Source organism: Brevundimonas sp. 357 (genome assembly GCF_003938605.1).
GTDB lineage: Bacteria > Pseudomonadota > Alphaproteobacteria > Caulobacterales > Caulobacteraceae > Brevundimonas.
Genome location: NZ_RHWX01000006.1, coordinates 111,128 through 165,164 on the forward strand (window position 1 = coordinate 111,128; position 54,037 = coordinate 165,164).

59 protein-coding genes (2 of these 59 cut by a window edge) are annotated in these 54,037 nt (G+C 68.4%); 41 read left to right on the forward strand and 18 right to left on the reverse strand.

Translation table 11 applies throughout. The features are described 5' to 3' along the window. From ftsH to EGK63_RS07155, 4 genes are all read left to right on the forward strand, one after another. Positions 1-1,226: the 3' portion of an ATP-dependent zinc metalloprotease FtsH gene (ftsH, locus tag EGK63_RS07140; RefSeq protein ID WP_125900585.1), read on the forward strand. 751 nt of this gene lie to the left of the window's left edge; the window shows 1,226 of its 1,977 coding nt (coding positions 752-1,977); its start codon lies off the left edge, out of view; it ends in the stop codon at positions 1,224-1,226. A gap of 147 nt (positions 1,227-1,373) precedes the next feature. Next, the gene (locus tag EGK63_RS07145; RefSeq protein WP_125900586.1) at positions 1,374-2,588 is read left to right on the forward strand and encodes an acyltransferase family protein; all 1,215 of its coding nucleotides are present in this window, start codon (positions 1,374-1,376) and stop codon (positions 2,586-2,588) included. A 64-nt stretch (positions 2,589-2,652) separates the two neighbouring features. Further along, positions 2,653-3,291 carry a hypothetical protein gene (locus EGK63_RS07150; RefSeq protein WP_125900587.1) on the forward strand — a complete coding sequence of 213 codons (639 nt, stop codon included), beginning with the start codon at positions 2,653-2,655 and terminating at the stop codon, positions 3,289-3,291. Positions 3,292-3,295: 4 nt separating this feature from the next. Then, a complete protein-coding gene (locus EGK63_RS07155) occupies positions 3,296-3,601 on the forward strand; it encodes a transcriptional regulator (RefSeq protein ID WP_125900588.1) in 306 nt (101 codons plus the stop codon). A gap of 27 nt (positions 3,602-3,628) precedes the next feature. Here EGK63_RS07155 and rnk read toward each other — a convergent pair whose 3' ends face one another. Then, positions 3,629-4,048, reverse strand: a complete 420-nt coding sequence (gene rnk, locus EGK63_RS07160) for a nucleoside diphosphate kinase regulator (protein ID WP_125900589.1) — start codon at positions 4,046-4,048, stop codon at positions 3,629-3,631. 464 nt (positions 4,049-4,512) lie between these two features. On the opposite strand from rnk, the gene folP reads away from it, so the two are divergent. Then, a complete protein-coding gene (gene folP / locus EGK63_RS07165; RefSeq protein WP_125900590.1) occupies positions 4,513-5,349 on the forward strand; it encodes a dihydropteroate synthase in 837 nt (278 codons plus the stop codon). Here folP and EGK63_RS07170 read toward each other — a convergent pair. After that, positions 5,335-6,072, reverse strand: coding sequence for a hypothetical protein (locus EGK63_RS07170; protein ID WP_125900591.1), 738 nt, complete (start codon positions 6,070-6,072; stop codon positions 5,335-5,337). The genes folP and EGK63_RS07170 overlap by 15 nt on opposite strands. Positions 6,073-6,161: 89 nt before the next feature. Further along, on the reverse strand, positions 6,162-6,608 hold the full coding sequence (locus EGK63_RS07175; RefSeq protein WP_125900592.1) for an SRPBCC domain-containing protein: 447 nt from the start codon (positions 6,606-6,608) through the stop codon (positions 6,162-6,164). A 261-nt stretch (positions 6,609-6,869) separates the two neighbouring features. Here EGK63_RS07175 and EGK63_RS07180 point away from each other — a divergent pair, with 261 nt between their 5' ends. From EGK63_RS07180 to EGK63_RS07190, 3 genes are read left to right on the forward strand one after another with little or no spacing between them, the layout of a single operon-like run. Continuing rightward, positions 6,870-7,211 (forward strand): multidrug efflux SMR transporter, encoded by a 342-nt coding sequence (locus EGK63_RS07180; RefSeq protein WP_125900593.1) that lies wholly within the window; start codon positions 6,870-6,872, stop codon positions 7,209-7,211. Next, a complete protein-coding gene (gene thiD, locus EGK63_RS07185; RefSeq protein WP_125900594.1) occupies positions 7,211-8,032 on the forward strand; it encodes a bifunctional hydroxymethylpyrimidine kinase/phosphomethylpyrimidine kinase in 822 nt (273 codons plus the stop codon). The genes EGK63_RS07180 and thiD overlap by 1 nt, the downstream gene beginning before the upstream one ends. A 24-nt stretch (positions 8,033-8,056) precedes the next feature. Then, the gene (locus tag EGK63_RS07190) at positions 8,057-8,629 is read left to right on the forward strand and encodes a nucleotidyltransferase family protein (protein WP_125900595.1); all 573 of its coding nucleotides are present in this window, start codon (positions 8,057-8,059) and stop codon (positions 8,627-8,629) included. A gap of 81 nt (positions 8,630-8,710) precedes the next feature. On the opposite strand, the gene EGK63_RS07195 is transcribed toward EGK63_RS07190, so the two are convergent. Continuing rightward, a complete protein-coding gene (locus EGK63_RS07195) occupies positions 8,711-9,085 on the reverse strand; it encodes a hypothetical protein (protein ID WP_125900596.1) in 375 nt (124 codons plus the stop codon). Between the two features lie 267 nt (positions 9,086-9,352). Here EGK63_RS07195 and EGK63_RS07200 point away from each other — a divergent pair, with 267 nt between their 5' ends. The 3 genes from EGK63_RS07200 to EGK63_RS07210 are packed head-to-tail and all read left to right on the forward strand — an operon-like array spanning position 9,353 to position 11,864. Beyond that, complete coding sequence (locus EGK63_RS07200; RefSeq protein WP_125900597.1) at positions 9,353-9,703, forward strand: hypothetical protein; 351 nt, start codon at positions 9,353-9,355, stop codon at positions 9,701-9,703. After that, positions 9,704-10,384, forward strand: coding sequence for a response regulator transcription factor (locus tag EGK63_RS07205; RefSeq protein WP_125900598.1), 681 nt, complete (start codon positions 9,704-9,706; stop codon positions 10,382-10,384). Between the two features lie 10 nt (positions 10,385-10,394). Beyond that, a complete protein-coding gene (locus EGK63_RS07210) occupies positions 10,395-11,864 on the forward strand; it encodes a sensor histidine kinase (protein ID WP_243637609.1) in 1,470 nt (489 codons plus the stop codon). 26 nt (positions 11,865-11,890) lie between these two features. Here the strand turns inward: EGK63_RS07210 and EGK63_RS07215 are convergent, their stop codons facing one another. Continuing rightward, positions 11,891-12,139, reverse strand: coding sequence for a hypothetical protein (locus EGK63_RS07215; RefSeq protein WP_125900599.1), 249 nt, complete (start codon positions 12,137-12,139; stop codon positions 11,891-11,893). Positions 12,140-12,335: 196 nt separating this feature from the next. Here EGK63_RS07215 and EGK63_RS07220 point away from each other — a divergent pair, with 196 nt between their 5' ends. Further along, positions 12,336-12,926, forward strand: coding sequence for a hypothetical protein (locus EGK63_RS07220; protein ID WP_125900600.1), 591 nt, complete (start codon positions 12,336-12,338; stop codon positions 12,924-12,926). A 55-nt stretch (positions 12,927-12,981) separates the two neighbouring features. Here the strand turns inward: EGK63_RS07220 and EGK63_RS07225 are convergent, their stop codons facing one another. Next, positions 12,982-13,587: an HAD-IA family hydrolase gene (locus EGK63_RS07225; protein ID WP_125900601.1), complete on the reverse strand. Its 606-nt coding sequence runs from the start codon at positions 13,585-13,587 to the stop codon at positions 12,982-12,984. 225 nt (positions 13,588-13,812) lie between these two features. Between EGK63_RS07225 and EGK63_RS07230 the strand changes: the two genes are divergently transcribed. The 14 genes from EGK63_RS07230 (at position 13,813) to EGK63_RS07295 (ending at position 28,736) form a co-directional block, all read left to right on the forward strand. Further along, positions 13,813-15,159: a hypothetical protein gene (locus EGK63_RS07230; RefSeq protein ID WP_125900602.1), complete on the forward strand. Its 1,347-nt coding sequence runs from the start codon at positions 13,813-13,815 to the stop codon at positions 15,157-15,159. Between the two features lie 18 nt (positions 15,160-15,177). Beyond that, positions 15,178-15,996, forward strand: a complete 819-nt coding sequence (gene ccmI / locus EGK63_RS07235; protein WP_125900603.1) for a c-type cytochrome biogenesis protein CcmI — start codon at positions 15,178-15,180, stop codon at positions 15,994-15,996. Positions 15,997-16,063: 67 nt separating this feature from the next. After that, a complete protein-coding gene (ccmE, locus tag EGK63_RS07240; protein ID WP_046651689.1) occupies positions 16,064-16,561 on the forward strand; it encodes a cytochrome c maturation protein CcmE in 498 nt (165 codons plus the stop codon). A gap of 3 nt (positions 16,562-16,564) precedes the next feature. Continuing rightward, complete coding sequence (locus EGK63_RS07245) at positions 16,565-18,574, forward strand: heme lyase CcmF/NrfE family subunit (RefSeq protein WP_125900604.1); 2,010 nt, start codon at positions 16,565-16,567, stop codon at positions 18,572-18,574. Continuing rightward, positions 18,571-19,053 carry a cytochrome c-type biogenesis protein gene (locus EGK63_RS07250; RefSeq protein WP_125900605.1) on the forward strand — a complete coding sequence of 161 codons (483 nt, stop codon included), beginning with the start codon at positions 18,571-18,573 and terminating at the stop codon, positions 19,051-19,053. The genes EGK63_RS07245 and EGK63_RS07250 overlap by 4 nt, the downstream gene beginning before the upstream one ends. Positions 19,054-19,351: 298 nt before the next feature. Then, entirely contained in the window at positions 19,352-20,902 is a 1,551-nt protein-coding gene (locus EGK63_RS07255) for a Do family serine endopeptidase (RefSeq protein ID WP_125900606.1), read from the forward strand. A 65-nt stretch (positions 20,903-20,967) separates the two neighbouring features. Continuing rightward, positions 20,968-21,639, forward strand: coding sequence for a response regulator transcription factor (locus EGK63_RS07260; RefSeq protein ID WP_125900607.1), 672 nt, complete (start codon positions 20,968-20,970; stop codon positions 21,637-21,639). 77 nt (positions 21,640-21,716) lie between these two features. Then, complete coding sequence (locus EGK63_RS07265; protein ID WP_125900608.1) at positions 21,717-22,109, forward strand: endonuclease domain-containing protein; 393 nt, start codon at positions 21,717-21,719, stop codon at positions 22,107-22,109. 1 nt (position 22,110) lies between these two features. Continuing rightward, complete coding sequence (locus tag EGK63_RS07270) at positions 22,111-23,547, forward strand: HAMP domain-containing sensor histidine kinase (protein WP_125900609.1); 1,437 nt, start codon at positions 22,111-22,113, stop codon at positions 23,545-23,547. Further along, entirely contained in the window at positions 23,544-26,429 is a 2,886-nt protein-coding gene (locus tag EGK63_RS07275) for a bifunctional [glutamine synthetase] adenylyltransferase/[glutamine synthetase]-adenylyl-L-tyrosine phosphorylase (RefSeq protein WP_125900610.1), read from the forward strand. Before EGK63_RS07270 ends, EGK63_RS07275 begins: the two co-directional genes overlap by 4 nt. Positions 26,430-26,496: 67 nt before the next feature. Further along, the gene (locus EGK63_RS07280) at positions 26,497-27,111 is read left to right on the forward strand and encodes an EF-hand domain-containing protein (RefSeq protein ID WP_165906552.1); all 615 of its coding nucleotides are present in this window, start codon (positions 26,497-26,499) and stop codon (positions 27,109-27,111) included. Between the two features lie 62 nt (positions 27,112-27,173). Then, on the forward strand, positions 27,174-27,749 hold the full coding sequence (locus EGK63_RS07285; RefSeq protein WP_125900612.1) for an RNA polymerase sigma factor: 576 nt from the start codon (positions 27,174-27,176) through the stop codon (positions 27,747-27,749). A gap of 10 nt (positions 27,750-27,759) precedes the next feature. Then, positions 27,760-28,200: a hypothetical protein gene (locus EGK63_RS07290; protein WP_125900613.1), complete on the forward strand. Its 441-nt coding sequence runs from the start codon at positions 27,760-27,762 to the stop codon at positions 28,198-28,200. A 2-nt stretch (positions 28,201-28,202) separates the two neighbouring features. Continuing rightward, the gene (locus EGK63_RS07295) at positions 28,203-28,736 is read left to right on the forward strand and encodes a periplasmic heavy metal sensor (RefSeq protein WP_243637610.1); all 534 of its coding nucleotides are present in this window, start codon (positions 28,203-28,205) and stop codon (positions 28,734-28,736) included. On the opposite strand, the gene EGK63_RS16950 is transcribed toward EGK63_RS07295, so the two are convergent. From EGK63_RS16950 to EGK63_RS07315, 4 genes are all read right to left on the reverse strand, one after another. Further along, positions 28,721-31,108, reverse strand: coding sequence for an ATP-binding protein (locus EGK63_RS16950; RefSeq protein ID WP_125900614.1), 2,388 nt, complete (start codon positions 31,106-31,108; stop codon positions 28,721-28,723). The two genes, EGK63_RS07295 and EGK63_RS16950, sit on opposite strands and share 16 nt — an antisense overlap. 91 nt (positions 31,109-31,199) lie before the next feature. Then, positions 31,200-31,790: a hypothetical protein gene (locus EGK63_RS07305; protein WP_125900615.1), complete on the reverse strand. Its 591-nt coding sequence runs from the start codon at positions 31,788-31,790 to the stop codon at positions 31,200-31,202. Between the two features lie 89 nt (positions 31,791-31,879). Continuing rightward, positions 31,880-32,293, reverse strand: coding sequence for a CBS domain-containing protein (locus EGK63_RS07310; RefSeq protein WP_125900616.1), 414 nt, complete (start codon positions 32,291-32,293; stop codon positions 31,880-31,882). Between the two features lie 83 nt (positions 32,294-32,376). Beyond that, entirely contained in the window at positions 32,377-34,191 is a 1,815-nt protein-coding gene (locus tag EGK63_RS07315; protein ID WP_243637611.1) for a VWA domain-containing protein, read from the reverse strand. A 182-nt stretch (positions 34,192-34,373) separates the two neighbouring features. Between EGK63_RS07315 and EGK63_RS07320 the strand changes: the two genes are divergently transcribed. From EGK63_RS07320 to EGK63_RS07330, 3 genes are all read left to right on the forward strand, one after another. Then, positions 34,374-36,239, forward strand: a complete 1,866-nt coding sequence (locus EGK63_RS07320) for a monovalent cation:proton antiporter-2 (CPA2) family protein (RefSeq protein WP_125900618.1) — start codon at positions 34,374-34,376, stop codon at positions 36,237-36,239. 6 nt (positions 36,240-36,245) lie between these two features. After that, a complete protein-coding gene (locus tag EGK63_RS07325; RefSeq protein WP_125900619.1) occupies positions 36,246-37,556 on the forward strand; it encodes a nicotinate phosphoribosyltransferase in 1,311 nt (436 codons plus the stop codon). Positions 37,557-37,637: 81 nt separating this feature from the next. Further along, positions 37,638-38,210 (forward strand): NADPH-dependent FMN reductase, encoded by a 573-nt coding sequence (locus tag EGK63_RS07330; RefSeq protein ID WP_125900620.1) that lies wholly within the window; start codon positions 37,638-37,640, stop codon positions 38,208-38,210. A gap of 7 nt (positions 38,211-38,217) precedes the next feature. Here the strand turns inward: EGK63_RS07330 and EGK63_RS07335 are convergent, their stop codons facing one another. Together EGK63_RS07335 and EGK63_RS07340 are read right to left on the reverse strand one after the other, a co-directional pair. Then, the gene (locus EGK63_RS07335; protein ID WP_125900621.1) at positions 38,218-38,883 is read right to left on the reverse strand and encodes a methyltransferase; all 666 of its coding nucleotides are present in this window, start codon (positions 38,881-38,883) and stop codon (positions 38,218-38,220) included. Next, entirely contained in the window at positions 38,870-39,445 is a 576-nt protein-coding gene (locus tag EGK63_RS07340) for a hypothetical protein (RefSeq protein WP_125900622.1), read from the reverse strand. Before EGK63_RS07340 ends, EGK63_RS07335 begins: the two co-directional genes overlap by 14 nt. A gap of 124 nt (positions 39,446-39,569) precedes the next feature. On the opposite strand from EGK63_RS07340, the gene EGK63_RS07345 reads away from it, so the two are divergent. The 3 genes from EGK63_RS07345 (at position 39,570) to EGK63_RS07355 (ending at position 41,301) form a co-directional block, all read left to right on the forward strand. Then, on the forward strand, positions 39,570-39,977 hold the full coding sequence (locus tag EGK63_RS07345) for a hypothetical protein (protein ID WP_046651673.1): 408 nt from the start codon (positions 39,570-39,572) through the stop codon (positions 39,975-39,977). Next, the gene (locus tag EGK63_RS07350) at positions 39,977-40,174 is read left to right on the forward strand and encodes a helix-turn-helix transcriptional regulator (protein WP_003163619.1); all 198 of its coding nucleotides are present in this window, start codon (positions 39,977-39,979) and stop codon (positions 40,172-40,174) included. The genes EGK63_RS07345 and EGK63_RS07350 overlap by 1 nt, the downstream gene beginning before the upstream one ends. 197 nt (positions 40,175-40,371) lie before the next feature. Next, a complete protein-coding gene (locus tag EGK63_RS07355; protein ID WP_125900623.1) occupies positions 40,372-41,301 on the forward strand; it encodes an alpha/beta fold hydrolase in 930 nt (309 codons plus the stop codon). A 7-nt stretch (positions 41,302-41,308) separates the two neighbouring features. Here the strand turns inward: EGK63_RS07355 and EGK63_RS07360 are convergent, their stop codons facing one another. Together EGK63_RS07360 and EGK63_RS07365 are read right to left on the reverse strand one after the other, a co-directional pair. Beyond that, positions 41,309-42,151: a DUF3298 and DUF4163 domain-containing protein gene (locus tag EGK63_RS07360; protein ID WP_125900624.1), complete on the reverse strand. Its 843-nt coding sequence runs from the start codon at positions 42,149-42,151 to the stop codon at positions 41,309-41,311. 25 nt (positions 42,152-42,176) lie between these two features. After that, positions 42,177-43,196 (reverse strand): UbiA family prenyltransferase, encoded by a 1,020-nt coding sequence (locus EGK63_RS07365; protein WP_125900625.1) that lies wholly within the window; start codon positions 43,194-43,196, stop codon positions 42,177-42,179. A gap of 61 nt (positions 43,197-43,257) precedes the next feature. On the opposite strand from EGK63_RS07365, the gene EGK63_RS07370 reads away from it, so the two are divergent. After that, on the forward strand, positions 43,258-44,520 hold the full coding sequence (locus EGK63_RS07370) for an MFS transporter (RefSeq protein ID WP_243637612.1): 1,263 nt from the start codon (positions 43,258-43,260) through the stop codon (positions 44,518-44,520). Here EGK63_RS07370 and EGK63_RS07375 read toward each other — a convergent pair. Next, on the reverse strand, positions 44,484-45,410 hold the full coding sequence (locus EGK63_RS07375) for a LytTR family DNA-binding domain-containing protein (protein ID WP_125900626.1): 927 nt from the start codon (positions 45,408-45,410) through the stop codon (positions 44,484-44,486). The genes EGK63_RS07370 and EGK63_RS07375 overlap by 37 nt on opposite strands. A gap of 12 nt (positions 45,411-45,422) precedes the next feature. On the opposite strand from EGK63_RS07375, the gene EGK63_RS07380 reads away from it, so the two are divergent. Continuing rightward, entirely contained in the window at positions 45,423-46,484 is a 1,062-nt protein-coding gene (locus EGK63_RS07380) for an acyltransferase family protein (RefSeq protein ID WP_125900627.1), read from the forward strand. After that, complete coding sequence (locus EGK63_RS07385; RefSeq protein WP_243637613.1) at positions 46,481-47,119, forward strand: hypothetical protein; 639 nt, start codon at positions 46,481-46,483, stop codon at positions 47,117-47,119. Before EGK63_RS07380 ends, EGK63_RS07385 begins: the two co-directional genes overlap by 4 nt. Positions 47,120-47,125: 6 nt before the next feature. On the opposite strand, the gene ppk2 is transcribed toward EGK63_RS07385, so the two are convergent. Then, positions 47,126-47,869: a polyphosphate kinase 2 gene (gene ppk2 / locus EGK63_RS07390; protein WP_125900628.1), complete on the reverse strand. Its 744-nt coding sequence runs from the start codon at positions 47,867-47,869 to the stop codon at positions 47,126-47,128. A 95-nt stretch (positions 47,870-47,964) separates the two neighbouring features. On the opposite strand from ppk2, the gene EGK63_RS07395 reads away from it, so the two are divergent. Both EGK63_RS07395 and EGK63_RS07400 read left to right on the forward strand, forming a co-directional pair. Next, on the forward strand, positions 47,965-49,062 hold the full coding sequence (locus tag EGK63_RS07395) for a serine hydrolase (protein ID WP_125900629.1): 1,098 nt from the start codon (positions 47,965-47,967) through the stop codon (positions 49,060-49,062). Between the two features lie 368 nt (positions 49,063-49,430). Beyond that, positions 49,431-49,634 (forward strand): cold-shock protein, encoded by a 204-nt coding sequence (locus EGK63_RS07400; RefSeq protein WP_125900630.1) that lies wholly within the window; start codon positions 49,431-49,433, stop codon positions 49,632-49,634. 79 nt (positions 49,635-49,713) lie between these two features. Here EGK63_RS07400 and gluQRS read toward each other — a convergent pair whose 3' ends face one another. Continuing rightward, on the reverse strand, positions 49,714-50,562 hold the full coding sequence (gene gluQRS / locus EGK63_RS07405; RefSeq protein ID WP_125900631.1) for a tRNA glutamyl-Q(34) synthetase GluQRS: 849 nt from the start codon (positions 50,560-50,562) through the stop codon (positions 49,714-49,716). 16 nt (positions 50,563-50,578) lie between these two features. After that, a complete protein-coding gene (locus EGK63_RS07410) occupies positions 50,579-51,712 on the reverse strand; it encodes a JmjC domain-containing protein (protein ID WP_125900632.1) in 1,134 nt (377 codons plus the stop codon). 45 nt (positions 51,713-51,757) lie between these two features. Between EGK63_RS07410 and EGK63_RS07415 the strand changes: the two genes are divergently transcribed. The 4 genes from EGK63_RS07415 to EGK63_RS07430 form a co-directional block, all read left to right on the forward strand. Next, positions 51,758-52,411 carry a DNA-3-methyladenine glycosylase gene (locus EGK63_RS07415; RefSeq protein ID WP_125900633.1) on the forward strand — a complete coding sequence of 218 codons (654 nt, stop codon included), beginning with the start codon at positions 51,758-51,760 and terminating at the stop codon, positions 52,409-52,411. A 62-nt stretch (positions 52,412-52,473) separates the two neighbouring features. Continuing rightward, complete coding sequence (locus tag EGK63_RS07420) at positions 52,474-53,136, forward strand: trimeric intracellular cation channel family protein (RefSeq protein WP_125900634.1); 663 nt, start codon at positions 52,474-52,476, stop codon at positions 53,134-53,136. Positions 53,137-53,157: 21 nt separating this feature from the next. Continuing rightward, positions 53,158-53,556 (forward strand): ASCH domain-containing protein, encoded by a 399-nt coding sequence (locus EGK63_RS07425; RefSeq protein WP_165906553.1) that lies wholly within the window; start codon positions 53,158-53,160, stop codon positions 53,554-53,556. 136 nt (positions 53,557-53,692) lie between these two features. Next, on the forward strand, positions 53,693-54,037 hold the 5' portion of the coding sequence (locus EGK63_RS07430; RefSeq protein ID WP_200167182.1) for an HNH endonuclease. It continues 228 nt past the right edge of the window; the window shows 345 of its 573 coding nt (coding positions 1-345); it begins with the start codon at positions 53,693-53,695; the stop codon falls past the right edge of the window.

A 54,037-nucleotide genomic window follows, 5' to 3' on the forward strand; every position in this document is an offset into this window, starting at 1 on the left:
AACAGGCCAAGAAGAACGCGCCGTGCATCATCTTCATCGATGAAATCGACGCGGTGGGCCGTCACCGTGGCGCGGGCCTGGGCGGCGGCAACGACGAGCGCGAGCAGACGCTGAACCAGCTGCTGGTCGAGATGGACGGCTTCGAGGCGTCCGAGAACATCATCCTGATCGCCGCGACCAACCGTCCTGACGTTCTGGACCCGGCCCTGCTGCGTCCGGGCCGCTTCGACCGTCAGGTCGTGGTGCCCAACCCCGACGTTTCGGGCCGCGAGCGCATCCTGCGCGTTCACATGAAGGACGTGCCCCTGGCCGCCGACGTCAACGTCAAGACTCTGGCGCGCGGCACGCCGGGCTTCTCGGGCGCGGACCTGGCCAACCTGGTCAATGAGGCGGCCCTGATGGCGGCGCGCAAGGACCGTCGCATGGTCACGCACCGTGACTTCGAGGACGCCAAGGACAAGGTCATGATGGGCTCCGAACGGAAGTCCATGGCCATGAACGAGGAAGAGCGCCGCCTGACCGCCTACCACGAGGCCGGCCACGCCATCGTCGCCATCAACGTCAAGATGGCCGACCCGGTGCACAAGGCGACCATCGTCCCGCGCGGCCGCGCGCTGGGCATGGTGATGCAGCTGCCGGAAGGCGACCGCTATTCCATGAAGTTCCAGCAGATGATCGACCGCATCGCCATCATGGCCGGCGGCCGCGTCGCCGAGGAGTTGATCTTCGGGCCCGAGAGCATCACCTCGGGCGCCAGCTCGGACATCGAACAGGCGACCAAGCTGGCGCGGGCCATGGTCACGCGCTGGGGCTTCTCCGAGAAGCTGGGCACGGTGGCCTATGGCGAGAACCAGGAAGAGGTCTTCCTGGGCCACTCGGTGTCGCGCAGCCAGAACGTCTCGGAAGAGACGGCCCGCATCATCGACGAAGAGGTCCGCCGCATCGTCACCGAAGGCTGGGAAGAGGCGCGCCGCATCCTGACCGACAAGGCCGGCGACCACGAGAAGCTGTCCCAGGCTCTGCTGGAATACGAGACCCTGTCGGGCGACGAGATCAAGGATCTGCTGGAGAACGACCAGCCGCCCAAACGCGACGACGAAAACGACACGGTCGCCAAGCCTTCGGTCTCGGTGCCGGTGACGCCGGTGTCGGACGGCGTCGAGGTCGAGACGGTCAAGTCGTCGGAACCGGCCGCCGCGCCGACGACAAGCGTGCCGACCGTCTGATCTTCCGGACAGGCTGAATCAAGGAGGGGCGAGCCGCGAGGCTCGCCCTTTTTTCGTGCGTGGCGACACGTAATTCGACTCATAAGAACTTGTTTGTAATTTAAACTAGTCTGTGAGATATGGCGTTCTCCGCAACAGGAGGGCGCCATGACGGCATCCGCATTCGAACAAACCGAACGCCTGCACGGCCTCGACGGGCTGCGGGGCGCGGCCTTGCTGCTGGGGGTGGTGCTGCACGCCACCCTGTCCTTCTTTCCCGCCCAGATCTGGATCGTGGCCGACGACCAGAAGTCGGTCTGGGCCAGCGGGCTCTTCTTCGTCATTCACCTGTTTCGTATGGGGAGCTTCTTCCTGATCGCCGGCCTGTTCGCCCGCATGATGCTGAAGCGGCGCGGCGTGATGGGCTTCATCAAGGATCGGATGGTCCGCATCGCCGGGCCGCTGGCGGCCTTCTGGGGGCCGGTGCTGGCGGGGATCGTGGCGGTGCTGATCTGGAACGCTTCGCTGATGGGGCTGGCCGCCGCCGACGCCCCGCCGCCGCCCAAGTATGACTGGACCAACATCCCCCTGACCCATCTGTGGTTCCTGTGGGTGCTGCTGTGGTTCTACGCCGCCCTGGTGATCGTGCAGGCCGTCGTCGCTCGGCTGGATCGGGCGGGGCGTCTGGGGCGAGGGCTGGACCGGCTGGCCGGCGGCCTGATCGGGCCGTGGGGGCCGCTGGTGCTGAGCGCGCCCTTGGCCCTGGCCCTGTGGTTCGAGCAGAACTGGATCGCCTTCTTCGGCATTCCGACGCCGGACGCGGGTCTGGTTCCCGAGACTTCGGCCCTGGTCGGGTTCGGGCTGGCCTTCGGCGTAGGCGTGCTGCTGGACCGTCGTCGCGACCTGCTGAAGCGGATGGAGGTCTGGGCGCCGGCCTGGCTGGGGCTGGCCCTGGGCGCGGGGACGACGGCGTTGATGCTGTCAGGCGGACCGGCGCCCGTGCTGACGCCGATGACCGATCCGGCGACCAAGGCCATGACGGCGGCGGCCTTCGGCGTGGCGACCTACGCCAGCATGTTCGCCGTCGTCGGCCTGGCCCTGAGGTTCTGGTCGGGACACAGCGCCCTGCGGCGCTATCTGGCCGACGCCTCCTACTGGATCTACATCGTCCATCTGCCGCTGGTGATGGCGGCCCAGGTGGTGGTGAAGGACTGGCCGCTGCTCTGGCCGGTCAAGCTGATGATCGTAGTGGTCGGGGTCATGGCCGTCTGTCTGGCCAGCTATGAGCTGACGGTGCGCCACGGCTTCATGGGGCGCTGGCTGAACGGGCGGCGCGTGCCTTGGCGCAAGGCGCGTGTCGGCGCCCCGCTCGCCGCCGAATAGCTTGCCAACCTTGGCGGCTGCGTCCATCCGGAGGGGGCAGCCGCGTCGCGCCAGGAATCACCCGATGACCGACAAGTCCCGCACGCCCGAAGCCGACCTCGCCTTCATGCGCTCGATCGTTGAGGGCAACGGGCGACCGCCGATGACCCTGGCCGTCTGTTATCTGGCGGGGGGGCTGCTGTACGGCCTGCAGTGCCTGTTCCACGTCGGACAGGTGATCGGCCTGATCCGCTGGCCCGATCTGGCCAATCTGGTCTTTGTCGTCGGCATCACCGTCGCCTTCCTGGCGGTCCTGACCTGGGCGATCCTGAAGGACCGCAAGGCCGGCGCGTCCAACCGGGGGCCGCTGGCGACGCGGGTGACGAACGCCGCGTTCAGCGCCACGGGCATGGCCAACGCCGCCGTGGTCATCGTCTTCGCCGTGGGGGCGGTGAGGGACCAGGACTTCGCCGTCTGGCTCTATTACGCCGCCATCGTCTTCGCCCTGCAGGCGGCGGCCTGGTATGTGGCCTGGGTGCTGAAGAAGAAGGGCTGGATGCTGGCGGTGTCGCTGGGCGGATGGGTCACGGCGGTGGCCCTGGGCGTGCTGGTGCGCCAGCCGGTGGCCTATCTGGGCGTCTGCACCCTGGCGCTGTTCCTTCTGTTCGCCCTGCCGGGCTGGATCCTGTTCCGCGACGCCCGCGCGGGCGTGAAGGCCGGCTGACGCCATGGGTCTGGCGGATTGCTTTGGACGGATCGACGAGGTCATCCACGGCCGCATGCGGTTGGGGATCATGGTCTATCTGGCCGATGTCGAAGCGGCGGACTTCACCGAACTGAAGACGGTGCTGGAGGCGACCCAGGGCAATCTGTCGGTCCATCTTAAGAAGCTGGAGGAGGCGGGCTATGTCGCCATCAGCAAGAGCTTCGTGAACAACAAGCCCCTGACCCGCATCGCCATCACGTCGGAGGGGCGGGCGGCGTTCGCCGCCTATCTGGACGCCCTAGGCGGACTGATCGGACGAAAGGGCTGACGCCGGGGCGGCGTCAGCACCGATTATCTAGTGAGCGGCGGCCTGGGCGAGATCTTCGTCCTCGACCTTGACCAGGGTCAGCTTGCGCACGGCGCCGGACGGGTCCGGCCAGGTGATCGACTGGCCTTCCTTCAGACCGATCAGACCGGCTCCGACATAGGACAGGATGGAGACGCGGCCGGCGTCGATGTCGGCTTCCTTGGGCAGGACCAGCTGAACGCGACGCACGTCGGGGCTGTGATCGTCTGAGTACTGAAGCCATCGATTCAGGGTGACGACGTTCTTGGGCATGGCCTTGGGCTCGCACACCTTGGCGCGGTCCAGTTCCTGTTGCAGCAGGCCTGCGGGGCCCGAGCCGGGCAGGTCGCCGACCAGGCGGTCCAGGGCGTCGAAGTCGTCGCTGCGAAGCGTGATGGCGGGCAGGGCGCCCTTGCGGGGGGTGGTCATGAGGAAAACTCTCTGGAAATTCGGGCGACGTCAGGCGGCCGAGGGGCCGTCATCGTCGGGATGTTTTGGGTCAAGGTGTTCTGGGTGGGCATGTTCGGGGTCGGACGGCGCCTCGGGCGCGGTCGGCCTCCGAAAGGGAATGATGTCGGCGCCGCGCGGCGGTTCGCCGGGACGGTTGTCGTCCGTGGTGTCTGGGCGGCGTGTCATGCGCAAATCTACGCGAGCGGCCCCAGGCCGGCGCGGTCCTGCAAAATGAATGGGGAAACAGGAGACTTAAAGCAACTTGGTCCCGTAACGGGCGCCCGGCGCAGGGCGCACGGCGGACCGCTACGGGTTAAAGGCCTTCGACGCGGCGTCCCGCGTGGGTGAGGCGTCGAGCCTGGCTGACGAAGCGTTCCATTGCCTTTAGAGGCTGGACCCAGGCGCGGTGAAAGTCAAACCGCGCTCTCTGGAGTCGATGTCGCATGACCCATCAATCCCTCGTGAAGCCGCCGCTCGTCATGGGCATCGTCAACGTCACGCCGGACAGCTTTTCCGACGGCGGGCGGCACGCCACGATCGAGGCCGCCCTGGCGCATGCGATGAGGTTGATCGACCGGGGCGCCGATGTGCTGGACATCGGGGGCGAAAGCACGCGGCCCGGCTCGGACCCGGTCGATGAAGCCGAAGAGATCGTTCGCGTCGCGCCGCTGATCGCCGCCATCCGCGCGCGTTGGGACGGCCGGATCAGCATCGACACCATGAAGCCCGGCGTCGCCCGCGCCGCCGTCGCCGCCGGGGCGACGATGTGGAACGACGTGACGGCCCTGAGCCATGCGCCCGACAGTCTGGCGACCGCCGCCGAGTTGGGCTGTGAGGTGGTGCTGATGCATATGAAGGGCGCGCCCAAGACGATGCAGGACGACCCGCGTTATGATGACGTCACGGCCGAGGTCATGGCGCATCTGGCGGCGCGGGTCGAGGCGGCCATGGCGGCGGGCGTGGCGCGCGAGAAGATCTGGCTGGACCCCGGCATCGGCTTCGCCAAGACGACGGCGCATAATCTGACGCTGACGGCGCGGTTGGACGCCCTGGTCGATCTGGGCTTTCCCGTTCTCTACGCCGCCAGCCGCAAGCGGCTAATCCAGGGTGTGGACGAGACGGCCGTCACCGCGACCGACCGGCTGGGCGGCTCCTTGGCTTTGGCGATGGAGGGGGCGCGCCGTGGGGCAAGGATGGTTCGGGTCCACGACGTGCGCGAGACGGTCCAGGCGCTGAAGGTCCAGGCCGCGGTGGCTGACCTGTTCTCAGTCCGGCGTTGACGTCGCGGACGCGGCGGCCGGCTCCGCCTGGTCGCGGCCTTTGGCGTAATAGCCGCCGCACAGCTTGATAGTCCCGTCCAGAGACCGGCCGGTTCCGAACACGGCGGGCGTATGAACGGCCTGGGTGATGGGGGCCGAGACATTGGGGAAGTTGGCGGACAGATAGGCGCGAACATTGTCGCGCCAGCCTTCGACCCGGTCTGGCGGGGTGAGGTCCGGCCGCGGCGTATCGAACAGGTAGAAGAACTGGTTCTGCATGGCCTGACGCGGAACCCGGCCGTCTCTCGTCGCTTCTTGCAACTCCGTCAGGCTGGTGTTGGGGTTGTAGCGACCGACGAAGACGACTTCGCCTGGCCGGACGTCGAAACGAACCGTGCCGTTGTTGTAGCAGACGCCCCATTGGCTGATCCGCAAATCGGCAATCGCATAGACTCCGGGTTTGGCCTGTCCGACCAGGTAGGATCGCTCGCTGACTGCGGCGGACTGGGGATCAATGCCTGCCCAGCCGCCGAAGAAGTTGGCGGTGATCTTGCCGGTGGCGGGGTCGAACGCCATGACGCCGAGATTGTACTGGGCGTGAGCGCGCAAGTCTTCGGTCGGCTCCACCTCGATGACTACAAGGCCGATATCAGACGAGGAAGAAACGCTGATGTCCTTTGGCGTAGCCGCGCAGGCGGCCGTCATAAGAACGCCCAAGGCCACGAAGACCATACGCAGGTTCATGTCATCATTCCCTGATACCGGCGTTCACTGGTACGGTAGGAGCGAGACTTCGCCAAGAGGGAAGAGCGCGGCCCAGGCAGGCGGTCGGCTTAAACCTCGGGCTTCCAGGCGGCTGCGACCTGATCGGGAAAGCGGTCGATGATGAAGGACGGCTCGATGGCTCGTTCCAGCCAGAGCTTGGCCCCGGCGAGGACAAGGGTGAAGCCTTCCATCGCTTCGAGAGCGGCCTTTACGCCTGAATCGGAGGTTGCGAAGCCGCGATTGGTGATTTCGACCCAGGTCGCGACTCCACGATCATCGAATGTCCATTCGACCTCGGTGGGAATCTCGTCCAGATCCCATTCAATCAGGATGCGGCGGTTCGGCTCCAACGCCTTGACCAGCAGTCGGCTGACGACGCCGTACATGCCCCATGTCCAGGTAACGTGGGCGCCTGGCGTCAGGCGCCGGTCCGCATGGGTGAACCAGAACCATGACGTCACCCCTGGCTCGGTGAAGGCCTGATAGACTTCGTCGGTCGGCCGACGGATCAACATTCCAGTCTTCACCAAAGGTGCTTCCATGTACCCATCCTTACCATGAAATTCGTGTGACGAAGCTCATCAGATCGCGATCTTTGCATCGGACTTGCTGAATTCTACCAAATCCGTCTGCTCTTTCCTTAAGAACGACGTGCATTATTTTTTGGTCTGAGTATCAAAGTTCGATCTTCAGCCCTCTTTTGAGGGGGCAGTCGGGGCTGGGCAAGAAGACGGTTCTGTCTTGTCTGAGGCGCCGCCATCGGCCATGCAGCCGTCATGTCCTGGCTTCTGTCTATCAATCCGTGGTTGGTGCTTGTGGTTGCGGGCCTGTTTGAGGTGGGCTGGGCCTCCGGCGTCAAATATGTCGGTGTTCAGAGACCGCTGATCTCATTGGGCGTGGCCGTGGCCCTGGCCGCCAGCATGGTGGGCCTGTGGGCCGCCACGCAGAAGTTGCCGGTGGGCACGGCCTATGCGGTCTGGACCGGCATCGGTGCGGTTGGCGCGGCTGTGGTCGGGATCGTGGTCTATGGCGAGCCGGCGACGGCGGTGCGGGCTGTCTGCATCCTGTTGATCGTGGCCGGCATCGTCGGGCTGAAGCTCTTCTCGGGGGCCCACTGATGACCCAGGATGCGGATCTGGTGAAGGAGGGCGGGCGCGGGCGCGTGCTGATCCTGGCGGGCTCGGACTCCGGCGGCGGAGCGGGCGTGCAGGCCGACATCAAGGCCGTGACCATGCTGGGCGGGTTCGCCGCTACGGCGATCACGGCGATCACAATCCAGAACACCCTGGGCGTTCACGGCGTCCATGCCTTGCCGCTGGAGGTCATCGAGGCCCAGGCCAAGGCGGTGTTGGACGACATCGGAGCCGATGCCCTGAAGACCGGCATGCTGGGCTCGATCGAGGTGGTCGAGACGGTCGCGGAACTGATCGACTATGCCGGCAACACGCCGACGGTGGTGGACCCCGTGATGATCGCCAAGGGCGGCTCGCCGTTGCTGGAGGACCGTGCGGTTGAAGCGGTCCGGCGGCTGATGGTGCCGCGCGCGGCCCTTTTGACCCCCAATGCGCCCGAAGCCGAAACCCTGACAGGGATCGCCGTGGCCGATCTGGACGGACAGCGACGAGCCGGCGAGGCCCTGCTGGCGATGGGCGCGCGGGCGGTGCTGATGAAGGGCGGCCATGTGCCCGGCGAGACGGTCGTCGATCTGCTGCTGACCGCGAACGGCGAGACGGTGCTCGAGAGCGAGCGGGTCGATACACGTCATACGCATGGGACCGGCTGCACCCTGGCCAGCGCATGCGCTGCGGGGATCGCCAAGGGCCTGCCGCTGCAGACCGCCGTGGCCGAGGCCTGGGCTTACGTCGCCGAGGCTATCCGCCGCGCGCCGGGACTGGGCCAGGGGCACGGCCCGCTGGATCACGGCTGGCCCTTGCGCTGAAATCCCATGCCCCATGGATCGTCCATGAACCTTGAGACCCGACTGATCGACATCATCCGCGCGGATGCGGACGTGATGCAAGTCCTGACCGTGGTGCGAGAACTGGATCTGCCGGATTGGCGGCTGTTCTCGGGGGCGGTCTATCAGGGCGTGTGGAACGCCCGGACGGGACGCGCCCCAGGCTATGGCGTCAAGGACTACGACATTGGCTATTTCGACCCTGACACCTCCTGGGCCGCGGAGGATGCGGTGATCAAGCGGGTCGCGGCTGCTTTCGACGCGCCGGTGCGCGAGCGGGTCGAGGTACGCAATCAGGCGCGGGTCCACATATGGTTCGAAGGCAAATTCGGCGAACCATACGAGGCCCTGACCAGTACCGATGAAGCGCCGGCTCGGTTCGTGGCGCCGGCGTTTGCGGTCGGGGTGCGGTTGGAGAAGGACGACGCCCTCAGCGTGGTCGCGCCGTTCGGGCTGGAGGACGTATTCGACATGGTGATCCGCCCCAATCCGACGCGGGGTCTGGCCAAGGGCTGGGACAAGGCGATCGCCAATGCGCGCGGGCGCTGGCCCGAGATCACGGTGATCGAACCGGCATAGGAAAAGGGCGCGACCCTTGCGGATCGCGCCCTCGGCAGAGCCCCTGACAGGGAGGGATGGAGCCCTGATTCCATGCCGCCGTCAGTGGCGGCGGTCGTTGTGGTCGCGGCGCTCATAGCGGATGCCGGCCGACAGACGGTCATAGCGGCGATCCAGATCCTGGCGCTCCCAGCGAGTCAGGCCGCCGCGCTGATAGCTGCGTTCCAGACGAACCAGTCCGTTCAGCTGGTCCTTCAGGCGCGATGCCTCGCGGTAGCTGAGCTGGCGGTTACGCAGACCCTGGTCGATGCGGCGATCCAGGTTGTACTTGCGCTGGTTGATCGATTGCCAACCGCCGTAGTTCTGCTCGTAGCCGTGACCTCGCGAGGGACCGTGGCGATCATAGGATTGAGCCGCGGCGGGCAGGGCGGTCGAGGCGACCGTGACGGCCAGGGCGGGGATCAGCAGGTTTTTCATGATCTTGCTCCTTCGGTTCTTCGCAACCGGATCGGGCTGCGTTGACGCCACAAGACCACCCCGGGCCTGAGCCGCATCTGAACGGCGCGTTTCAGACAGCGTTCATCAGCATGAGACTTTCGTCATGACGGGCGGCTGATGAATTCGTCCTGCGGCGCCGGGGCGACAGCGACGGAGAATCCCTGCGCGAGCGTTCCTTGTGCGGGTGAACGGCGATAGACTGCACGTTCAGCCCCCGTTCAGAGGCCCCTGTCTAGAAGACAAACCATGATGCGTATTCGAGCCCTCCTGCTGGCCGGCCTGATCGCCATCGTCCCGTTGACGGGCGCGGCGGCCCAGTCGCGCGGCCGCGACCGGGATAGCAACGACGATCGCTTCCAGGATCGTCGCGAGGAACCCCGGAGCTATCCGGGCCAGGGGCTGCGGGATGCGCCTCGCTCGGCCCCTCGCGCCGATCCCGGCGACATCGCCCGCCGCGTCCAGTCGGGCCGACCTGGTCGGATGCTGGGCGTACGCGAGCGCGGCGGCGACTATGTGGTGCGTTGGGAGTACCCGGGCGGACGCGTGTCGGACATACAGGTTGACGGCCAGTCCGGCCGGGTTCGCGGAGACGACTGAATGCGGGTGCTGCTTGTCGAGGACGACGTCGATCTGTCGCGCCAGTTGAAGACGGCCCTGAGCGACGCCGGATACGCCGTGGACCATGCCCCGGACGGCGAGGAGGCCTGGTTTCTGGGCGATACCGAACCCTATGACGTGGTGGTGCTGGACCTCGGTCTGCCCAAGATCGACGGGGTCTCGGTTCTGGAACGCTGGCGGCGCGAGGGCAAGGCGACGCCGGTGCTGATCCTGACGGCGCGCGGCGCCTGGTCGGACAAGGTGGCGGGCTTTGACGCGGGGGCCGACGATTATCTGACCAAGCCGTTCCACACCGAGGAACTGCTGGCTCGCCTGCGCGCCCTGCTGCGCCGTTCGGCCGGCCATGCGGCGGCGACCCTGACGTGCGGCGGCCTGAGGCTGGACCCGCGCGCGGCGCGGGCGACGGTCAACGGCGAGCCGCTGCGGCTGACGTCGCTGGAATACCGGCTGCTGCACTATCTGATGATGCATCAGGGCCGGGTTATCAGCCGGACCGAACTGGTCGAGCACCTGTATGATCAGGACTTCGATCGAGATTCCAACACCATCGAGGTTTTCGTCGGGCGCCTGAGAAAGAAGATCGGTTCGGACCGGATCGAGACGGTGCGCGGCCTGGGCTATCGCCTGTCGCCGTTGGCCGGTGAAAGCGACGCTGCCTGATCGTCCTTCCATGATCGAGCCCATCACCGACCTTGGGGGCGAGGACGCGGCGTCCCTGCCGCCCGTCAGGCGCGAATGGGCCCGTTGGTTCGGCCGCCCCGGTCGGTCGCTGACGCGGCGGCTGATCTGGTTGGCGGCGGCGTGGATCCTGATTGGCCTGGCGGTGGCGGCGGTGGTGCTGACGTCGGTGTTCCAGGAGGCGGCCTTGCGCCGGCTGAGCAACACCCTAGGCGACACCATTGACGAGGCCGTGGTCGCCTCCGTCATCACGCCCGAGGGGGAGGTCTTCGTCGGCGAGATCCAGGACGCCCGCACCCAGCGTCTGCTGTCCGGCAAATACTGGATGGTCGCTGAGCCGGGGCGCGACGGCAGGCTGCACGTCCTGGCGCGGTCCGCTTCACTGGGCCAGGCCGAACTGGACTACGGTCCCGAGTTGGCCGAGCGACTGCGGTCGGCCTTCGGCCAGACCATCAGCTACAACGCTGAAGACGGCCCCAAGGGCGAGCCTCTGCGTATCGCCGCCAGTATGAAGCAATTGCCGGATCGCCAGCGGCCGGTGGTCTTCTTCGCCGGTATCGATCGTTCGGACGTCGACGCCGACACCCGCCAGTTCGCCACGGTGACGTGGATCGCCATGCTGCTGCTGGGGGCAGGACTGGTCTCGGCGGTCTTTATCCAGGTGCGGGTGGGTCTGCGCCCGCTGTTCGATCTGGGCGACGAGATTTCCAACGTCCGCCAAGGCCGCACGCATCGGGTCGAGGGCGACTATCCGCTGGAAATCCAGCCCCTGGCCGAGCAGGTCAACCGCCTGCTGGCCCACAATCAGGAGACCGTCGAGCGTCAGCGTACCCACGTCGGCAATCTGGCCCACGCGTTGAAGACTCCGCTGGCGGTCATGCTGGCCGAGGCCAACGGCCAGCAGGGCGCGCTGCCCGATCTGGTGCGCCGTCAGACCAAGGTGATGCAGGATCAGGTCGATCACCACCTGCGCCGCGCTCGCGCCGCCGCTCGCGCCGCCCACGGCCTGGGCGAACGCACCGACGTCAGCGAGGTTCTGGATGAGCTGGCGGTCATGCTGGAGCGGGTGTTCGAGACCAAGGGCGTCGAGATCGACTGGCGTGCTCCGGACGATCTGGCCTTCCTGGGCGAGCGGCAGGATCTGCAGGAAATCTTCGGCAACCTGCTGGAGAACGCCGCCAAATGGTGCAAGCGCCGGGTGCGTATCTCGGCCGGACCATCGACGCCGGGCCAGATGATCGCCGTGGTCGAGGACGACGGCCCCGGCCTGCCCGCCGACCAGCGCGACACCGCCCTGAAACGCGGCACGCGCATGGATGAGGACACGCCCGGCACGGGCCTGGGCCTGGGCCTGTCGATCGTCGACGAACTGACCCGCGCCTACGGCGGCCGCGTCACCCTGGCCGACAGCGACATGGGCGGCCTGAAGGTGGTGCTGGAACTACCCGCGGCGGAGGGGTGAGGGCGTAAAGCGCGTAGGGCCCTTCGCTAAGGGCGAACCGCTAGGCGCCAAGTTGCGACCAAGGCGATAGCTTTTCGCGCGATGTCCAGCCTGTGCTCGTCGCTGGTTTCGAACTCGATCTGATCACGTTCGATTTCTGAGAGATATTCGGCGATCTGTGTTTCTGTAGAACCGGATCGCACCAACCTCCAGAATTCGGGCAGATAGGCTCGATATTCATCTTCAGCCCACCCTTCCATGTCCGAAACACCAATGGGATCCCACTGACGAAACAAGAGGCGATCTAGAGCTTCGTAGGCGCACGCATCTTCAGCGCTGAATTTCGTTCCTATGGGGTCAGCTTGCAGTCCAGAGCTTATGTCCGCAATGGGTGGAAGGCGGACAACCGATCGTCAATGTTGGTCTAAATTTTTGTTCATTTGATGATGCCGCTGCTCCTGTTCAGGCTTCTCGCCGAAGCTGGAGACCAGAATGAAGCGGATTCTGATAGCGACGGTGATGGTGATGGCGCTTGCAACGCCTGTGCTATCGCAAGATCCGGACCCGGTTTCTGACAACCCCGAAATGGCAGCAATTTTGGCTGCGGACCAAGTCGTGCGGCAGGATCTTGCCGCAGTCCTGGCCGGTGGCCGGGAAGGAGCTCTCCGCATTCACGCGGCTGACGCAGTCCGTCGTCAGCAGGTGCGTTCGCTCCTTGAGGCCGGCGCGCTGCGGACAGCGACGGACTTCTACTCCGCCGCGCTGGTGTTTCAGCACGGGGACACGCCAGAGGACTATCTGATGGCTCACACACTTGCCGTTGCGGCGTTGGGCGAGAGATCGACTGAATCGCCCTGGCTCGCGGCGGCGACGCTGGACCGATATCTTCAAGCGGTGGGGCAGCCCCAGATCTACGGCACCCAGACCATGATGCGACGGGGCGAACAGCCGACACGCGAGCCTTTCAATCACGCCCTCATACCCGACAGCATCAGGAGGGTGCTCGCTGTATCTACCCGTGCTGCCGAGGAAGCGCGTCTGGCCGCGCAGACCGCAACCGACGGCGCCCCAACACCCCGATAACGGTCCAAGACAGCGCCCGCTAAGGGTCGAAAGCTGACATTGACGGATGCTGCAGCTAATCGCTCAGTTCTGGAATGAGCGTGCTGAGTGTGGCGCCGGGGGTCCAAAGCGCGGCATTCCACCCGCGCGCACGCGCGGCTTCGACATTTTTTGCAATGTCGTCGATGAAGGCGATTGCCGACGCGGGCAAATCCACGCGTTGCTCTACCGCTGCATAGAAATCCTGTGACGGTTTCGAAACGCCAAGCTGTGCGGCGTAGTGCATGTCGTCAAACCGGTCGCGAAGCTTGAGCGTATCCCACAGATAGGACGCGCGTTCATGCTCCTGAACGGTCGCCAGGTGCAGCGGCACGCCTGACGCCCGGACCTCAGCCAGTTGCAGCAGCAGGGCCTCGTCCAGATGGGCGTCGCCTTCGAACCAGTAGCGGATCAGCTGATCACAGCTGACATGCGGCGCGACGTCCGCGAGCGCGGGCGCCAATCGGTCCCGCAGCGTTGCGCGGCCATGAACGACGTCGTCCCACCACGGCTTGAAGAAGCGGTCTTGCAGCGCTTGGCGCGGAATACCCAGATCCTCTTCAATACGAGCGGACCATCCTGATGGATCGGGGTGACGAACCACGACGCCATCGACATCCACCATCAACACGGCCGGTTTCATCAGACCTGCAGCCCATCACACCTCGAGACAGAGGCATTCTGCTGGTTTGCAATCCGGCTGCAAGAGACGCGAAACGAGGTTCGCTTATAGATCGGGGGAGACGTCACTGGCGAAGGGCGAGCGATCCTGCCCCTGCTATCGCACACGTCCCAAAATCCCCTGTTAACCCGCGACGGGGCACCCTCAGCGTCTTGGCCGGGAATCAGTTCGGTCGAAGGAGCCGGGATGGCGGACCTGTCGGGCGTCCAGAGGGCCGCCTTGGCCCATTTGATCGAACGGTGTCCGGACCGGATCCTGTCGCAGCTGCTGGGGCTGGCGGGAGCGATGGCGGGCGACCGGGCGGGCGCGATGCGCGAAATGGTCGAGGTCGAGTTGCTGGACCGTCGTCGTCGCGATGTCGCTTTCGGGCCTCTGGCCCCGTTGTTTCATCCGCGTGAAGACGGGCTGGGCGGGCTGGATTTTCCGGCGGACCTCCTGGTGCGGCTGTGGCGCGCGGCGACGCGCGGCGAGCCTGAGCTGCTGCCTCAGCTGGATCGCGACGACGACCTGTCGCGCATGGTCGCCGACCGCCTGTGCCACAGCGCCGCCGTGGTGCTGCGCGATGCGTCGGACGTGGTCTGGCCGGACGTCGGGCCGGAGCGGGTCGAGACCATGGCGGCCTGTCTGGATCTGGCGCCGGTGATGCGGCGGGCGCTGCCGTATCTGCCGGCTTGGATCGGACGGCCGGGCGTCGCCGAGCTGGCGGAACTGAAGCTGGCTTTGCGGCAGGCTTCGGCGGTTGGTCCGGGCGGCGTCGAGCGGCTGCTTGAGATTGTCTTCGCCCATATGCCGGACGCGCGGCTGATGTTGCGTGTGCTCAGCTTGATCGGCGCGTCAGGGCGCGAGGCGGCGACTGGGCGTGAGGAAGCGGATCGATTGATCGATCGGGTCGTGTCGGCCTTGGCGCAGCGCGCCGCCGAGGTCGTCGCACTCAACCCCGTCGCAGATGAGAATGAGCATAGGCGGCTGGCGGCCGGGCTGAACTGGTGCGCTGAAACCCTGGCCGAGATTGATGTCGCACTGTCGCTTGGAACCGACAGCGTCCGGGCCAAGGCCGTGCGTCAGGCGCGCCTGAAAATAGCGCTGCGCCTGTCCGAGCATTTCGCCGCAGCGGAGAAGGCGGTCGACGCGGTTCTGCCGGTCGAACGGACGGCTTTGGCGGGACGGATGACGCGGCCTACCCCGCGTCTGGATCAGGCGCCGGACCTGCAGGCGGCGGCGAAGGCGCGTGCGCTTTTGGCGCTGACGGGGCAGGTGCGCGACATCACTGCGGTGTTCGGCTGTGAAGCCGAGCGCCGCCAGACGGCCGAGGCCCTGACCGGGCGGTTGGCGACCTGGGCGGATGAGGCGATCGAGCGGTTGAACGACGGCCGGGCCACGGATGAGGTCGTGGCGCGCAAGCGCATCGGACTGACCGCCGAACTTCTGGGCCTGCTCGGAGCGCGGGACGCTTCGCGCACGGTGCGGCGGCGATTGGCTATTGCAGGTTCCAACGCAGGTGCGGCGTCGCGCGCCTCGCCTCCGGCCGCCTGATCCGCTACAGCGGCGGCCATGACGATCTTCTGGATCATGACGGCCCTGGCGACGGCGCTGGCGGGCCTGGCGGTGCTGTCCGCCGCGCGACGCGGGGCGGAGGCCGAGAGCGTGGCGGATCGCGACGCGGGCGCGCGCGAACTGGCCGAGCTGGACCGGCTGAAGGCGCGGGGCCTGCTGGACGAGGCGAGCTGGACCGCCGCGCGAGCCGAAGCGGGCCGTCGCCTGCTGGCCGCCCACCGCGCGGATCGCCGTCCGGTGTCGCGCTCGGCCGACCGCTATTGGGTGCTGGGCGGGATCGGAGCGGCCGCCGCCGCGTCGCTGGGCCTCTATGTCGTCTTCGGCGCGCCCGGCATGAAGGATCAGGCCTATGAGACCCGCGTGCGCGAATGGGCCTCGACGCCTGAGGCGCTGGAGCCGGCGCAGGTCGCGGCCGTGCTGGGGCAGGTGGTCAAGGATCGACCCGACGACCGTCTGGCCCTGACCATGCTGGGCGCCGCCCGGTTCGAGGCGGGCGACCCCATCGGCGCGGCCTCGGCCTTCCGCCGCGCCCTGGCCATCCAGCCGGACGACGCCCAGAGCTGGGCGCGGCTGGGCGAAAGCCTGGTGCGGGCCAATGACGGCGTGGTCGACGGCGACGCCGAGGCGGCCTTCCGCCAGGCGGTCAAGCTGGATCCCGACCAGTTGGGCGCGCGCTTCTATCTGGGCGAGGCCGCCCTGGCGCGCGGCGACCGGGCCGAAGCCGAGGCCATGTGGACGCCGTTGATCGCCGTGCTGGCGCCGTCGGATCCGCGCCGCGCCGACCTGCAGAACCGCCTGGCCGAGGCCGTCCGATGAGCCGTTGGCCCGACCTTAACCTCGCCCTATACGCGGTGGTGTTTTCCGCCGTCCCCGGATCGCCGACATGAGCTGGTTGCCCAAATCGCCCAAGGCGCGCCGCCGCCTGTGGGTCGTCATCGCTGCGGCGCCGGTGCTGGCGCTGGCCGTCGGCCTGTCGCTGTGGGCGATGAAGGACAATGTGACCTTCTTCTACTCCCCCTCGGAGGTGACGCCGCAGAAGGTTCCGGCCGGTCAGATGATCCGTCTGGGCGGTCTGGTCGAGGCGGGCAGCGTGCACAAGGCCGCCGACGGCTCGGTCGTCTTCGTCGTCACCGACAACGGGGCGACGGCGCAGGTGATCTATCACGGCGATCTGCCCGACCTGTTCCGCGAGGGGCAGGGCATTGTGGCGCAGGGCGCCTTCCGCCCCGACCGCACCTTCGAGGCCAGCCAGGTGCTGGCCAAGCACGACGAGACCTATATGCCGCGCGAAGTCGCCGACCGGCTGAAGGAAAAGGGCGAGTGGCGGCCCGAGGGCGACGAGGCCGCGCCCGCCGCCGCAACCGTGCAGCAGGGGGCCTGAGCCTTGATCGTCGAACTGGGCGCCTTCGCCCTGATCCTGGCGCTGGTGCTGTCGGTGCTCAGCCTGGCGCTGACCACGGCGGGCCGTCTGCGGTTCAGCCCGGTGCTGGCCGGGGCGGGGGGCGGCGCCATGCTGGCCTCGGCCGCGGCGATCGCCCTGGCCTTCGCCGCCCTGATCTACGCCTTCGTGGTGTCGGACTTCTCGGTGTCGAACGTGGCCATGAACAGCCACACCGACAAGCCGGTCTTCTACAAGGTCGCCGCCGCCTGGGGCAGCCATGAAGGCTCCCTGCTGCTGTGGTGTCTGGTGATGACGGTCTTCGGCGGGGCGCTGGCGTTGGCGCGCGGCCTGCCGTTCGGGCTGAAGACCTCGGCCGTGGCCGTGCAGGCGGCCCTGTCGAGCCTGTTCCTGGCCTTCGCCGCCTTCACCTCCAACCCCTTCTTCCGGCTGGATCCGGCGCCGGTGCAGGGCGCGTCGCTGAACCCCCTGCTGCAGGATCCGGCGCTGGCGGTGCACCCGCCGCTGCTCTACGGCGGCTATGTCGGCTTTTCGGTCTGCTTCTCGCTGGCGGTCGCCGCCCTGATCGAGAAGCGCGTCGATCCGGCGTGGGGCCGCTGGGTGCGGCCGTGGGCGCTGGCGTCCTGGGCCCTGCTCACCGTCGGCATCGCCCTGGGCTCCTTTTGGGCCTATTACGAACTGGGCTGGGGCGGCTGGTGGTTCTGGGATCCGGTCGAGAACGCCAGCTTCATGCCGTGGCTGGCGGGCGCGGCCCTGCTGCACTCGGCCATTGTGACAGAGCGGCGCGGGGCGCTGGCGGGCTGGACGGTCTTTCTGGCGATTCTGGCCTTCACCTTCTCCATGCTGGGCGCCTTCCTGGTGCGCTCGGGCGTGCTGACCTCCGTCCACGCCTTCGCCGTCGATCCCCAGCGGGGGATGATGTTGCTGGCCATCCTGGGCGTGGCGGCGGGCGCGGCCTTCATCCTGTTCGCCTTGCGCGCCCCGGCCATCCGCTCGGGCGCCGCCTTCGCCCCGGTCAGTCGTGAAGGCGCGCTGGTGCTGAACAACCTGTTCCTGACGGCGGCGGCGGCCACGGTGCTGTTGGGCACCCTGTATCCGCTCATTCTGGAAGGCGTGACGGGGGCGACCATTTCGGTCGGCCCGCCCTATTTCAACGCCGTCTTCAACCCGTTGATGATCGTCGCCTGTCTGATCCTGCCCGCCGGGCCGCTGTTGGCCTGGAAGCGGGGCGATCTGAAAGGCGCCCTGCAGCGCCTGTGGCTGGCCGCCGCCCTGGCCATCGCCGCCGCCTTCGCCGCCTTCTTCCTGTTCGAGCCGAAGAAGGCGCTGGCCGCCGCAGGGCTGGGCGTCGGCGCCTGGCTGATCGGCGGGGCGCTGGCGGAGCTGGGCGTGCGCACCAAAGCCTTCCGCGCGCCCTTGGCTGAGACGCTGCGCCGCGCCAAGGGCCTGCCGCTGGGCGCCTGGGGCATGGCGCTGGCCCACGCCGGTCTGGGCGTCTTCATCCTGGGGGCCGTGGTCGAGACCAGTTTCAAGGCCGAGGCTGCGCTCGCCCTGCCGCTGGGCGGTGAAGTCGCCGCCGGACCGTGGAAGGCGCGGCTGGACGCGGTTCAGGTCATCGAGGGGCCGAACTATCTGGCCGAGCAGGGCCGTCTGACCATCATGCCGGTCGACGGCCGCGCGCCCGAGCGCGTCATCACCGCCGAGCGCCGCTTCTTCCCGGCGGGCGGCCAGACGACGACCGAGGTCGGCCTCGACTTCCGCGGCCTAGACGACGTTTACGCGGTCATGGGCGACCGCGCGGCGACGGATACGGGGGAGCGCGCCTGGATCGTGCGCATCTATTACAACCCGTGGGCGCGGCTGATCTTCCTGGGACCGGCGTTGATGGCGCTGGGCGGGCTGATCTCCCTGCTGGACCGGCGCCTGCGCGTCGGGGCGGGTTCGCGCGTGAAGAAGGCCGCCCAGCCGAGCGAGCCAGTCGAGGCGCAGGCGTGAGGCGCGCCGCCGCCCTGTTCGCCGCCGTCTTGCTGGCCGGCGCCGCCGCGCCCGCGCTGGCTGAGCCGCCGCCTGCGCCTGACCTGCCCCTGGCCGATCCGGCCCAGGAGGCCCGCGCCCGCGCCCTGTTCGGCGACATCCGCTGCGTCGTCTGCCAGCACGAATCCATCGCCGACAGCCCGGCCGGCATCGCCGCCGACCTGCGCGGTCTGGTGCGCGAACAGATCGCCGCCGGAAAGACCGACGACGAGATCAAGGCCGACCTGCTGCGCCGCTACGGCGACTATGTGCTGTTCAAGCCGCCGCTGCGGATCGGCACCTGGCTGTTGTGGTTCGGCCCCTTCGCCCTAGCGGCGGGGGCGGGCGTGGTGCTGGTCCTGCGGGCGCGTCGGCGCAGTGCGGGCGAGGCCGCGCCCCTGACGCCGGAAGAAGAACGCGCCCTGGCCGCCCTGACGGCGGACGACGAAGCGGGGCGCTGAGCTACGCCCTATCTCCCGCTCATCCCGGCGGCCGCCGGGATCCAGGTCTTTGGGTGTAAACGTGGCGGATGATGTTCTCACTGAGCCCCGGCGTCCGCCGGGGTGAACGGGGAGAAGGGGCTGGCTCCTGTGCGTTTGGAAAGCCTTTTGCCGCCTTCCTGACGCAGACGCGCCACACCGCGAACGACGATCAGGAACAATCATCGCGACGGCGTGCATTGGCTTGAGCCGTAACGCCCTATATCCATGGGCGAACGGAGCTTTTCCGTATCCGCCAGTAGAGACTGCAAGGACGACGATGCTGAAACGCAAGGAGTTCATTCTGGGGGCCGCTGTCGGCCTGACCTTCGCCGCCGCCGCGACGGCGGGCGGGGTCATCACCTGGCCGGGCGCCGAAGCCGCGCCCGCCGCCAAGGTCGGACAGCTGGTTCCCTCGGCCGGGGCCGGAGCCTTGGCCTTCGCCCCGCCGCAGGGCGCGCCGCTCAGCTTCGCCGACATCTTCCAGCAGGTCGCCCCCGCCGTGGTGCAGATCGACGTGAAGACCCGCGTCCAGCGTCCGCGCGGCGGCGTGTTCCAGATTCCCGGCTTCGGCGCCGTGCCCATCCCCGGCGCGCCGGGCGGCTCGGGCGAGGGTGAGGAAGATAACTCGACCACGGCGATGGGCGCCGGTTCGGGCTTCCTGATCTCGGCCGACGGCTTCATCGTCACCAACAACCACGTCGTCGAGAACGCCGAGGAGATCAGCGTCAAGTTCAGCGACGGCCGTGAGTTGAAGGGCAAGCTGATCGGCCGCGACGAGGGCACCGACCTGGCGGTCATCAAGGTCGAGGGGTCGGCCTTCCCCTTCGTCAGCTTTGAAGAAAGCGCCGAGCCGCGCGTCGGCGACTGGGTCATCGCCGTGGGCAACCCCTTCGGCCTGGGCGGCACGGCGACGGCGGGCATCGTTTCGGCCAAGTCGCGCGACATCGACCCGGTCGGCTACAACGAATATCTGCAGATCGACGCGGCCATCAACCGGGGCAACTCGGGCGGGCCGACCTTCGACATCTATGGCCGCGTGATCGGGGTGAACACGGCGATCTTCTCGCCGTCGGGCGGCTCGGTCGGCATCGGCTTCGCCATCCCGGCCAGCACGGCCAAGGCTGTCACCGACAAGCTTATGCGCGGCGAAAGCGTCGAGCGCGGCTATCTGGGCGTGCAGATCCAGACCCTGTCCAAGGAGGCGGCCGCCGCCCTGGGGCTGAATGAAGACACCAAGGGCGCCTATGTCGCCGAGGTGACGGCCGGCGCCCCTGGCGAACGTGGCGGGATGCAGATCGGCGATGTGGTCGTCAGCGTGAACGGCGATGCGGTCGACAGCTCGACCGAACTGACACGCCGCGTGGCCCGCGCCAAGCCCGGCGACACGCTGCGGCTGGAAGTTCTGCGCGACGGCAAGCGCCAGACGTTGAACATCCGCGCGGGCACCCGTCCGTCGGAAGCCGAACTGAACGGCGGCCAGGATTCGGGCGCTCAGCAACCGGGCGAGGACGGCGCGGCTGTCGGCCAGTCGATCGAGGGCATGACGGTGACGCCGATCACTGCGGCCCTGCGTCAGCGCTATTCCATCCCCGACGGCACTGAGGGCGTCGTTCTCACCGCCGTGGCGCCTCGTTCGGAGGCGGGCAAACTCGGAATGCGCCCCGGCTTCGTAATCCAGCGCGCCAACAACCGTGTGGTCCGCTCGGAAGCGGATCTGAAGGCGGCCGTTGATGCGGCACGGACGGCGGGACGGCCGGGGGTCTTCCTGCTGATCCGGACACCGGCGGGCAATACCTCGACGGTTCTGCCCTTCGCCAAGTCTGAATAAGGCGTAACTCACGGGATCGGCGGCGATGCGCTAACATCGCCGCCGAATCTTTTTTGGGAGGCTGCATGCGTATTCTGGTGGTTGAGGACGACGCTGAAGCCGCGACCGCCATGGTGCGCGGCCTGAGCGAGGCCGGGCACGAAGTCACCCATGCGGTGGACGGCGCCTTCGGCCTGCTTGAGTCGCAGAAGGGCGGCTACGACGTCTATGTCGTGGACCGCATGATGCCGCGCCTGGACGGTGTCGGCATGGTCGAGACCATCCGCAAGGGCGGCGACCAGACGCCGGTCCTGTTCCTGTCCGCCCTGGGCGAGGTCGAGGACCGCGTCACGGGTCTGAAGGCGGGCGCCGACGACTATCTGGTCAAGCCCTATGCCCTGGCCGAACTGGTCGCGCGGGTCGAGGCCCTGTCGCGCCGCCGCGAGACGGGCGGGGTCCAGACCGTGCTCAAGGTCGGCGACCTGGAGATGAACCTGATCGCCCGCACCGTCCACCGCGACGGCCAGGAGATCGACCTGCAGCCGCGCGAGTTCCAGCTGCTGGAGTTCCTGATGCGCCACGCGGGCCAGTCGGTCACGCGCACCATGCTGCTGGAGAAGGTCTGGGAGTACCACTTCGACCCTCAGACCAACGTCATCGACGTGCACATCAGCCGCCTGCGCTCCAAGATCGACAAGGGTTTCGACAGGGCCATGCTGCAGACCGTGCGCGGTGCGGGGTACCGGCTGGAGGCGTAAGGCGCGCAATCTTTCTCCCTCCCCTTCATGGGGAGGGTGGCCGGCGCAGCCGGTCGGGTGGGGAGGGCTTGCAAATCATGGCGATCATCGCTCGAGCCCGCGCCATGCGAAAGGCGCTGACGCCACCCGAGGCGCGTCTGTGGGTGCAATTGAAGCTGTTGCGCGCTCAAGGGTTTCATTTTCGGCGGCAGGCGCCATTTCGCGGCTATTATCTCGACTTCGTCTGTTTTGACCAGCGCTTGGTCATAGAGGTGGACGGCGTCACCCACACGGTCGAGGCGCGGGCGAACAGGGACAGGGTGAGAGACGCGGTGCTGGCAGGCGAAGGGTTCACGACGCTGAGATTCGACAACGCCGCCGTTCGCGATGATCTGGACGGCGTGATGGCGGGGATAATGGGCGCGCTTGAAGCCCTCCCCACCCGGTCGCTGCGCGACCTCCCTCCCCATGAAGGGGAGGGAGAAAGCTGAAGTGAAGCTGCCCTCGCTCTTTCGACGGACGCCTTTCCGGCTGACGCTGCTGTTCCTAGCGCTGTTCGTGGCGACGGCCAGTGCGGTCCTGGCCTATGTCTATTTCGCCTCGGCGTCCGAGGCGCGGGCGCGGGCGGAGGCCAGCGTCAAGGCCGAGGTCGAGGGGCTGACGGCCGTCTATCGCACGCGGGGCCGCGACGCCCTGAATCAGGTGTTGGTCGAACGCACGCTGAAGGGCGGGCCCTACCTCTATCTGCTGATGGCGCCGGACCGCTCGGTCATTACCGGCAATGTCTCGGAATCGCCGCTGGATCCGCCCAGGGAAGACGCGCCGCCGTCGACCGCGCGCTGGGACGACTTCCGCCTGACCGATACGGACGAGGACGGCCGCGTGCGCCGTCGCGGGGCCATCGGCGTGGAGATGACCCTGTCCGGCGGCGAGCACCTGTTCGTGGGCGAGGACATCGGCGACATAGAGGCCTATCTGGCGCGGCTGACCCAGGCCCTGTGGGGCGCCATGGTCATGGTGCTGGTGCTGGGCGTCGGCGGCGGACTGTGGATCAGCCGGGGCGTCGAGCGCGCCATGGCCGGTCTGAACCGCGTGGTGGCGGCGGTGCAGGAGGGCGACTTGAAGACGCGCGTCCCGATCCGCCACTCCGGCGACGAGCTGGACGAACTGGCCGAGGGGCTGAACGGGATGCTGGACCGGCTGGAGGGCTCGATGGCCTCGATCCGCCACGCGGGCGACGCCATCGCCCATGACCTGCGCACCCCGCTGAACCGGATGAAGGCCAAGATGGAAGTCGCCCTGATCGACGCCGAGGCGGGGCGGACCTCGGGCGTCGACGCCCTCAGCGTGGCGCTGGACGAGGCGGACGCCCTGCTCAAGACCTTCAACACCGTCCTGGCCATCGCCCGGTTGCAGGCGGGCGGGGCGCCGGATCCCAAGATGTTCGACGCCGCTGATCTGGCCGCCGACATGGCCGAGCTCTACGAACCGGCGGGCGAGGACAAGGGGCTGGAGTTCGCCGCCGAGATCGAGAAGGGGCTGATGATCGAGGGCAACCAGCCCTTCCTGGCCCAGGCGCTCGCCAATCTGATCGACAACGCCATCAAATATACGCCGGAGGGCGGGGCGGTGATGTTCCGCGCGCGCCGCCGTTCGTCGGGCGATGTGGAGTTTTCCGTCACTGACAATGGGCCGGGCGTACCGGACGAGGATCGCGAGCGCGTGCTGCAACGCTTCGTCCGCCTGGACAATAGCCGCACCGAGCCGGGGTCGGGCCTGGGTCTGTCGCTGGTGACGGCGGTGGCCGAGGCCCACGGCGGGCGCATCCAACTGGACGAGGGGCCGGGCGTCTATGACGGGCGCGGGCCGGGCCTGCGCGTGGCTCTGATCCTGCCCGCCGCCAGCCGGGCGCTTGAGGCCGAGGCGTGAACCAGGTTCTGGCGACGCGGTTGCAGCCGTGCGGTCCCGTGCGCGACGCCGAGGCGGCGGCGCGCCTGCATGAACGGCTGGCCGAGGCGGCCGACGCCGACGGCTGGCGCGCGACGCTGGACGCGGCCTGGGCTGCGCTGGAGCCGGTCTTCGCCGCCTCGCCCTATCTGGCGGGCTTGGCGCGCCGCTGGCCGGATCGGCTGCGGCTGACGCTGGAGAGCGATCCCGAGGCGCGGCTGGCGGAGATTCTGGCGGCGACCGACGCCCTGACCGGCGCGCCGGACGAGGCCAAGGCGCCGCTGCGTCATTTGAAGGCGGAACTGCATCTGCTGACGGCGCTGTGCGATCTGGGCGGGGTCTGGAATCTGGATCAGGTGACGAGCGCCCTGTCGCGCTTCGCCGATGCGGCGGCGCGGGCGGCGCTGAGGATCACGGCCGACGATTGGCGCAGGCGCGGGCGTCTGGTCTCGGCGCCTGACGATCCGCGCGGGCCGGTTCCGGGCCTGTTCGTCCTGGCCATGGGCAAGGGCGGGGCGTTCGAGCTGAACTATTCCTCGGACATCGACCTGTCGCTCTTCTACGAGCCGGAAGCGCTGGAAACCGCCCTGTCTGAAGGCGTGGAGATGCAGGGCTTCGTCAACCGCCTGGCGCAGGGGCTGACGGCCCTGTTGGCCGAGCGGACGGCGGACGGCTACGTCTTCCGGGTCGATCTGCGGCTGCGGCCCGATCCGTCGTCGACCCCGCCGGTCGTCGCGGCGCCGATGGCGCTGGCCTACTATGAATCCGTCGGCCAGAACTGGGAGCGGGCGGCCTTCATCAAGGCCCGCGTCTGCGCCGGGGATGCGGCCGAGGGCGCCGACTTCCTGAAGGCGCTCGTCCCTTACATCTGGCGGCGCAGCCTGGACTATCAGGCGGTACTCGACATCCAGTCGATCAAGAAGCAGATTCACGTTCATAAGACCGGCGAAGGACTGGAGGCGGCGGGCGCCAATCTGAAGCTGGGTCGGGGCGGCATCCGCGAGATCGAATTCTACGTTCAGACCCAGCAACTGATCCTGGGCGGCCGCGACCGGTCCTTGCGCTCGCCGCGCACCCTGGAGGCGCTGGACGCCCTGGCCGCCGCCGGCCACGTCGCGCCCGAGGCGCGCGACGAACTGCACGCCGCCTATGTCGAGTTGCGCGCGCTGGAGCATCGGGCGCAGATGCTGGCGGACGAACAGACCCACATCCTGCCCGTCGATCCCGAACGCCGCGCCGATGTGGCGGCCCTGGCGGGGCAGGGCGATCTGGCCGCCTTCGATGCCGAAATCGAGCGCCTGCTGGTGCGGGTCAACGCCCGCTATGGCGAACTGTTCGAGGGCGGCGAAGACCTGTCCTCGCCCTACGGCAGCCTGGTGTTCACGGGGGTGGAGAACGATCCCGGCACGCTGGAGACGCTGGCGCGCATGGGCTTTTCCGAGCCCGCCACGGTGTCGGACACCATCCGCAGCTGGCACCATGGCCGCATCCAGGCGACGCGCACGGCGCGGGGACGCGAGCTGTTCACCCGCCTGGCGCCGCAACTGCTGACGGCGGTGGCCAGGACGGGTGCGCCGGACGCGGCCTTCCGCCGGTTCGCCGTCTTCTTCTCGGGCCTCAGCGCCGGGGTGCAGGTGCAGGCCCTGTTCCTGAACCAGCCCAAGCTGTTCGACCTGGTGGTCGGGGTCATGGCCTTCGCGCCGCGACTGGCGCGGGCGCTGGGGCGTCAGCCGCAGGCCCTGGACGGAGTGCTGGACGCGCGCTTCATGACGGCCCTGGGCACCGACACCGGCCTGGCCGATCAGGTGGTGCGCGAGGCGCATGAGGCCGGCGATTTCGAAGGGGCCATGAACGCCGTGCGTCGTCTGCACCGTGAACAGACCTTCCGCATCGGCATGCATGTCGTCACCGGCCGGACCACGGCCGAGCAGGCCGGGCTGACCTACACCTCCCTGGCCGACGCCTGCATGAAGGGGCTGGCCCCAGCGGCCCTGGCCGAGGCTGAGCGAATGGGCGGGGCCTTCGACGGCGCGGTCGCCGTGGTGGCCCTGGGCAAGGCCGGGTCGCGTGAGATGACGGCGGGATCGGACCTGGACCTGATGACCGTCTATGCGGCGCCGCCAGAGGCGATCTCCGCCGGGCGCGGCTGGAGCGCCGAGACCTTCTACGGCCGCTTCACCCAGCGGCTCATCGCGGCCCTGTCGGCTCATACGGCCGAAGGCGGTCTGTATGAGGTGGACATGCGATTGCGGCCGACCGGCTCCAAGGGGCCGGTGTCGGTGCGGCTGGAGACGTTACAGGCCTATTACGCCGAAGAGGCGGACACATGGGAGTTCATGGCCCTGACGCGCGCCCGGGTGGTCTGGGCCAGTGATGCGACGTTCGGTCCGCGCGTCACGGCGGTGCTGGAGGAGGCTCTGCGGCGGCCGCGCCCCGGCGTCGATGCGGCGCATGACGTGCGCGCCATGCGCGACCTGATGGAGCGCGAGCGACGGGCCAAGGGGTTCTGGGATCTGAAGCTGTCGGCGGGCGCGCAGGTGGATGCGGAGTTCGTCGGCCAGTATCGTCAGCTGACGGCCGCCGCCGCTGGCCGACCGTTGACCGTCTCGACGCTTGAGGCGCTGAAGGATGACCCGATCCTGGCTGAAAGCTGGCGCACGCATCAGCAGTTGTCGCAACTGACGGCCTGCGCCTTCGAGGACAGGAACGACCCGGATCAGGAGCCGTCAGGCTTTCAGAAGCGCCTGGCCGCCACGGTAGGCGCGCCCGATTTCGATACGCTGAAAGCGCGCCTGATCGATCTGCGGATGCGGGCGCGGCGGGCGTTCGATGCGGTCCTGCCGCCTATCCGCGACGGAAACTGATCCGGATCGCGTTCAATCTCTCGACAGGGATGCTTTCGGGGCGGCTTCGCCCCAGGAGACCATCGAGATGAAGACCACATTCGCCGCCGCCGCTGTTTCCGTCTTGCTGTTGACGCTGGGCGGGGTTGCCGCCGCACAGACCACGGCGCCCGGAACGGCGCCCCAGCGCCAGGCGCGCATGGCCCAGCCGGTCACTCAGGCCGACTTCGTTCAGCGCCGCGTCGAGCGGCTGCGCGCCGCAGATGCGAACCGCGACGGCCAGGTCACGGCCGAGGAGATGCGCGCGCATGCTCAGGTGCGCCGCGCCGAACGTCGCGCCGCCCAGTTCGATCGGCTGGACGCGGACAAGAACGGCGCCGTCAGCCGCGCCGAATTCGAGGCTCCCCGCCAGCAGGCGCGGGGGGATGGTCGTGAACGCGGCGGCCGTTGGGGCCATGCGCGCCGGGACGCGGAACAGGGGCGCATGGGCGGGCGTGACATGCGCGGCGAGGCTGACCGCTTCCCCATCGCCATCGCCGAGGTTGAACGCAAGGCGACCGAGGCCTTCGTCCGCATGGACGCGAACCGCGATGGAACGCTGACGGTGGAGGAGCGCCGCGCCGCCATGCAGGCGGGCCGCGCCGAGATGCGTCAGAGGCGCGAGCCGCGCCCGGCGTCGCCTTCGGCGCCGGTTTCGGAGTAAGGTGATGTCGGGGACGGCGGATGGACCGCTCGCCCTTTTCTCGGCCGACCAAAGAGGCGTGATTGGCGAAGACCGCCGACCCCGACGAGGACCTGGTGAAGCGCGTAGGCGCGGGCGATCCTGCAGCCGTTCAGGCCATGGTCGCGCGCAAGCTGCCGCGCATGTTGTCGCTCGCCCAGCGAATGCTGGGCGATGCGGCGGAGGCTGAGGACGTGGCCCAGGAAGCGATGCTCAGAGCCTGGCGACAGGCGCCGCGCTGGACGCCGGGGCAGGCGCGCTTCGACACCTGGCTGCATCGGGTGGCCCTGAACCTTTGCTATGACCGGCTGCGGCGACGGCGCGAGATCGCGACGGACATGCCGCCGGATGGAATCGACGACGGACCGGCGCCGGACCGGGGCCTGTTGGCCGCCGAGACCGGGGTCCGGGTTGAGCGCGCGCTGGCGCGCCTGCCTGAGCGCCAGCGCGAGGCTATCGTCCTGTGCCACTATCAGGAGCTCGGCAATATCGAGGCGGCCGCCCTGATGGAGATCAGCGTCGAGGCGCTGGAAAGCCTGTTGTCGCGCGGGCGACGGGCGTTGCGAACGGCGCTCGCGGACATGGCGCCGCATGGCGCTGCGAAGGCGATGGGGAGATAGGGGGCTGAAGATGACGACGATGAACCTGGAACGTTTTGAGTATCTGGCCGACGCCTATGGCGCAGACCTGCGACGCTGGCCCGAGGCCGAGCGCGAGGCGGCGCGGCTGCTGATGGCCGCTGATCCGCGCGCCGGTGTCGTGCTGACCGAGTCCGACCTGGTGGACGCTTTCCTGGACGCCGCGCCGCGCCAGGCGCCGTCGCATGCGCTGCGTGAGCGGGTCATCGCCGATGCTGCGGGCGCGCGCCTGGGACAACGCCGGCGCGGGCTGGGGCCTCTGGCCTGGATGTCGGGCGCAGGCTGGGCGGCGGCGGCCTGTGCGGGCGTGGCCTTCGGCATGGTGCTGACCGGTCAGATGACGGCCGAGACCCGCGCCGACACCGTGCTTTATCAGGCCAGTCTGACGGCGCCTGACGACGCAGAAATCCTGGCCGCAGGCCTGGGGAGATAAGCATGAACAAGGGTCTGAAGATCGCCCTGGCCGCGTCGGTCGCTTTGAATATCTTCGCCGTGGTCGGCGGGGGCACCGCCTGGGTGCTGTCGCGCAAGGCGGCGGAACAGGCGGCCGAGGGGCGCAAGCCGGGCCGCAGCGAACCGGTCTGGGCTGTGGTCGAGGCGCTGCCGTCGGCCGTGCGCGATCAGGTGAAGGGCGAACTGCGCGCCAACGCCCTGCAGGCGCGACCGGACTTTGAGGACTCGCGCGCGGCGCGACGCGAGGCCATCGCCTTGACGGCGTCCGACAGCTTCGACGCGGTGGCGGTCGCAGCCTTACTGGAACGCTCTCGCGCGTCCGAGATGCGTGGACGCGCCCGTCTGGAAGCCGGGGCGGTCGAGACCCTGGGGCGCCTGTCGCCGGAAAACCGCAAGGCTTTGGCGCCCATTCTGTCGCGTCACAAATCGAAATCGCGCGAGAAGTGCAATCAGACGCCGCCGCCGCAGGCGACGGAAAAGGCCAAGGATCAGGCGGGTGATCAGGCCGCCCGCTGAACCCGTTGAATCGGGGCGCCGAGCGGGGCCATAGCGCCTGCGGGAGCGCACACGGGCAGATCAAACCAGACCGTGGTGCCGCGTCCAGGTTCGCTGTCGATCGTCATCTGGCCGCGATGCAGCTCGATCAGGGACTTGGTCAGGGCGAGGCCCAGTCCCGTGCCCTGCGTCGATTTGGAATGCTGGCCCTCGACCTGTTCAAACGGTTGAGCCAGACGGCTCAGATCCTGCGCTGAGATGCCGATGCCGGTGTCCGCGACGGCGATCCGCATCGTCTCATTGTTCAGCGGGACGACGCTGACTTTTACGGCGCCGCCTTCGGGGGTGAACTTCACGGCGTTTGAGATCAGGTTCAGCAGCACCTGCTTCAGTCCGCGCTGATCGGCTTCCACGCGAAGGTCGTCGGGGCAGGACAGGCTGAGGCGCAGTTGTGATTCCAGCGCCTTGCCGCGCATCAGCCGCACGGCGTCGGCGCACAGCTGGTCCAGGGCCACGACTTCATAGTGGAGCGTCAGTTTGCCGGCTTCGATCTTGGCCATGTCCAGGATGTCGTTGATCAGGCTGAGCAGGTGCTGGCCCGAGGCGTGGATGTCGGCGGCGTAACCCTTGTAGCGATGGTCGCCCAGGGGGCCGAACATCTCGCCCGCCATGATTTCCGAGAAGCCGTTGATGGCGTTCAGCGGCGTGCGCAGTTCATGGCTCATATTGGCCAGGAACTCGGACTTGGCGCGGTTGGCGTCCTCGGCGCGGGTCATGGCGACCTCGTATTTGCGCGCCAGCAGCGACAGCTTGTCCTGGCTGGCCTCCAGTTCCTCGACCATGGCGCGCAGTTCGTCGGCGGCGCGGCGGCGTTCAGCCTCCTGGCGACGCACAACGGTGATGTCGGCGCAGATGACCACCGTGCCGCCGTCGCCGGTGAACCGTTCAGCCATCTGCAGCCAGCGACCGTCCTTCAACTCGACCTCGCGCACGCCCGCGCGCCCCTCGACGGAGGGCCGTTCGGTCTTGATGGCGTCTGCGGCGATCCGCGTCAGCTCGTCCTTCAAGGCGCCGCGCCGCACCACGCCCGGCGGAAAGGCGAAGGCGTCCTGGAAACCCTGGTTCCACAGGATCAGCCGCCCGCGCCGGTCGAACAGGACGAAGGCGTCGGACACGCTTTCGATGGCGTCGCGCAGGCGGCTCTCGGCGGCCTGGGCCTGGGCCTTGGTGCGGCGGGCGTCGGTGACGTCCAGCGCAACGCCCATCAGGCTGACGAAGGCGCCGTCGCGGCGCGGCTGGCGCGACTGGCCGCGTGCATCGATCCAGCGGATGCTGCCGGACTTCAAGGGTATGGGGAAGGCGGCCTCGAAGGCGCCATGCAGGGCCGCTTCGTCCAAGGCCTGATGCAGGGCGTCGCGATATGAAGGGTGGACCCGGTCCATCAGCGCCTGCGTCGTCAGACGCGACCCGTGCTCGACCTCAAGCAAGGCGGCCATGTAGTCCGACAGGACCATTTCGCCGCGGCCGATGTCCCATTCCCAAACGCCGCAGCGCGCCGCCTCGACCGCCACGCGAAAGCGTCGCTCGGTTTCGACCCAACGCCGCCCGACGCGCATCTGACGCCAATTTTGCACTGCGATCACAGCCAGCATCAGCACCACCAGCAGCAGAGGGCCGGCCAGCACCCAGGCGTCTTCGAGCCAGGCGGCCAGGCCATGGGCGTGCGGCAGTGCGGCGACGACCGACAGGCCCGTGTCGCCGATGGGGGCGACGGCCGCCAACTGCGCCCGACCGTCCGGCCCCTTGACCGCGCGGCCCGGCTCGGCCTGAGTCTGACCGGACGGCATGACGCTCAGGGCGGCGTCTTTCAGCGTGGCCTTCAGCGACGGCAGGGGCGTGCGGGCCAGAAGCACCGTCCCGCCCGCTGCCGTGACGCTTTGGGTCAGGCCGTCGTCGCCCAACTGGACGGCGTGAAGGGCGATTGCTGGCGCGGAGAGCCGTGCGCCGCTGGCGGCCAGGACGCGGCCTTCGGGGCTCAGGATCATGAAGGCGGCTTCGGGGGCCAGGGCGCGGGCCTGATCCAGGGCGGCGGCGGGGTGACCGGGGGCCTGGGCCAGTGCGCGCGCGCCGGCGCGCAGGGCCAGAGCGGCGCGATCCGCCTGGGCCTCGACCTGAGAGGCGGCCAGGCGGGCCTCCAGCGCCAGAGCCTCGATGCGGGCGGCCTCGGCTTCACGGCGCGGACGGTCCGCCTCACGCAGCACCAACAGGGCGTAGGCGGCCAAGGCCAGGGCGACGGCGAGCGCCAGGATGCGCACCCAGGGCGCGGATCGCGCGTCCTGCTGGTCCGTGGCCCTGCGGCCCGGCTCATAGCTGCGCCGCTCTGTGCCCTGCAAAGGCGACCTCCTGTGCCGATTCAACGCGGAATCTAGGCTGCGTCGCCGACTCCTGTCGAGGGTCGGCGGGGCCGGAAGCTGCGCCGGGGCGCTAAGCGTCGGTTTCGGAAAGGGTTACATCTTCGCGGGCGGCGGGCCGCGTCGCTTCAGGCGGGGGCGCCAGGACGTCGGTGATCCGGCGCAGCACGGTCTGGGCCTGACGCGCCAGGCGCACGGTCTCCGGCGGGGCGTCCTCAGGCGCTTCGGCGACCGAGGCCAGAAGTTCTCGCGCCAGCCCCATCAATTCCGGCGCGGCGGCGATCAGACGCGACTGGAATTCGATGCGTTGGGGATCGCGGTCGTATTCCGCGCCCGGCACGCGCCAGCCGCCCCAGTCCGCCTTGTCCGTGACGACGACCGGATAGCTGCCGGGGAAGGGATGATGGGCGCAGTCGGCGGCGTCCTGCCACTTGTTGCGGGCGCGCAGGACGCGCCAGTCGCCCAGGGCGGTGGCGGCGCGGTCCTCGGCCGGAAGCTGCAGCTCGCCGGCGGCGAATTCACGACCCAGCCCCACGTCGTAGGTGATGCGGACAGGCTCGTCGAAGCCCTTGGCCCAGACAGGGTTGACCTTTTCGACCTGGGCCCAGACGCCGACGCTCTCGACCCAGACCTTCTGGCCCTTCTGGAACTGGGCGCGCGCCATGCCGGACTCCCCTCGCGATCAAGGGGGCAGCATGGCGCGCCAGCCGTTATCGCGGGGTTCCGCGAGATGGTTAGCGAGACCTTAAGTCATCATCCGGGGCGGGAAATCTCTTCCAGCGCCTCGCCGGCGTAGCGTTCCTTGACCCGCGTCGACAGGTCGCCCAGCGAGACCACGCCGACCAGGCGGCCGTCTTTGTCCACCACCGGCAGGCGGCGAATCTGGCGCGAGGACATCAGGTCCAGCGCGACCTTCAGGTCGTCGTCGGCCCGCACCACCAGGGCGTCGCGCGACAGCACGTCCAGCACCCGCGCCTCCGGCCCCGCGCCCGAGGCGACCGCGCGCACCACGATGTCGCGGTCGGTCAGGGCGCCGATCAACCGGTCGCCGTCGGCCACGGGGATGAAGCCGAAATCGCCCGCCGCCATGCGCCCGGCGACGTTCTGAAGGGTGTCTTCGGGACGGGCGACCTGCACGTCCTTGCTCATCACGTCGCGAATCTTCATGGCCTTCTCCCTTGGCGCGGCCGTTGCGGCCTGGCCTTAAGGAACCCGCGCCGCCGGTCGCGGTTCCGGCGGCGCGGGGCAGGCTAGGGCTCGCGACGTTCCGGCAGGCTCTGGGCGGCGCGGACCAGTTGCACGAACTCGGCCCGCTCGCCGTAGGGATCGGCGCCGCGCGCGCCCTGGGCCAGATCCAGCACCCGATCCCAGCCGTAGTCCGGCGCCATCCACGGATCGCCGCGCAGCTTCTGGCCGAAGGCGGCGACGGCCAGGGCCCAGCGGGTCGCCTCGGGCGGAGCGTCGGCGCGCGAACGGTCGGTCAACGGCTGCTGGATCAGCTCTGAACGCTGCTGGCCGGGCTGTTTGTAGCGCACCTGGATGAAGCCCAGTTCGCCGTTCGGATCGCCGTCGCCGGTCGCGACGCGGTTGTCGGGATAGCGACGCTCAGGGATTTGCGTCGGCCCGCCGACAGGCGTGATTTCATACAGGGCCGTGACGGAGGCGCCCGAGCCGACCTCGCCCGCATCGACGGCGTCGTTGTTGAAGTCTTCTTCGTTCAGCAGGCGGGTTTCGTAGCCGATCAGACGCCATTCGGCGACGCGGGCGGGGTTGAACTCGACCTGGATCTTCACGTCGTCGGCGATAGGGAAGGCGCCCCGGTCGAACATCGGCCCGAACAGACGACGGGCCTCATTCAGGTCGTCGACATAGGCCGCCGTGCCATTGCCTGCCTGGGCGATCGCCTGCATCCGGGCGTCCTGATAGTTGCCGCGTCCAAAGCCGTAGACGGACAGGTAGATCCCCGTCTTGCGCTTGTCGGCGACGTAGTCCTCCAGCCGCTTGTCGTCAGTGACGCCGACGTTGAAGTCGCCGTCGGTGAACATCAGGATGCGGTTGACCTTGTCGCGGCCGAAGCCGGCCTGGGCCTGGTCATAGGCGTTGGTCATGCCGGTGGCCCCGGCCGTGCCGCCCGAAGCCCGCAAGGAGGCGACGGCGCAGCGCAGTTTCAGCTTCTGCGTCCCGGCGGTGGGGGCCAGCGTCGTGCCGGCGCCCTCGGCGTAATAGGCCACGGCGACGCGATCCTGGGGCCGCAGGCGGTCGATGATCAGGTTCATCGACTGCTTGGCCAGGTCCAGCTTGTCCGGGCTGTTCATCGAGCCGGACACGTCGACCAGGAAGGTCAGGTTCAGCGGGCGGCGTTGGCCCTCGGGCAGTTCATAGCCCTGAAGGCCCACATGGACGATCCGTCGCCCTTCGGACCACGGCGAGGCCGTCGCGGTCGTGGTGACGGCGAAGGGCCGCGCGGCCGAGGTCGGTCGGGCGTAGCCGTAGTCGAAATAGTTGATCATCTCCTCGACCCGCACGGCGTCGCGCGGCGGCGTCCGGCCCTGATCGATGAAGCGACGGACGTTGGCGTAGGCGGCGGTGTCCACGTCGATTGAGAAGGTCGAGACCGGCTGATCCGCCGTGCGCTTGACCGCATTGGGCGTGGCGTCGGGATAGCGTTCGGTATCGACGGGACGCGGCGGCAGGGGAAGGCCGGGGGGATAGGGACTGATGCGCGACCCGCTGACGACCACGCCGTTCACCGTGGCGGGCGGGGCGGCGTATTCGACCCGGTCTTCCTTCTTGGTCGCTTCGATCGACAGGGTGACGGGCGGAGGCGGCGCGGGCTGGGCCGGCCGCGATCGCAGGACGGGCGGCCGCGCATGGGACGGCGGCGACAGGTCGAAGCCGAGTTCGCGACAGGCGGCCGGGCTGGGCGTTCCGTCCTGAACCACGGGCGGCGGAATGGGCGCGGCGCCGACCGGGGCGGCGGTCATGAGGGCGGCGACGGCGACCAGCGTCAGGCTCGCCGGGCGATGCTGGAATCCGGCGGCGCGGCGCCGTGGATGCTGGGGCATTGATCGATCTCCTCCAACCCTGTCTCGTCCATGAAGAATGACGATGTTCGGCGAAACTAAGGCGAAGGTTCTTCGCGTGGGCGCATCGTCGTCGCCCTGTGGCGCAGTTGCTGTGGTGAGGAACCCCCTCGCTATTCAGTCCTTTCGTCCCCACTATGAAGGCTCAAGCATAAGGGTGAGCGATGGCCGAGGCTGCGACGGGACTGGAACTGGGCCATGTGGCGGCCCTGCTGGCGGCGGGCGTGGTGGCCGTGCCGATCTTCCGCAAGCTGGGGTTGGGCTCGGTGCTCGGCTATCTGGCGGCGGGCGTCGCCATCGGTCCTTTCGGCCTGGCCCTGTTCCGCGAGCCGCAGACCATACTGCACGTCGCCGAGTTCGGCGTGGTCATCTTCCTGTTCATCATCGGTCTGGAGATGCGGCCCAAGCGGCTGTGGGGGATGCGCAAGGAAATCTTCGGCCTGGGGGCGGCCCAGGTCGGTTTGGCGGGTCTGGCCCTGACGCTGGTGGCCATGGCGGCGGGCGTGTCCGCGCCGGTGGCCTTTGTCGGGGCCATGGGCTTCGTCATGTCCTCGACCGCCGTCATCGTGCAGATGCTGGAAGAGCGCGGCGACCTGCCGACGCCCAGCGGCCAGCGGGCGGTGTCCATCCTGCTGTTCGAAGATCTGGCCATCGTGCCCCTGCTGGCCATCGTCGCCCTGCTGGGCGCGTCGATGGGGCAGTCGGCCGAGAGCACGACGCCCCTGTGGCAGTCGATCGGCCTGGCGCTGGCGGCCCTGGGGGGCGTGCTGGCGGTCGGCGTCTACGCCATCAATCCGGTGTTCCGCTTCCTGGCCCGCAACGGCGGGCGCGAGGTGATGACGGCCGCCGCCCTGCTGGTGGTGGCGGGCACGGCCTGGATCATGGACGGGGTCGGCCTGTCGATGGCCATGGGCGCCTTCCTGGCCGGGGTGTTGCTGTCCGACTCGACCTTCCGGCATCAGCTGGAAGCGGACGTCGAGCCGTTCCGCGCCATTCTGCTGGGCTTGTTCTTCCTGTCGGTCGGCATGGCGCTGGACATCGGCGTGGTCGTCAACGACTGGCGCATCGTCGTGGCGGGGCTGGCGGCCTTCATGGTGGTCAAGGCCCTGGTCATCTATGTCGTCGCTCGGGTGTTCAAGGCGCGCCACCATGAGGCGATCGAGCGCGCGGCCCTGTTCGCCCAGGGCGGCGAGTTCGCCTTCGTCCTCTATAGCGCCGCCGCTACGGCGGGCGTGATCGACGCCCAGGCGGGCGCGGCCCTGACGGCCATCGTCATCCTGTCGATGGCGCTGACGCCGCTGACGACCCTGGCGCTGAAACGGCTCCTGCCCAAGGAGGCGGGCCTGTCGCCGGAAGACGCCGAAGGCGTGGACGCCGCCGACGGCCTGGGCGGCCAGGTGCTGATTATCGGTTTCGGCCGTTTCGCCCAGGTGGTGTCGCAGCCGCTGCTGGCGCGCGACGTGGACGTGTCGATCATCGAGAACGATGTGGAGATGATCCAGGCGGCCGGGAACTTCGGCTTCAAGGTCTACTACGGCGACGGCACGCGCCTCGACACGCTCAGGGCCTCGGGTGCGGGCAAGGCCGAGGCGGTGCTGGTCTGCGTCGACAAGCCGGAGGCCGCCGACAAGATCGTGCAACTGGTCAAGTCCGAGTTCCCCGGCGTGAAGCTGATGGTGCGGGCCTTCGACCGCGGCCACTCGCTGCGTCTGATCCAGGCGGGGGTCGACTATCAGGTGCGCGAGACCTTTGAGTCCGCCCTCCGGTTCGGCCAGGCCGTGCTGGAGGAGCTGGGCCTGCCGGAAGACGAGGTCGCCGACGTCATCGCCGACGTGCGCCGTCGCGACGAGGCGCGGCTGGATCTGGATCTGACCGGCGGGCTGAAGGCCGGGGCCGCCCTGATGCGGGGCAATATGCCGACGCCGCAGCCGACCCCCTACATCAAGCCGCACCGCGAAGGGCGTCTGGTCAATGAGGACGAGGCCCCGCCCGAGGCCGTCATCGAGCCGGCGGCGCAGAAGGCGGACTGATCCGGCATGGCGAGCATCGACCTGGCCAAGCGGGCCTATGACCACGGCTGGCGTCTGGACCCCATCGTTCGCAGCCTGCTGGACACCGACTTCTACAAGCTGTTGATGCTGCAGCTGATCTGGCGCCGGTTCCGCGACGCGCCCGTGACCTTCTCGGTCATCAACCGCACGATGTCGGTGCGGCTGGCCGAGGAAGTGGACGAGGCCGAACTGCGCGCTCAACTGGACCACGCCCGGTCCCTGCGCTTCACCAATCGCGAACTGATCTGGCTGGGCGGCAACACCTTCTACGGCGTGAAGTCGATCTTCAGCCCGGACTTTCTGGCTTGGCTGGCTGATTATCGCCTGCCGGACTACGACCTGTCGCGGGGGGCAGACGGCCAGTATCGGCTGGAATTCTCGGGAAGCTGGGCGGACGTCACCCTGTGGGAAATCCCCGCCCTGTCGATCCTGAACGAGCTGCGCAGCCGCCGCGCCCTGCGTCGCATGGGCCGGTTCGAACTGGACATCCTCTATTCGCGCGCCAAGACCAAGCTGTGGAGCAAGATCGAGCGGCTGAGAAAACTGGAGCCGCTGGCCCTGTCCGACTTCGGCACGCGCCGCCGCCACGGCTTCCTGTGGCAAGGCTGGTGCGTCGAGGCGCTGAAGGAGGGGCTGGGCGGCGCCTTCATCGGCACCTCCAACGTGCTGCTGGCCATGAACAACGATCTGGAGGCCATCGGCACCAACGGTCACGAACTGCCCATGGTGCTGGCCGCCATGGCGGGCGAGGACGAGGCGGCCCTGCGCGCCGCCCCCTATCGGGTGCTGGAGGAATGGCGGGCGGCCTATGACGGCAATCTGCTGATCGCCCTGCCGGACGCCTTCGGCACGCAAGCCTTCCTTGACGACGCGCCCGATTGGCTGGCCGACTGGAAAGGCTTCCGCCCCGATTCCGCCCCGCCGATCGAGGGCGGCGAGATCATCATGAAGTGGTGGGCGTCGAAGGGCCGCGACCCGCGCGAGCGCCTGCTGGTGCTGGCCGACGGGCTGGACGTCGACGGCATCGAGGCGGCCCACGCCCACTTCAAGGGCCGGGTGCGCACCAGCTTCGGCTGGGGCACCAATCTGACCAATGACTTCCGTGACTGCGCTCCGGTCGAGGCGCCTGAACTGCTGCCCCTGTCGCTGGTCTGCAAGGTGACGCAGGCGGCGGGCCGTCCGGCGGTCAAGCTGTCGGACAACGTCGAAAAGGCCACCGGCGACCGGGCCGAGATCGAACGCTATCTGCGCGTGTTCGGCGAGGCGGGGCGCGGGCGTCAGGCCGTGCGCGTCTGAGACGGAACCGCTAAGCTTGGTTGGACATTTGGCTATCAGCGGCGCCGGGCGCCGCCCATTATTTCAGCGGGACACGCTTCCATGACCACCTACAACGTCGGCTACATCATCGGCAGCCTGGCCAAGGGCTCGATCAACCGCAAGCTGGCCAAGGCCCTGGTCAAGCTGGCGCCGGACAAGCTGAACATGAGCGAGATCAGCTTCGCCGACCTGCCGCTCTATTCCTACGACTACGACGCCGACTATCCGGCCGTGGCCGAGACCTTCAAGGCGGCGATCAAGCGCTCGGACGCCATCCTGATCGTCACGCCGGAATACAATCGCTCCATGCCCGGCGGGCTGAAGAACGCCTTGGACTGGGCCAGCCGCCCCTATGGAACTAACGCCTTCAAGAACAAGCCGACGGCGGTCATCGGCGCCTCGCCCGGTTCGATCGGCACGGCGGTGGCCCAGCAGGCGCTGCGGCCCGTCCTGGGCTTCCTGCAAGCGCCGCAGATGAACACGGTCGAGGCCTATATCCAGATGACGCCGGGCCTGATCGACGATGACGGAAACGTCAGCGTCCCCGGCACCGAGCAGTTCCTGCGCGACTATATGGAAGCCTTCCATCAGCACATGGCGCGGGTGCTGACCGTCCTACCGCGCGACGCCTGAGGCGGCGTCAGGCGTCCAGCGACCAGACGCGCGTGCGCTTGACCTCCTGGTCCTCTAGTTCGCGCGTCGTCGGCACGCGGTATTCGGCCAACAGGCTGAGGCCCTCTTTCGGGAAGTAGGTGCGACCCGGATCGCCGACCAGCACGCTAGACCCGGCCGCGCGCGCCTGCTTCAGCCAGGCCAGCATCGCCGCGGCCATCGGTCCTTCATAGAAGACGTCCCCGGCGCAGATCAGGTCGAACGCCTGCGGCGGCGCCTCCAGCAGATTGCCGGCGGTGAAGGCGATCTCGACGCCGTTGGCCTCAGCGTTCGCGGCCACGGCGGCGGCGCAGAAGGGATCTATGTCGGCGGCCAGCACCGAGGCCGCGCCCGCCTTCATGGCCGCGATGCCGACGAGGCCCGAGCCCGTCGCCAGGTCCAGCACGCGACGCCCCTCAACCGCTTGCGGATGGTCCAGCAGCCAGCGCGCCAGCGCCTGTCCGCCCGCCCAGGCGAAGGCCCAGAACGGCGGCGGCAGGCCCATTTCGCCCAGCTCTTCCTCCGTCAGCCGCCAGACGGGCGTGACCTCATCGGCCAGCCACAGCGAAACCTCCGGCGTGTGGGAGACGGGCTGAAGGCGGGTGTTGTCGCGAATGAAGCGGGCGGGATCGGCGATCCGTCTAGTCGAGTTCACGGGCGCCCTCGATCACGGCCTGATAGACCAGCGACCGATCCGGCCCGCGCGTCATGTGCAGCAGCACCCAGGTCGAACCCTTGCGCGCCACGACCACCCGCAGCTGATCGTTGAACACGCCGTCGGCGAACCCGGCGGGCGCGACCTTGTCGCTGAGCAGGATCAGCGACCCCATGCCCGAGCCGCAGCGGGCGATGCCGGTGCAGGCGAAGACGGTTTCATAGCCGCCCTCGCGCAGAGCTTCCTCATAGTGGCGCGCCATGTCGATCGGCGCGACGGCGGGTCGGATGGCGTAGTCCAGGTGGCTGATCTGGCCCTGCAGGCGCAGGGCGCTTTCCGGGGCGGCGCCTTCGGCCACCGGGCCGGTCGGCAGGGTGATCTCGGCCACCGACAACTGACGCCAGGCGCGGATGCGCGCGCCGTCCATGCGCGGCAGGTCGTCATGGTCTCGCGCGCCTCGCACGTCCTGCTCGACCGGGGGCGGGGCAGGCGAGGCGGCGGACGCCGCAAGGGGCGCGACGGCCGTCAGGACGGCGAGGACGAAGGCGGGGAGGCTACGCATGACGACAAGCTAGGGGCCGCCGAAGGCGCTGGCAACAAAGTCAGGACAGGCTGATAAAAAGTTAGGTTGACATGACATAAAGGCGGTGTAAGGTGTACCTTACACAAAGTCAGGAGCGCCTGCCATGTTGACCCTTTCCAAACAACAGACCCCCGCCGGGCGCCGCTACGTCCTGCGGACCTTCGCCTTTATGGTCCCCTATGTGGCGATCTGCGTGGCGATGATGACCACCGACGCCTTCGACGGCGTGATGGGACGACCTGCGGGTTGGGTGCTGGCGGCCGCCGTGGCCGCTCCGGTCATCGGCCAGATCTGGGCGACGCTGGCGCTGATGCGGGAAAGCGATGAGTTCGTGCGCATGGTCACGGCCAAGCAGTTCATCATCGCCTCCGGCCTGGCGATGGCGGCCGCGACCTTCTGGGGCTTCGGCGAGACGTTCGCCGGGGCGCCGCATCTGCCGGCCTGGCTGATCTATCCGCTGTTCTGGGCGGCCTTCGGCCTGGTTTCGCCCTTCATCCGGTCGTCGAACTGATGAAGAACCGGCTGAAACTGCTGCGCGTCGAGCGCAACTGGACCCAGGAGCAGCTGGGGCAGGCGCTGGGGGTGTCGCGCCAGGCGGTCAACGCCCTGGAGACCGAGAAGCACGACCCCTCGCTCGACCTGGCCTATCGCATCGCCGCCCTGTTCGAGCGGCCGGTCGAGGACATCTTCGAGAACCCGCATGCCTGACGCGTAAAGTCAGGAAAACCTTACTTCATAATCTCCCGCTTCACCGTCATCCTCGGGCTTGACCCGAGGATCGAGCCCCGCTGCGCGCGTCAGGTCGCTAGGGTCGCGCAGGCGGACCACCCGATCCTCGGGTCAAGCCCGAGGATGACGGGGCGGGGGGAGCGATCAGTGAAGCGCCAACTCACAAAGGAAGAGCCATGACCAAGATCTCCGCACCCGCCAAGACCCTGCGCGCCTTCATCCTGGCCGCCGCCGTCGGCTTCAGCGCCGCCGGCATCGTCTCTCCCGCCCAGGCCGAACCGGCCCGCGTCGAGGCGCCCGCCTTCGTCTCCGATCGGCTGTCGGTCGAGGTGATGGGGCAGGGGCCGGACGTGATCCTGATCCCCGGCTTCGCCTCCTCGCGCGAGGTGTGGCGGCCGCTGGCCCGGCGTCTGTCGGCAACGCATCGCGTCCATCTGGTGCAACTGGCCGGTTTCGCGGGCGAGGCGTGGACGCACGGCGACGGCGCCTTCGTCCAGCCTGTCGTGGATGAACTGGCGCGCTATGCGGCGACGCTGGACCGGCCTGCCGTCATCGGTCATTCGATGGGCGGGCTCAGCGGCTTGCTGCTGGCGCAGCAGCATCCCGAGGCGATCAGCCGCGTGATGAGCGTCGACAGCCTGCCCTTCTTCAGCGCCATGTTCGGCCCGCAGGTCACGCCGCAGACAGCCGGGCCCTTCGCCGATCAGGCCGCCGCCTCCATCCTGAACGCGGACGATGCGGCCTTCCGTGCCCAGCAGGAACGCACCGCTGTCGGCATGATGCGCGACGAGGCCGGGCGCGCCGCCATGGTCGACTGGTCGATGGCCTCGAACCGCCAGGCGATGGCCTCGGCGATCCGCGAGGTGATGACGACCGACGCGCGCCCCGGTCTGGCGGCCATGACTACGCCGGTCTGGGCCGTCTACGCCTCGGACGCGGACGGCGGGGCGCCCGCCGCCATGGCCGACGCCCTGTGGAGCCGCGAATACGCCGCCCTGCCGGGCGTGACGCTGAAGCGCGTCGACGGCGCCCGGCACTTCATCATGGTCGATCAGCCTGACCGGCTGGACGCCCTGGTCGACGCCTTCCTGAAGCGCGAGGACTGATCGCGGATCAGGCGGCGGGCGCCTTCAGCCGCAGGTCGTCGGTAACGTCGCCCGCCTTGGTCGGGGCGCCCGCAAACTCGCCCGCGTATTCCGGCGACAGGGCGCTCTGGAAGGCCGACAGCGGCAGGGTCAGGTAATAGGCGCCCTCGACATAGGGGCCGACCGCATAGGCGTCGAGCAGGAAGGTCAGGCCGCCCGCCTTGCCGCGAACCGAGCCGGGCGCCAGGGTCACGGCCACGTCCTTCAGCTTGGGGCAGGCCCACATCTCGCCGCTGGTCGAGACCGGCTCGGCGCCGGGACGCTTGGTCTTGGCGGTGTTCACCGCCTGGCACAGGGCGCGCTCCAGGCCGGTCTTGTCGGCCTTGTCGGCGAACAGGTCGGCGGCGGCGATGCGACGGGCCTCGGCCTTGTCCCACAGCAGGCCGGTGGCGACCGTGTTCGGGTGGGCGCCGCCCGAATAGTCGAAGTCGGTCCGCATCAGGCTGAACAGGCGGCCGGTCTCGATCGGGGCGCCGTAGACGATGGTCTTCTCATAGGGCGGCATGCCTTCGGGCGAACCGGCTTCGGTGCGGTCGGCCTGGGCGCCCTCGGCGTATTCCTTCAGCTTGGCCACCTCGTCGCGGTACAGCGGGGTGTAGAGCGCCGGATAGGACAGCACGTTTTCCGGCAGGCTCAGGCTGACCTTGGCGTAGGGTGTGGCGCTGTCGTACTTCAGCGGCCCTTCGACGGCGTGGGCGGAGGCGGCCGGCGCGGCGGGCGTCTCCTTCTTCTCATTGCGCTGGCAGGCGGCGAGCGAGGCCGCGACGGCGGCGGTGACGAGAAGGACGCGAAGGGGGCGCGAAGGGATCATGCCGGGCTCCTTTGGAACGGTTCGATCAGAAAGCTAGGCCGTTGAACGCGATGGCGGCCAGAAGGATCAACCCCGCATCGCGATTTGATTTGAAAAGACGCAGGGAAAGTTCCGGGTCGTCCGGCCGCAACCGCCGCACCTGCCAGACGAAATGCAGGGCGTAGAGCGCCAGACCGACATAGAAGACCGGCCCCAGACCCGCGACGTAGCCCGCTGCGCCGGCCAGGGCCACGGCCAGGATGTAAAAGACGGCCACGCCTTCCTTGACCTTGCCGCCCAGCGCCCGCGCCGAGGACTTCACCCCGGCCATGACGTCGTCCTCGATGTCCTGAAGCGCGTAGATGGTGTCGTAGCCCAGGGTCCAGAAGATCCCGCCCGCGTAGAGCAGCCCCGCGGACAGGGCCAGGTTACCCATGCGGTTCAGCCCTTCCGCCATCCAGTAGCTGTCGCCGCTGAGCTTGACCTGCAGCACGTAGAGCCAGCCCAGGGCGAACAGCCCGCCCGTCGCCGCCGCGAAGCCCAGCAGGGCGCCCCAGTTGAAGGTCAGGCCCAGCCACGCCTGGGGCCACCAGGTGATGCGCTTCATGAAGGGATAGGCCGCCACCAGCCCCAGCGACAGGGCGCCCAGCAGCACCGACGTCAGGTTCATCGTCAGCAGAATGCACAGGCTGACCAGCGACAGGCCGCCGACGAAGGCCCAGGCCTGTTTGACGCTGATCTGGCCCGCCGGAATGGGGCGCAGGGCGGTGCGGGCCACCTGGGCGTCGAAGTCGCGGTCGACGATGTCGTTCACCGCACAGCCCGCGCCGCGCATCAGGGCCGCGCCGACGGCGAAGCCGACGACCAGCCACAGCTCATAACCGCCGAACGGCCGGTCATACTGGTTCAGCGCCAGCATGATCCCCTGCCAGCCGGGCAGCAGCAGCAGCCACGTCCCGATCGGCCGGTCGAAGCGGCCCAACTTCAGCCAGGGCTTCAGACGCTCGGGCGCATGGCGGTCGACCCAGTTCTGGCCGGCGGCGTCGGGAAGCGGGGCTGTGTTCATGCGAACCGTCTTAGCCCTCCAGGCGGCGCCGGGTGAAGGGGGCGCGTTTGATCGCAGTTTCATGAAGTTTCTCGCCGGAGCCGGACCCAGGCTGGACAGCGAGCGCCGTATCCCGCACTGGGCGCGAATGGCTCGCAGCTCCATCCCCCGCAGCGTCTGGATTCTGGGCGTCGTCAGTCTGTTGATGGATGTCTCGTCGGAGATGATCCAGACGCTTCTGCCCATCTATCTGGTGGTGGGGCTCGGCGCTTCGGCGGTGATGATCGGTCTGGTCGAAGGCTTCTCCGTCGTCGTGGCGACGGCGGTGAAGTTCCTGTCGGGCTTCTGGTCCGACCGCATTGCGCGGCCCAAATGGCTGGCGGTGGCGGGCTATGGGCTGGCGGCCCTGTCCAAGCCGATCTTCCCCCTGGCGGCCTCGGTCGAGGGGGTGCTGCTGGCCAAGGGGGTGGACCGGATCGGCAAGGGCGTCCGCACCGCCCCGCGCGATGCCCTGGTCGCCGCCGTGACGCCGCCGGACATTCGTGGACGCGCCTTCGGCCTGAGGAAGTCGCTGGATACGGTCGGCGGTTTCGTCGGCCCTTTGCTGGCTATCGGGCTGATGGTGGTGCTGGCGAACGACATCAAGGCGGTGTTCTGGCTGGCCTCCATCCCGGCCTTCCTGGCCGTGGCCCTGCTGGTCGGCGGCGTGTCTGACCCGCCGCGCCCGGACGAGGCCGCCAAGAAGCCGCCCAGCCTGGAGGGGGCGCTGCGTCTGGACGCCGCCACCTGGACCATGATCGCCCTGACGGCGGTGATTGGTCTGGCGCGGTTCAGCGAGTCCTTCCTGCTGATGAAGGGGCTGGACGTCGGCGTTCCCGCCGCCTTCGCGCCGGCGGCCATCGTCCTGCTGCACCTGGTGTTCGGCCTGGCCGCCTTCCCGGTGGGGGCGCTGTCGGACCGCATCGGCCGCACCTCCCTGCTGCTGCTCAGCCTGGTCTTCCTGGCCGCCGCCGACGTGGCGCTGGCGCTGGCGAGCGATCAGGTCGTCTTCTATTTGGGCGTGGCGCTGTGGGGCCTGCACATGGGCTTTTCCCAGGGCCTGCTGATGACCCTGATCGCTGATGCGGCGCCCGCTCACCTGCGCGGCTCAGCGTTCGGCCTGTTCGCGCTGATCTCGGGCCTGATCGCTCTGCTGGGCAATGTGGCGGCGGGTCTGCTGTGGGACGGCTTCGGGCCGCAGGCGACCTTTGCGGTCGGCGCGGTGTTGAGCCTCGTCTGCGCCCTGGGCATCGCCGGGTGGATGCGGCTTCAGGCGGCGCACAGCCGCTCCAGCGCCTCGGAGTAACGACGCGACAGCGGGGCCTCCAGCGCCCCCAGCTCCACGGTCCAGTCGCCTGACCCTTCAGGCCGCAGGCCGGTCATTCGCGCAGCGTTGACCAACCAGCCCCGGTGCGTCCGCACGAAGCCGAAGCGCGCCAGCTCGCCCTCGACCGCCGCCAGGGTGACGCGCATCAGGGGCCTGCGCCCGTCGGCCAGCACGAACTCGACGTAGTTGCCCGCCGAGGTCGCGGCCAGAATGTCGTCCAGCGGCGCCCGGATCAGCCGCGTCCCGTCGCGGATATCGAAGCTGACGGGCCGCAGCGGCGTCTCGCGCGCCTCGCGCAGGCTGCGCACGCCCCAGAAGACGCCGATGAACAGGGCGTAGCTCAGCACATCCTTCCGCAGTTCATAGATGAAGCGCTCGATAGGCGGGCCATAGTCATAGACCTCGCCCAGCAGGGCGTAGACGCCATGCCGCATCGCCACCATCAGCACGACGTGCAGCAGGCTGTAGAGGCAGGCGGCGCCCAGATGCACGGCCAGAAACCGCCCTCGCGCCCGCCAGCCTTCGTGCAGCAGGGACGACGGCGCCGCGCCCGCCGCCCGCCACGGAAGCCAGATCACCAGCGCCAGCGCCAGGGCGCTGGACCCCTCCCACACCCACGGGGCCCATGCCCGCAGGCCAGGCCAGTCGGCCTGCACCGTCAAGGCGTTGACCACCAGGAAGCCCAGGGTGACGGCGATGATGATCGGCCCGCCGGTCAGCAGGTCGCGCCGGTCCGCCCCGTTCGTCCCGACAGACGCGCCGCTCGCCCCGGCGCTCCGCGATCCGGCCCCGCCGTCTGACCGAACGGCCCCGGCGCCTTGTCGGGCGCGGGGTGTCGGAGGCACGGCCGATGGCGTCGTTTCCGTCATTTCAGGTCGCCCATGTCCTCAGAACCCCTCGCACCCGAACCCCTCGCAGTCGCCCGCCGCCATGACCTGGACTGGATCCGGGTCGGGGCCTTCCTGCTGCTGATCCTCTATCACGTCGCCATGTTCGTGATCGTGCCGCCGCAGTCCTATTACGAGGTGGTCGAGGCGGCTTCTGGGGTGGGCGTTGTCGATCCGGCGCGTTCGCCCTGGCTGGCCGACTTCTGGTTGAAATACGCCACGGCGTCCGGCGGCTGGTGCGACGCCGACGGCTGCCTGACCACGCCGACGTGGAACCACATGTGGTTCGTGGCCTATCTGTTCGTCTATAGCCTTGTGCTGGCCGGTCTGCTGGCGTTTGGGCGGGGGTTGCTGCCTGTGATCCAGTCAGGGCTGGAGCGCGCCCTGAAGGGCTGGGGCCTGCTGATCTGGCCGGTGCTGTGGCTGTTCCTGCTGCGCTGGACCCTGGCGCGGATCTTCCCGACGACCCACGCCCTGACTGACGACTGGTACAATCACGCGGTGTCGTTCAGCGCCTTCCTGTTCGGCTTCCTCAGCGTCCGCTCGGCGGGGCTGAAGGCGGCCTATGAGCGGCTGCGGCGACCGGCGCTGATCCTGGCCCTGTGCGCCTGGGCGGGATGGGCCGCCTATGCCTGGACCTATCGCGACAGCGGAACGCCGCCCGAAGCGCTGAGGGCCGCCATGCGCCTCGTCTATGCGCTGGATCAGTGGGCCTTCATCGCCGCCGTGCTGGGCTATGGCGCGCGTTATCTGAACCGGGGCGGGCCGTGGCTGCGCTATCTGACGGGCGGCGTCTTCTGCTTCTACATCGTGCATCAGACGATCACCGTGGTCGCGGCCTATCACCTGTCGAAGCTGGGCCTGCCGCAGGGGCTGGAGGCGGGGCTGTTGATCGCCGTCACCCTCGGCGGCTGCTGGGCCGCCTATGAGGTCGCGCGTCGCCTGGGACCGCTGGGCCTGCTGCTGGGCGTGAAGACCCGCGCCGGGCTTGCGCCCCGGGATCGTCCCACTAGGCTCGACGGCCAGGAACATCAGCCGGTCGGACAGGACGGATGACGACACGCACCAAGCCCCCATTCCCCTGGCTGCTGGCCTTGACCTGGCTGGTGCTGCTGGGCGCGGCTGTCGGGGGCTTCCTGACCGGCGAGTTCAGCGTCACCTTCGTCGGCGCCGGGACGTTTCTGCTGACCCTGGTTCCGTTCTGGCTGGCGCCGCGCATCGGGCTGAACCTGCCGATCGGCTTCGTCACCGCCATCGCCGTCTTCCTGTGCGCCACCCTGTTCCTGGGGGAGATGGGCGACTTCTACGAGCGCTATTGGTGGTGGGACGTGGTGCTGCACGGCGGCTCGGCCGTGGCCTTCGGCCTGGTCGGCGCCCTGTTGATGCTGATGCTGGTGCAGGGCAGCCATTTGAAGGCCGCGCCCCTGACGGTGGCCTTTTTCGCCTTCTGCTTCGCCGTGACCATCGGCGCCCTGTGGGAGATCTGGGAGTTCATGCTGGATCAGGTGTTCGGCCTCAACACCCAGAAGTCCGGCCTGGTCGACACCATGTGGGATCTGATCGTCGATTCCATCGGCGCCCTGATCGGGGCGGGAGCCGGCTGGGCCTATCTGAAGGGGCGCGAAGGCGGGCCGCTGGTGCGGGCCCTGCGCGCCTTCATCGACAAGAACCGGCGCCTGTTCGGCGGCTGAAGAGGCCTATTCAGCCAGCCGTCCTTTCGCCTCATCGGCGGAGAAGACGACCGACGGGTCCGGCTCGCGGCACTCCAGGCCGGGGCGGTTCAGGCGGCGCAGGACGTGGCGCAGGATGTTCAGCCGCGCCGTCTTCTTCTTGTCGGTCGCCACCACGGTCCAGGGGGCGTAGTCGACATGGGTCCGCTTCAGCATCTCGTCGCGAGCGGCGGAATAGGCGCTCCAGCGGGCCTGGGCTTCGGCGTCCAGGGACGAGACCTTGAACCGTTTCAGCGGGTGGTCGACGCGCTCCTCCAGACGGCGGGCCTGTTCGTCGCGGCTGATGTCCAGCCACAGCTTGATCAGAATGACGCCCGACTGAGTCAGCATCCGCTCGAAATGCGGGGCGTCGTGCAGGAAGCGCTCATGCTGCTCAGGCGTGCAGAAGCCCATGACCGGCTCGACCCCGGCCCGGTTGTACCAGGAGCGGTTGAAGATCACGATCTCGCCCGCCGCCGGCAGATGGGCGGCGTAGCGCTGAAAATACCACTGGGTCGTCTCACGGTCGGTCGGCTTGGGCAGGGCGACGACGCGCGTCTGGCGCGGGGCCATGTATTCGGTCATGCGCTTGATCGCCCCGTCCTTGCCGGCGGCGTCGCGCCCCTCGAAGACGATGACGACCTTCAGCCCCTGTTCGATGGCCCAGGCCTGGGTCTCGACCATCTGGATCTGCAGGGCCTCCAGGATGTCGGCGTAGTCGTCCTTGGCCATGGGCGTGTCCTTGTGTCGCGATCGGCGAACCTTGCGGCGAATTCACTGGCGTCGCCAGCCTCGCCGTTCAGGGTGCAACGCAAAAGGAGCCGAAAATGATCAATCGTCGTCATGTCCTGGCCGTCGGCGCGGCGGTCGCGGCTGCACCTACGGTGGTGCGCGCGGAAGGCGAGACGGCGTTCGACGCCGCCCTGACGACGGCCTTCGAGACGGTCAAGCCGGTCGCCCTGGCCGGCGGGGTCGTGACGGCCCAAGGTCTGGCCTGGTCCGGCGCGCGCGGCGTGCGGCGCGCGGGAGGGGACGATCCGGCGACGACCGACGACCGCTGGCACTTGGGCTCCAACACCAAGGCGATGACGGCGACGCTGTTCGCCCGCCTGGTCGAGCAGGGACGGGCGCGCTGGGCCATGCCGCTGACCGAGGCCTTTCCCGACCTGGCGATCGATGCGGGCTGGGACGGCGCGACGCTGGACGACTTCATGACCCATACGGCGGGGCTGAAGGACGAGGCGGTCATGGGCATGGCCTGGCTGATGACGGCCCGCGCCGATCCTCAGTCCCTGGCGGAGCAGCGCCGCGTCATCGTCGAGAAGGCGCTGGCCGCCCCGCCGACGGGCGCGCGCGGCACGTTCGCCTATGGCAACGCCAACTATGTGCTGGTCGGGGCGGCGATCGAGGCCGTCACCGGCGTATCGTGGGAAGAGGCCATGCAGGCCGAGGTGTTCGGCCCTCTGGGCCTGGCCTCGGCGGGGTTCGGCGCTCCGGCCGGAAGCGACAACGCCTGGGGCCACCGCCGCATGGGCGAGACGGCGCTGCCGATGGATCCGGCTGATCCGGGTTCGGACAATCCTCTGGCGCTCGGCCCGGCGGGCACGGTTCATATGACGGCGGCTGACTACGCCCGCTTCCTTCAGGTCTTCCTGACCGAGGGCGGCGGCTGGCTGAAGCCCGAGACGGTGCGGCGTCTGGTCACGCCGGGCGAGGGGCGCAACTACGCTCACGGCTGGATCGCCCTGCCGCCTCAGCCCTGGGCCAAGGGGCCGGTGATCGCCCATGAGGGCTCCAACACCTTATGGCACGCCATCGCCCTGGTCGATCCGGCGGGCGGACGCGCGGTCTTCGGCCTGTCCAACGACGGCGGGCGCGGCGGCTCGGCCTGTCAGGCCATGGTTATGGAAATGCTGCGGATCTGAGCGCCGCCCCGGCGCCTTCTGCGCATCCGGAGCGGCGTTTCTTCGGTGTTTGCGCCAGGCGGGGCGTGGTCTGTTCGGTCATGTGCAGTCGTCGGACTATATCACTGCGCGCCGGTGCGTCGTCGCCTGGGCGCGACGGAGCGCAAGTTGCGCGCGCCGCGGCGAAATTAACTGTAAAGCCTGTAAGCTCGGTTTCGCTTTACAGTTGACCGCTGTGGATAGTCGGGTGACAACATCGCCGCAGCCCGGATTTCACGTGGGGTCCAAACCCGCGTCTTGCTCCTTCGCCTGAACGAGCTTGTCCAGATGGGCTGACGGGCGCTCCTGCTAGGACGTCCGCCTGGAAAGCGCGTTTACGGAGACGCAATATGGCGACCGGCACGGTCAAGTGGTTCAACCCCACGAAGGGCTTCGGCTTCATTCAACCCGACACGGGCGGCGCGGACGTTTTCGTCCACATCACCGCTGTGCAGAAGGCTGGTCTGGCTGGCCTCGATGAAAACGCCAAGGTCGAGTACGAGCTGGAATCCCAGCGCGGCAAGACCTCGGCTGTGGACCTCAAGGTTCTCTAAGGCCCCGAACCCATAGGGTTCTAGGAAAGGACGCGGGGGGCGACCTCCGCGTCTTTTTTATTTTGCGCCTGTTTTGGGATCAGAGCTTCAACTCAGTCCTGAGGCCTTCTGGCGTCAGCCCGCCTTCCCGCAATTCGGCCAGAGTGACCGAGCGGTCGCGCTTGGCGTAGCGGCGGCCATCCGGCCCAGCCAGCAGGCGGTGGTGATGATAGACAGGTTCGGGCCAGCCCATCAGCGCCTGGATCAGCCTCTGGATGTGAGTCGCCTCGAACAGATCCCGGCCCCGGATGACATGGCTGATCGCCTGCAGGGCGTCGTCGTGCGTCACGGCCAGATGATAGGCGGTCCCGGCGTCCTTGCGCGCCAGCACGACGTCGCCCGCCGTCTCGGGGCGGGCCTTGATCACGCCGGTCTCGCCGTCGGGGCCTGAGCCTTCCTCGACGAAGCTCAGGGCGTCCCACGCGGCGCCGCCCAGCGCCTCCTTGGCTCGATCCAGCGACAGTCGCCAGGCGAAGGGGCGTCCTTCCGCCAGCAGTCGCGCCTCTTCATCGGCCGGATGCGGGCCGGGACGGGCCGCCTCGGCGGGGCCGTGGGGCGCATCGCCGATGGCGTCCAATATCTCCTTGCGCGTGCGGAAGCAGCGATAGAGCAGGCCGCGCCCATTCAGCGCCTCGACCGCGGCGGCGTAGTCGGCCAGATGATCGGACTGGCGCCGCACCGGCGTCTCCCAGTCCAGCCCCAGCCAGGTCAGGTCTTGATGGATCCCGACCTCGAACTCGGGCCTGCACCGCGTTGGGTCGATGTCCTCGATCCGCAGCACGAAGCGCCCCCCCGCTTCCTTCGCTGCGCCCCACGCCGTCAGGGCTGAGAAGGCGTGGCCCCTATGCAGGCGACCGGTGGGCGAGGGAGCGAAGCGGGTGGCGAACATGGCGCATCAGAGCGGGTCAGACCCGCTTCAATACTCCGGACTTTTCGGCTTGATCCACGGTTGCGCGAATGTCGGATTCGGGCACGAAGTCGAACTGGGCGATAAGGTCTTCCAGAGCAAAGACATGTTGGGACAGCGCCCAGTGCATCGCATGTGCGACGGGACCGGCGTAGAGCGGAGCCATGACGGCGGTGCGGCTGTATCGGGTCAGCGGCGCTCGCTCGGGCAGAGTGAAACGGTGCGTGCGCGGCGTCAGCCGTTCCTGGGTCATGGCGACTTCATCGCGGAAGGCGGAAGAGGCTGCGAGTTGCGCCAGCTTCTGGCCCAATCCGGCCAGGTGTTGCTGCAGGGCGCGACCGCCGTCCTTGTCCGGTGACGGCAGATAGGCACGGAAAGCCGGATCCTGCATTGCGGCCTGCTCAAGCAGATTGAAGATGATGCGGCCGTAAAGGGAGGCGATGGAGAAGGTGACGTGAAGGGAGGCCGCGTCCTGGGCCAGGGCGTCATGGTAACAGCCGCGCGGCAGATAGAGGACGTCGCCGGGACGCATCATCACTTCGGCCTGCAGTCGGCCCCGCGTCTGCTCGAACCAGCGTCGCATGTCACCCACGCCGGACGGCATCTCGACCGGGGCGTCTGCGCGATTTTCATAGATGCGCCACAGCTTCTCGCCTTCAGTCTGGACGGCGAAGACGTCGGTCAGGTCAAAATGGGCGCCGAAGGCCTGAACCCCTTTGAACGAGCAATAGATGTTGGCGCCCATGCTGGCGGCGAAGGCGCGCCCCAGCACGGACGACAGATCGGCGATCGGCGGGGTCAGATCCTGCACGTCGCCTGCGATCAGGCTGGCGCCGTCGGCGACGAAGAGCGCGACCTTGGCCGGATCGGGGCGGAAGACGGCTCCGGACTGGGTCTGGACCGTGCGGCAATAGCGTTCGGGCGGAACCGGCTGGGTATTGTGCACCAGCTTCAGGCTCTGGGCGGTCCAGATCGATGGTTGGTTCAGCAGGCCGTTGAACGTGGACCAGTCCAGCAGCGCACGCTTCGGCTCACCCTCGCCGGCCGGGATGTGCAGCGGCTTTCGGCCATGGAAGTCGGCGAAGAAACGATCAGGGGTGATCGGGTGAAGAAGATCGTCCAGAGTGCGCATGGGCGCGATGCTAGAGCGGCGCTGTTTTCCTGTCGATACAACCTCATGGCCCTTGCTCCCTCCGCTTCTTCCGTCGCCGCAGCCCGTGAGGCTCTGGCCGCCGTCGATCCGGCCCTGGCCAAGGCGCACGCCTCGACGCCCGTGTTCGAATGGCGGCTGCGGCCCGGCGGCTATGAAGGTCTGTTCCGCATGATCGTGGAGCAGCAGGTCTCGGTGGCGGCGGCGGCCTCGATCTGGAAGCGGGTGGTCGAGGGGCTGGACGGTCAGGTGACGCCGGACGCGGTGCTGGCGCGCGATGTCGAGACGCTGCGCACCTTCGGCCTGTCGGGGCAGAAGGCGAAATACGGCCATGAGATCGCTCGCGCTCATGCTGACGGCCATATCGACTTCGACCACCTGGAGCGGCTGGACGACGCCGAGGCCATCGCCGCCCTAGTCGCCATCAAGGGCGTGGGCAAGTGGACGGCCGAGACCTTCCTGATGTTCTGCGAGGGGCGGCAGGACGTTTTCCCCGGCGGAGACGTGGCCTTGCAGGAAGCCATGCGCTGGGCCGACCGCGCCGAGGACCGTCCGAACGAGAAACAGGCCTATGCCCGCGCCGAGATCTGGCGGCCGCATCGCGCGGTGGCGGCGCATTTGCTCTGGGGGTGGTATGGTGGCGTTCGGCGCGGCGAAATCGCGCTGGACGAAGGCGTCTAGCCTTCGGCATTTCACCAAGGCTGGGGGCGACCCCGAAGACGGCGCCGCGCGGCGCCCTGGGGATGATGACGATGTTGGAGCCGATCGCGGCCGCAGACCTGGTTCGTCCGGCTGCGGTGCTGCCGTTGCTGGATTTCGCGGGGGTGGCCGTGTTCGCCGCCACCGGCGCCCTGGCCGCCGCGCGCGAGAAGCATGACGTCCTGACCTTCGCCTTCTTCGCCGCCGTGACCGGCATGGGCGGCGGCACCCTGCGCGACCTGTTGATCGGGGCGCCCGTCTTCTGGGTGCAGGACTGGCGCTATGTCGCCGTCTGCATGGTGGCGGCGGTCGGTTTCTGGATGCTGGGGTCGCGGTCGTGGCGTTTCCGCGCCCTGCTGTGGCTGGATGCGGTCGGGCTGGCGGCCTATGGCGTCATGGGGGCGGCCAAGGCGGCGTCCTATGGCGTGACGCCGTTGATCTGCATCGTCATGGGCGTGCTGACGGCCTGCTTCGGCGGCATCGTGCGCGACGTGCTGGCGCACCAGCCCTCCATCCTGCTGCGGCGCGAGCTGAACATCACCGCCGCCCTGGTCTCGGCGGCCCTGTTCGTCGGGCTGAAAGCCGTGAGCCTTCCCACATGGCCCGCCGTGGCGGTGGCTGTGGTGACCGGGTTCGGCGTGCGGGCCGGCGCCCTGAAGTGGGGCTGGAGCCTGCCTGCCTTCCCGACCGCCGCTTCGCGCTATTGAACCTAATCGACGAGAATGCAGATGAACGACCTTCCCGCCGCCTATGCGGCCGCGCCCCGTTGGCCCTTTGGCGACAGCCCCGAACTGGCTGATGAATTGCTGGCCCTGGTGCTGGCGGGCGGCAAGCGCGCGACCTGTTCGTCGCTGGCGTCATGCGAGGCCGACATCATGCCGACCGTTGGCGAGGTCAGCGTCATTCTGGACGGCGCCGGCGTTCCTCGCTGCGCGATCCGCACGACCGAGGTCGAGATCATGCCCTTCGAGCAGGTCAGCGAGGACTTCGCCCGCGCCGAGGGAGAGGGCGACCTGACCTACGAATGGTGGCGCGACGCTCATGAGGCCTATTACCGCCGCGAAGGCACCTGGGCGCCGGACATGAAGGTGGTCTGCGAGCGCTTCGAACTGGTCGAGGTCTTCTAGGGGCGCGTCACGAAAACGCGCCGTATCTGTCATGGCGATGCGGGAGAATCAGGCGTAGGGTTTCGCCATCAGACCAAGGAAGGAGACGTGTCTTCAGTCCTGTCGCGTCGATAATCCCCCGTATGAGCGGGAGGGCCTGATGCAGGTCCTGTCCCGCCCGCCGTCCGGCTTTCCGGCCCTGGTGCTGAACGCCGATTTCAGGCCCTTGTCCTATTTTCCTCTGTCGCTGTGGCCGTGGGAGGAAGTGGTCAAGGCCGTGTGGCAGGACCGCGTCGACGTGGTCGCCACATATGACAAGGTCGTCCGCAGCCCCTCGCTGGAGATGCAGCTGCCCAGCGTGGTCTGCCTGAAGTCCTACGTGGATCAGGACCGCAAGCCGGCCTTCACCCGTTTCAACGTCTTCCTGCGCGACGGTTTCGCCTGCCAGTATTGCGGCGCGCCCGGCACGTCCCAGGATCTGACCTTCGATCACGTCATCCCC

Excerpts from the sequence above, each read along its gene's own strand:
- EGK63_RS07370 (WP_243637612.1), top strand. The coding sequence starts at position 43,258 with ATGAAGTTTCTCGCCGGAGCCGGACCCAGGCTGGACAGCGAGCGCCGT.
- EGK63_RS07175 (WP_125900592.1), bottom strand. The coding sequence starts at position 6,608 with ATGTTGATCCGTCGGCCGACCGACGAAGTCTATCAGGCCTTCACCGAG.
- EGK63_RS07320 (WP_125900618.1), top strand. The coding sequence starts at position 34,374 with ATGGCCGAGGCTGCGACGGGACTGGAACTGGGCCATGTGGCGGCCCTG.
- EGK63_RS07230 (WP_125900602.1), top strand. The coding sequence starts at position 13,813 with ATGGCGGACCTGTCGGGCGTCCAGAGGGCCGCCTTGGCCCATTTGATC.
- EGK63_RS07155 (WP_125900588.1), top strand. The coding sequence starts at position 3,296 with ATGGGTCTGGCGGATTGCTTTGGACGGATCGACGAGGTCATCCACGGC.
- EGK63_RS07180 (WP_125900593.1), top strand. The coding sequence starts at position 6,870 with ATGTCCTGGCTTCTGTCTATCAATCCGTGGTTGGTGCTTGTGGTTGCG.
- EGK63_RS07305 (WP_125900615.1), bottom strand. The coding sequence starts at position 31,790 with ATGGCGCGCGCCCAGTTCCAGAAGGGCCAGAAGGTCTGGGTCGAGAGC.
- EGK63_RS07280 (WP_165906552.1), top strand. The coding sequence starts at position 26,497 with ATGAAGACCACATTCGCCGCCGCCGCTGTTTCCGTCTTGCTGTTGACG.
- EGK63_RS07365 (WP_125900625.1), bottom strand. The coding sequence starts at position 43,196 with ATGAACACAGCCCCGCTTCCCGACGCCGCCGGCCAGAACTGGGTCGAC.
- EGK63_RS07380 (WP_125900627.1), top strand. The coding sequence starts at position 45,423 with ATGTCCTCAGAACCCCTCGCACCCGAACCCCTCGCAGTCGCCCGCCGC.
- EGK63_RS07375 (WP_125900626.1), bottom strand. The coding sequence starts at position 45,410 with ATGACGGAAACGACGCCATCGGCCGTGCCTCCGACACCCCGCGCCCGA.
- folP (WP_125900590.1), top strand. The coding sequence starts at position 4,513 with ATGACCCATCAATCCCTCGTGAAGCCGCCGCTCGTCATGGGCATCGTC.
- EGK63_RS07145 (WP_125900586.1), top strand. The coding sequence starts at position 1,374 with ATGACGGCATCCGCATTCGAACAAACCGAACGCCTGCACGGCCTCGAC.
- EGK63_RS07415 (WP_125900633.1), top strand. The coding sequence starts at position 51,758 with ATGGCCCTTGCTCCCTCCGCTTCTTCCGTCGCCGCAGCCCGTGAGGCT.
- EGK63_RS07220 (WP_125900600.1), top strand. The coding sequence starts at position 12,336 with ATGAAGCGGATTCTGATAGCGACGGTGATGGTGATGGCGCTTGCAACG.
- EGK63_RS07360 (WP_125900624.1), bottom strand. The coding sequence starts at position 42,151 with ATGATCCCTTCGCGCCCCCTTCGCGTCCTTCTCGTCACCGCCGCCGTC.
- EGK63_RS07255 (WP_125900606.1), top strand. The coding sequence starts at position 19,352 with ATGCTGAAACGCAAGGAGTTCATTCTGGGGGCCGCTGTCGGCCTGACC.
- EGK63_RS07195 (WP_125900596.1), bottom strand. The coding sequence starts at position 9,085 with ATGAAAAACCTGCTGATCCCCGCCCTGGCCGTCACGGTCGCCTCGACC.
- thiD (WP_125900594.1), top strand. The coding sequence starts at position 7,211 with ATGACCCAGGATGCGGATCTGGTGAAGGAGGGCGGGCGCGGGCGCGTG.
- ccmI (WP_125900603.1), top strand. The coding sequence starts at position 15,178 with ATGACGATCTTCTGGATCATGACGGCCCTGGCGACGGCGCTGGCGGGC.
- EGK63_RS07265 (WP_125900608.1), top strand. The coding sequence starts at position 21,717 with ATGGCGATCATCGCTCGAGCCCGCGCCATGCGAAAGGCGCTGACGCCA.
- EGK63_RS07260 (WP_125900607.1), top strand. The coding sequence starts at position 20,968 with ATGCGTATTCTGGTGGTTGAGGACGACGCTGAAGCCGCGACCGCCATG.
- EGK63_RS07350 (WP_003163619.1), top strand. The coding sequence starts at position 39,977 with ATGAAGAACCGGCTGAAACTGCTGCGCGTCGAGCGCAACTGGACCCAG.
- EGK63_RS07210 (WP_243637609.1), top strand. The coding sequence starts at position 10,395 with ATGATCGAGCCCATCACCGACCTTGGGGGCGAGGACGCGGCGTCCCTG.
- rnk (WP_125900589.1), bottom strand. The coding sequence starts at position 4,048 with ATGACCACCCCCCGCAAGGGCGCCCTGCCCGCCATCACGCTTCGCAGC.
- EGK63_RS07410 (WP_125900632.1), bottom strand. The coding sequence starts at position 51,712 with ATGCGCACTCTGGACGATCTTCTTCACCCGATCACCCCTGATCGTTTC.
- EGK63_RS07385 (WP_243637613.1), top strand. The coding sequence starts at position 46,481 with ATGACGACACGCACCAAGCCCCCATTCCCCTGGCTGCTGGCCTTGACC.
- EGK63_RS07190 (WP_125900595.1), top strand. The coding sequence starts at position 8,057 with ATGAACCTTGAGACCCGACTGATCGACATCATCCGCGCGGATGCGGAC.
- EGK63_RS07330 (WP_125900620.1), top strand. The coding sequence starts at position 37,638 with ATGACCACCTACAACGTCGGCTACATCATCGGCAGCCTGGCCAAGGGC.
- EGK63_RS07200 (WP_125900597.1), top strand. The coding sequence starts at position 9,353 with ATGATGCGTATTCGAGCCCTCCTGCTGGCCGGCCTGATCGCCATCGTC.
- EGK63_RS07355 (WP_125900623.1), top strand. The coding sequence starts at position 40,372 with ATGACCAAGATCTCCGCACCCGCCAAGACCCTGCGCGCCTTCATCCTG.
- EGK63_RS07290 (WP_125900613.1), top strand. The coding sequence starts at position 27,760 with ATGACGACGATGAACCTGGAACGTTTTGAGTATCTGGCCGACGCCTAT.
- EGK63_RS07425 (WP_165906553.1), top strand. The coding sequence starts at position 53,158 with ATGAACGACCTTCCCGCCGCCTATGCGGCCGCGCCCCGTTGGCCCTTT.
- EGK63_RS07400 (WP_125900630.1), top strand. The coding sequence starts at position 49,431 with ATGGCGACCGGCACGGTCAAGTGGTTCAACCCCACGAAGGGCTTCGGC.
- EGK63_RS07325 (WP_125900619.1), top strand. The coding sequence starts at position 36,246 with ATGGCGAGCATCGACCTGGCCAAGCGGGCCTATGACCACGGCTGGCGT.
- gluQRS (WP_125900631.1), bottom strand. The coding sequence starts at position 50,562 with ATGTTCGCCACCCGCTTCGCTCCCTCGCCCACCGGTCGCCTGCATAGG.
- EGK63_RS07170 (WP_125900591.1), bottom strand. The coding sequence starts at position 6,072 with ATGAACCTGCGTATGGTCTTCGTGGCCTTGGGCGTTCTTATGACGGCC.
- EGK63_RS07315 (WP_243637611.1), bottom strand. The coding sequence starts at position 34,191 with ATGCCCCAGCATCCACGGCGCCGCGCCGCCGGATTCCAGCATCGCCCG.
- EGK63_RS07225 (WP_125900601.1), bottom strand. The coding sequence starts at position 13,587 with ATGAAACCGGCCGTGTTGATGGTGGATGTCGATGGCGTCGTGGTTCGT.
- ppk2 (WP_125900628.1), bottom strand. The coding sequence starts at position 47,869 with ATGGCCAAGGACGACTACGCCGACATCCTGGAGGCCCTGCAGATCCAG.
- EGK63_RS07295 (WP_243637610.1), top strand. The coding sequence starts at position 28,203 with ATGAACAAGGGTCTGAAGATCGCCCTGGCCGCGTCGGTCGCTTTGAAT.
- EGK63_RS07150 (WP_125900587.1), top strand. The coding sequence starts at position 2,653 with ATGACCGACAAGTCCCGCACGCCCGAAGCCGACCTCGCCTTCATGCGC.
- EGK63_RS07345 (WP_046651673.1), top strand. The coding sequence starts at position 39,570 with ATGTTGACCCTTTCCAAACAACAGACCCCCGCCGGGCGCCGCTACGTC.
- EGK63_RS07420 (WP_125900634.1), top strand. The coding sequence starts at position 52,474 with ATGATGACGATGTTGGAGCCGATCGCGGCCGCAGACCTGGTTCGTCCG.
- EGK63_RS07395 (WP_125900629.1), top strand. The coding sequence starts at position 47,965 with ATGATCAATCGTCGTCATGTCCTGGCCGTCGGCGCGGCGGTCGCGGCT.
- EGK63_RS07205 (WP_125900598.1), top strand. The coding sequence starts at position 9,704 with ATGCGGGTGCTGCTTGTCGAGGACGACGTCGATCTGTCGCGCCAGTTG.
- ccmE (WP_046651689.1), top strand. The coding sequence starts at position 16,064 with ATGAGCTGGTTGCCCAAATCGCCCAAGGCGCGCCGCCGCCTGTGGGTC.
- EGK63_RS07340 (WP_125900622.1), bottom strand. The coding sequence starts at position 39,445 with ATGCGTAGCCTCCCCGCCTTCGTCCTCGCCGTCCTGACGGCCGTCGCG.
- EGK63_RS07310 (WP_125900616.1), bottom strand. The coding sequence starts at position 32,293 with ATGAAGATTCGCGACGTGATGAGCAAGGACGTGCAGGTCGCCCGTCCC.